Raw genomic sequence first — 43788 nt, forward strand, 5'->3', positions numbered from 1 at the left:
TCAACCCGTCCCGCAGCGATGGTGCGTGTTGACCTTGCGCCCACGCCGGATTGGCCTGCCGGATGGCAGTGGCCGAACGGGGATCAGGGTCGAAACGCAACAGCACCAGCTTTGGCGCGCTCCATCCAGCCGGCTTTTTCAAACTGGCCGCAGGCCGCCGGAACCGGCCCAGCCAGGCCATTGCCGGACTGGCAACAGCGGCTGCATCATAACCCGGACGGGCAATAACCGCAATCGGCATAGCGCGCGCGATGTCGCGCCACCGCCGCCAGTGATGAAATTGCGCCAGATTGTCCGCGCCCATGATCCACGTGAAACATTTCATGGGCCAACGGCGACGAATATGCGCCAGAGTATCAACAGTATATCGGGTCCCAAACTCACGCTCGATGGCCGAGACCCGGATCGGCGCACGACGCGCCATGGCCCGCGCCGATGCCACGCGCGCGCCCAGCGGGGCCATGCCCGCCTGCGGCTTCAACGGATTTCCCGGAGACACCAGCCACCACACCTCATCCAGCCCCAGCGCGGCGAGCGTCATGAGGCTGATGCGGCGATGGCCCCCATGGGCGGGGTTAAAGCTCCCGCCCATGAGGCCGATGTGAAGCGCATAGGGTTTCAGGGTCGGACCTGTCCGGTTCCGCGAACCTGCCATTTATAGGTCGTGAGACCTTCGAGCGCGACCGGGCCGCGCGCATGCAGGCGTCCCGTGGCAATGCCGATTTCCGCGCCAAGGCCAAATTCGCCGCCATCGGCAAATTGCGTGCTGGCATTGACCATGACGATCGCGCTGTCCACACGCTGAAGGAATTCTTCGGCGATGGCGACGTCACCCGTGATGATGGCGTCGGTGTGATGGCTGGAATGGGCCGCGATATGATCAAGCGCCTGTTCCAGACCGTCAACAACGGCCACCGACAAGATCGCATCGAGATATTCGGTATCCCAATCCTCAGCCTTGGCCAATGTCACGCGGGGATCGAGAGCGCAGGCACGCGCATCGCCGCGCACTTCGCAACCCGTGTCCAGCAGGGCGCGCACCACCGCCACCGAACCGGGAAAGGCCGCGTCCAGCAACAGCGTTTCCATCGATCCGCAAATGCCGGTGCGGCGCATTTTCGCATTCACCGCAATGGACAGCGCCATATCCGGGTCCGCCGCGCTGTGGACATAGGTGTGGCAAATGCCGTCCAGATGCGCCAGCACGGGCACGCGGGCGTCATCCTGAACCCGCTGGACCAGCGATTTGCCGCCGCGCGGCACGATCATGTCGATCAGCCCCGCCGCCGTCAGCATCGCGCCCACCGCCGCGCGGTCTTGCGTGGGCATCAATTGCACCGCGGCCTCGGGCACACCGACGCTGGCCAGACCCTGCACCATGGCGGCATGGATCGCGCGGTTCGAATGCACCGCCTCGCTGCCGCCCCGCAACAGGGCCGCATTGCCCGAACCGATGCAGAGCGCGGCCGCATCCGCCGTCACATTGGGGCGGCTTTCATAAATAATGCCGATCAGACCCACAGGCACGCGCACGCGCTGAAGAACCAGCCCGTTGGGGCGTTCATCCTGCGAAATCACTTCGCCCACGGGATCGGGCAGTCCGGCCACCGCCGCCACCGCATCGGCAATCCCGGCCAGACGGCCCGAATCCAGCTTTAACCGGTCCAGCATCGCGCCCGACAGGCCGCACGCGGCGCCCGCCGCCATATCCTTTGCATTGGCCTCCAGAATCGCCGGTTCCGCAACGCGCAGAGCATCGGCCGCTGCGCGCAGCGCCGCCGCCTTTTGCGGCGTGGTCATGCGCGCCAGGACGATCTGGGCGGCACGGCCAGCCTTCGCCAGACGCGCAACAAGCGCTTCGGGCGTTTCGGTCTGGATGGGCGATTCAAGAGTTTGCGTATCAGACATGCGCGGCCCCCTAGCAGAATTGCGGGCCCATGTCAGCTATGCGCGTCAGTATCAGCCTTTGCGCCGTTTTTTGAGCGTGGCCAGCAGTGCGCGTTTGGCCGCATCCGACATTTTGGGCCATGCGGCAATCTCGTCCCCGCTGCGCCAGCAACCGGCGCAAAGGCCCCGCGTCGGATGCATCCGGCAAACGCCGTTACAGGGGGAGGCGGGCGATTTCATCAGGCCGCCCATAGAGATACGGCCCGCAAAAACAAAGCCCCCTGCCGGATGACAGGGGGCTTTGAAGCCATCGGATCCGGCGAGGGATCAACGATAGAAGATGTGGTTCTCGATCTTGGCCACGCGAACCTTGTCGTTCCAGCGCGACTTCAAACGAGCCGCATGGAAGAACAGCGCGCCTTCAGCGTCCGACTTCCAACGGTTGTCATTGGCGATGTGGGCAATCGCCAGAGCATTCTGCCAACGCTGCGATTCCGTGTTGATCGCGGGCATGCGATGGCCGCGAACGAACGAGAATTGCGAGGGCTGATAAACAACGCCGCAGTAAGAAGCGGGGAAACGGCCCGAATGGGTGCGGTTCACGATCACGCGGCCAACGGCCAGCTGACCAGCAAGCGGTTCATTACCGGCTTCGAAATAGATGGCGCCAGCCAGACAGTTGATTTCTTCAGACGTGTCTTGGGCCTTGGCTTCCTGCTCTGCGGCGACAAGGTCGGCGAGCGAAGCGGGGCCCTGCTGGGCGGGAATCAGAGCGTTCGAGGTGGCATCCTCGTCAAACACGCTGAGCGATGGTTGCAGTTGAACCGACGACAGGGCTTTATCCTGTGCGGCCGCGCCCGAACCGGCGGCGCTGTAAAGAAGAATTAGAAAACCAGCAGCAACCGAGGCCAGACTGGCGCGTTTGAGAAAGAGAGCCATGAACAATTTCAAATGGGCGGTGAACAGCCTGTCGCAAGCGTGAAGCAGCCGGATTGCCATTGCTGACATCCCGAGAACCGCCCGACTTCTTGCCGGATATCCCCCGTCTGCGCGCTTGTTTGCCCGGTGTCATTACCGGACAGACCGCCCTCGCGAGATTAGGCTCGCGCGGTGCCCAGATTCGGTGCCGGGGTCAATCAGTCATCTGCGGTTAATCCGATGAACCGTTCACCGCGCGCGATATCCAGTTCAACAATCCACAGATCATTGTCCTGCGCGGCACGTTTTTTCAGCCAATCGGGGAACTCATCGGGCGATTCGGCGTTGTGCTTCTTTGCGCATTGCCAGATTCGCCCCCCCTCCAAACTAGGCATACGCTCATAGGCGCGATAATCGGCACCCCGGTCGCACAGGACGACCATCAACGCCCCCGCATCCGGGTCGCCACGCGCGATAATCATGCCAAAGCCACCCTCTGCCTGCACCTGACGCAATAACGCGGACACTTCGATCCGCGCGGGCAGGCGGTCCGTCACGCGTTGCGGTCGCCCACATTGGCAATCATCGCATAAATCGCCTCATCGCTGGGCGCGTCAAGCAAGGCCGCGTGCATCTTGTCATCGCGCATCAGGCGCGAAATCGCGGCCAAGGCATGCAGATGGACCACACCGGCCGCCTCAGGGCTGAGCAGGCCGAACACCAGTTCCACCGGCATATCATCGGCCGCTTCGAACGCGACAGGCGCGGCCAAACGCAAAAACACCGCCACCGGTCGTTCGACCAGCGCGATACGGGCATGGGGAATGGCCACCCCGCGCCCAAATCCGGTACTTCCCAGATTTTCGCGTTCAAGAATACGGTCAAGCACAAGGGCGCGATCAAGTCCGTACACCGCCGCAAAGCGGTCGGCCAGACAATCGAGAACAGCCGATTTGCTATCGACTTTCACCGTACCCACGGCATCAGGCAGGAGCGTGAACAGCGCGGTCATCGCCAAAATTCGTTTAAGCCTTCTCTCCCGCGTGCCACGAAGCAAGCGGGGTCGGCCGGGCCGATAGCGTGTTTTTATGAAACAAGCAAAGAGGTTTGGTTCATCAGCTGTCCGCCTTGACCAAACGCCCTTTGCCTGTGGTCTATAACACACCACGGCCCGCGCCATTGGCACCGAGCCGTGGAGCGCGTTTACGTTTACGTCAGGACGGTTCGACCCAGCCGATCGACCCATCACCGCGCCGGTAAACCATATTATGCTTTCCGGTGCCAGCGTTTTTGAACAAGAGCGCATTGGTGTTGCGCAAATCCAGCATCATCACCGCGTCCGAAACCGTGGTTTCGGGCACATCGACGCGCAATTCGGCAATCACCAGCGGCGCTTCGGTGGGGGCTTCTTCCTGCTCGATCTCGGGTTCGACAAAGATCGTATAGGCCGCTTCTTCCGAACGGACCGAATGGGCGGCCTGTTCCTGGCGCGCGCTCAAACGGCGCTTGTAACGGCGCAGCTGGGTTTCCACCTTGTCCGATGCCTGGTCAAAGGCATGGTGCGCATCATGGCTGAGGCCGGCGCCCTTCAGGATGAGGCCCTGGCGCACATGCATCACGATGTCGCTGCGGAATGAACCGCCCGGGGCCTTGCTGAAGGTGACAACCGAAGACAGCGCCCGCGCGAAATATTTGTCGATGATCGCCGCCAGGCGCTCCTCAACATGCACGCGCAGTGCATCGCCAGTTTCCATTTGATGACCGGAAACGCGAACGTCCATGGTTGTTACTCCTCTTGTTGTTATCTCTTGATTGTCACTGGAGCCAGATTGGTTCCTTGATCGATTTCAAAAACGCGCCGTGGGCGTCCAGTTCCTCCTGACTGGCGGCATGGGGGCGTGCCTCGCGCAGGGGCCGCTCACGCGGGGCCTGCGTTGGGATTTGTGTTACTGTTTCAGTAACAACAACGGTTTGCGCGGCCAGTTCCATGCCAATCTGACGACCGCCCAGCAATTCGACATAGACCTGTGCCAACAGTTCCGCGTCAAGCAGGGCGCCGTGTTTGGTACGGTGGCTGCGATCGATTCCATAGCGCGTGCAAAGAGCGTCGAGCGAGTTTTTCGCGCCGGGATGTTTCTGACGTGCGATCTTGACCGTATCGACCATGCGATCAAGGCTGACGGGTTCAAGGCCCGCCGCGGTCAATTCCGCATTGATAAAGCCAAAGTCGAAACCGGCATTATGCGCCACCATCGGCGCATCGCCAATAAATTCCAGAAATTCGTCCGCTTTTTCCGCAAACAACGGCTTGTCCGCCAAAAAGGCTTCGGACAGGCCATGGACCCGCTCGGCTTCGGCGGGCATGTCGCGCTGAGGGTTGAAATAGCAGTGATAGGTCGCGCCCGTCGCCACCCGGTTGACCATTTCGACGCAGCCAATTTCCACCAGCCGATCGCCGTTTTTAGGGTCCAGACCTGTGGTTTCGGTGTCGAAGATGATCTCACGCATTGTGGTATCTATCCTCCTCGAAACCGGGCTGCACAAGCAAAAATCTCATGCCATCGAGATTAGGCGTCGTTTCCGTCCATCCGGTTAATTTCACGCAGCAAATTTTGCACGGAAATACGGGTTTCCTCTAGGGAAGTACCTGTATCAATGACAAAATCCGCCAAAGCCCGTTTTTCCGAGTCGGGCATCTGAACGGCCAGAATATCGGCAAATTTGGCCTCGCTCATGCCCGGTCGGGCCAAGACTCGGGCCTTTTGCACGGGGGCGGGGGCCGAAACCACCACCACAGCGTCCATTCCGGCCCGCCCGGTCCGCTCAAACAGCAATGGAATGTCAAAAACCACGACCTGTGAGTCGCAATGTTGCGCCATGAACTCTTTGCGCGCAATCGCGACCGCCGGATGGACAATCGCCTCCAACCGGGCCAGCGCTTCGGGCTTGCCAAAAACCGCCGCGCCCAATTTGCCGCGATCAACCCCTTGCGCCCCGGTGGTGCCGGGAAATTCCGCCTCAATCGCGGGCAGCAAAACGCCCCCCGGACCTTGCAGAGCGCGCACCGTGGCGTCGGCATCAAACACCGGCACGCCCGCATCGCGAAACATGCCCGCCACGGTGGATTTGCCCATGCCGATCGATCCGGTCAGGCCGATGACCTTGGGGCCGCGCTTCATGCCGTCAGAATCGCGCGAAGGGCAATATCGCCCCTCTCGCGCCCCGCGTCCGCGCCATAGAAATGTTCAAAGGCAATCGCGGCCTGACCGATCAGCATGGCCAAACCGTCCACGCAACGCTTGCCCTCGGCCCGCGCCGCGGCCAGCAGGGGTGTTTCCAGCGGCGCGGTGACAATATCATAGACGATGGCCGCAGGACGCGCATGGTCCAGACTGAAATGCAAAGGCGGATTGCCGACCATGCCCAGCGGGCTGGCGTTGACGACCATGCCGAATTGATAATCGCCGCCGCTGGCAAAATCACCCAGCGCCGCCGCCTGATGCCGCGACCCGGGCGCCAGTTCATCCAGCAATTCACGCGCCTTGCCCGGATCGCGCGCGGCCAGCGTAATCGCAATCCCCGCATCGGCCAGCGCCACGACGATCGCCCGCGCCGCCCCGCCCGCGCCCAGCACCAACGCGTTTTCCGGCGCCAGTTCATCACCCAGCACCGGCAGAAGCGGTTCGATAAAACCCGGCGCATCGGTGTTATGCCCGATCAGTCGCCCATCGCCCATGACCGCCACGGTATTGACCGCACCAATCCGCGCCGCCAACGGATCCAGCCCATCAAGCAGGGGGATGATCGTCTGTTTATGCGGCATGGTGACGTTGCACCCGCGCCACATCGGGTCCGCGCGCCGCGTAGCGATATAATCAGGCAAATCCTGCGGCAGGACATGGGCGCGCCCATAATCAGCGTCCAACCCCAGCCCGGCCAGCCAATGGCCATGGATCGCGGGCGATTTGGATTGGGCAATCGGATCGCCAATCACTTCGGCATAGGGTCGCATTGCGGCCACCGGCGTTTCTCCCGCCGCGATAGGCCAAACCGGATATGTCACTTCACGCCCCTCAAAGCCCCCAGCACCGCCAGAAGCGGCATCCCCAGCACCGTGAAATGGCTGCCCTCGATGGTTTCGAACAATTGGACGCCCAGCGCCTCGATGCGAAATACCCCGACACAGCCCGCCACTTCCGGCCATTCGGCGTCCAGATAGGCGGAAATGAAGGCTTCGTCGAGCGGGCGAACCACAAGTCGCGCGCATTCGGCATGGCTCCACACCACCGCGCCGTCGCGGGCAAGGGCGGCGGCCGAATGCAATTCCATCACTTGCCCTGAAAAGAAGCGCAGATGGGCGGCGGCATCTTCGCGGCTTGCCGGTTTGTCGAAACGGCGACCATTGACCACAACCAGAGAGTCGCTGCCCAGCACCAGACGCCCCGGCGCCTGCGGACAGATCGCCAGCGCCTTGGCCTTGGCCAGAGCCAGCGCGACATCTTCGGGCGCTGCGCCTTCAAGGCCGGCCTCCAGCGCGCGTTCGTCGATGCGCGCGGGGATCGCCTCATGCGCGACACCGGCGGCATCCAGCATCGCCCGGCGCGAGGCGCTCTGGCTGGCAAGAACAAGATCGGGGAAATTCATGTCGAGCGTTCCGTCTATCTCGCGTTATTATCTCGCGTTATTATCTCTCAGGCCGCTCTTTGATCAGATTGATGATCGCGGCGGCGGTTTCCTCGATCGAGCGGCGGGTGACGTCGATCACCGGCCAGCCATTATCGGCAAACATGCGGCGGGCAAACTGCAACTCGGCCCCGACGCGGTCATTGTCGACATAGGCAGTGTCGGGCGATTGGTTGAGCGTCAGCAGGCGGTTGCGCCGCACCTGAATCAAGCGCTCGGGCGCGGTGGTCAGCCCCACCACCAGCGGACGCTTCAGATCATAGAGCAGGCCGGGCGGCGGGCTTTCCACCACGATGGGGATATTGGCGACCTTATATCCGCGATTGGCCAGATAGATGGATGTCGGCGTTTTCGATGTGCGCGATACGCCCGCCAGAACGATATCGGCTTCTTCCCAATCCTCCCACGCGACGCCGTCGTCATGGGCGATGGTGAACTGGATCGCCTCGACGCGGGCGAAATAGGCCGCGTCCAGCGTATGCTGACGGCCCGGTCGCCCCTTGGCTTCCTGTCCCAGCGCGGCCTCGAGCGAGTCAATCACGGCATCAAGCGCAGGCACCGCAGGCAGGCCCAAGGTTCGACAGCGATCCTCCAACGCCTTGCGGATATCCTGGCTGACCATCGTATAAACGACCAGGCCGGGGTTGGCAGCAATATCGCCGATGATACGATCCAGATGCGCTTGCGAGCGCACCATGGGCCAAAAGTGGCGCACCACATCGGTATCGTCGAATTGCGAAAGGGCCGCCTTGGCGATCATCTCCAGCGTTTCGCCAGTGGAGTCCGAGAGCAAATGGAGGTGGAGCCGCGTCATAGGGATAAGTGCCTGATAGTGCCGGGTGCTGTGGATAAGCCTGACCATAAACCACGAGAGAAGTCTGGTGACAATCTCGGGGATAGGTTTGATCCCCTATAACCGGACTCCTTTGCGCGACTTGTGGACATGTGCATAGGGTTACCCACAGGCTGGGGATAAGGGGGAAAAGGAATCCTTGACCCTGACTCTTGGGGATTCGCAGAGGCTGCGCCCCTGTTCATTTCGGGATAAATCGGGCAAGGAACCGGTATGCCCGCTATCCACAGGCCAACTACCTACTGAATCCCTTTAATAAGAATCTATTTTTTTGGATTGGACTCTCTCGATGCCCGGTTTGCTCCTCGATACGCTGCGTGGTTCCAATGGTGATCAACGCCCGATCTGGCTCATGCGTCAGGCCGGACGATACCTTCCGGAATATCGTGCGTTGCGGGCGGAAAAGGGCGGCTTCCTCGCGCTGGTCTATGACAGCGCGGCAGCGGCCGAGATCACGGTGCAGCCCTTGCGCCGTTTCGGCTTTGACGGGGCGATCCTGTTTTCCGACATTCTGATCGTGCCCTATGCCATGGGACAGGATCTCCAGTTCCTGGTGGGCGAAGGGCCGCATCTTTCGCCGCGCCTTGTCGATCATGCGCTCAAATCGCTTGTGGCGGTGCCTGAGCGCCTTGCGCCGATCTATGAGACGGTTCGTCAGGTCGTGGCCCAGATCAGCCCACAGACCACCATGCTGGGCTTTGCGGGCAGTCCATGGACCATCGCGACCTACATGGTGAATGGCGAAGGCAGCCGGGATCAGCACGAGACGCGCGCCTATGCCTATCGCGATCCGGCAGCATTTCAGGCGATCATTGATGGGATCGTCGATGTGACGGTCGAATATCTCGACGGTCAGATCAAGGCCGGGGCCGAGGCGATCCAGTTGTTCGATAGCTGGGCCGGATCGCTGGCCCCGCGTGAATTCGAGAAATGGGTGATCGCGCCCAATGCGGCCATCGTCCGGGCGATCAAGGCGTTGCACCCCACCGTTCCCATCATCGGCTTTCCCAAAGGCTCTGGCGAGAAGCTGGCGGCCTATGCGCGGGAAACCGGGGTCGATGCGGTGGGTGTGGATGAAACCATCGACCCGATCTGGGCCGCGCGCGAATTGCCCGCGAATATGCCGGTGCAGGGCAATCTTGATCCGCTGCTGCTGCTGGCGGGCGGGCCAGAGCTGGAGGCGCGGGCCATCGGCGTGCTCGAAGCCTTTGCCGACCGGCCGCATGTGTTCAACCTGGGCCATGGCATCGGACAGACCACGCCCATCGAACATGTCGAGCAATTGCTCAACGTCGTGCGCGGGTGGAAGCGGTAAAGCGCGCATGGGGCACGGTTCTTCCGGTTTTTTGATGTCGCGGCGTTGACAGCGCAAAACCGGATACCACTTTTCCCACCATGCTAAACCATGGTGCAGCGATGGAATGGGTGCTTTCGATGACCTATCTCTGGCTCAAGGCGGGCCATATCATCTTTGTGATCTTCTGGATGGCGGGCCTGTTCATGCTGCCGCGCTATTTCGTCTATCATCAGGAAAGCGACCCCGGATCGGCCGAGGAAGCGCGTTGGATCGACCGCGAGGCCAAGCTGCGCAAGATCATCCTGACGCCCGCGATCATCGTCGTCTGGGTGCTGGGGCTGCTCTTGGCGCACACGATCGGGGCCTTTTCGCAGGGGTGGTTTCATATGAAGCTGGCGGCGGTGCTGGGGCTTTCGGCCTATCACATGTGGCTGGTGGGCTATTCCAAGGCTCTGGCGCGGGGGGAGCGGAAGCTGTCGGGCAAGAAGCTGCGGATGCTGAACGAAGTGCCGGGGCTGGCGGCGGCGGTGATCGTGGTGATGGTGGTGTTGAAGCCGTTTTGATTGTTTGAGGTTTGGGGTTTTAAGTTGCCTCCGGCGGGCAAAGGGCGGGGGCCCTTTGCAATCCCGATAATGGGGTTGCGTCTTGGTTCGCAGGTTTTGGGATTGGCTTTTATAAAGCCTGCGGCGCAACCATTCGGCGCCGCAGGCTTTATTATTTCTAACGCTGCGTATTGTGCGCCTTGGCTGAACCTCTGGCGCAACGCAGACAGCAACGGGAGCGCGAGGGTCTAGACCCTCGCATTCTCTCTCTTTCCTTGATTTCCGCCCTCCAATCCCCTATCTCCCCCCGCAACCGGCACCGCCGCGCGATACAACAGACGCGGCATTTTCATGGTCTTGCATTCTCCATGCCCCACAGACCCGCCGGCCGAACCTCATAGGAACACCTTGATATGCATTTGAAAGAATTAAAGAAAAAGACTTCGGCCGAGTTGGTCGAGATGGCCGAGGAATATGGCGTGGAAAGCGCCAGCACGCTTCGTCGCCAGGATCTGATGTATGCGATCCTGAAGGAAGTGGCCGAGGATGGCGAAGAAATCATCGGGCAGGGCACGATCGAAGTGCTGCCCGACGGTTTCGGCTTTTTGCGCAACCCGGAGGCCAATTATCTGGCCGGGCCGGACGACATTTATGTTTCGCCCAATCAGGTTCGCAAGTGGGGCCTGCGCACCGGCGACACGGTCGAAGGCGAGATCCGCGCACCCAAGGATGGCGAGCGCTATTTCGCGATCACCAAGCTGGTCAGCGTCAATTTCGACAATCCCGAAGCGGTGCGCCATCGCGTCAACTTTGACAACCTGACCCCGCTCTATCCGAATGAGCGCCTGCGTCTCGACACGCTCGACCCCACGGTCAAGGACAAGTCGGCCCGCGTGATCGACCTGATCAGCCCGCAGGGCAAGGGCCAGCGCGCGCTGATCGTCGCGCCGCCGCGCACGGGTAAGACCGTGCTGCTGCAAAACATCGCCAAGGCGATCACCGACAACCACCCGGAAGTGTTCCTGCTGGTGCTGCTGGTCGACGAACGCCCCGAAGAAGTCACCGACATGCAGCGCAGCGTGAAGGGCGAGGTCATCTCCTCAACCTTTGACGAACCGGCGCAGCGCCACGTGCAGGTGGCCGAAATGGTCATCGAAAAGGCCAAGCGCCTTGTCGAACACAAGCGCGACGTGGTCATCCTGCTCGACTCGATCACGCGCCTTGGCCGCGCCTACAACACGGTCGTGCCGTCTTCGGGCAAGGTGCTGACCGGCGGTGTGGACGCCAACGCGCTGCAACGCCCCAAGCGCTTCTTCGGTGCCGCGCGCAACATCGAGGAAGGCGGTTCGCTCTCCATCATCGCCACCGCGCTGATCGACACCGGCAGCCGCATGGACGAAGTGATCTTTGAAGAATTCAAGGGCACGGGTAACAGCGAAATCGTCCTCGACCGCAAGGTTGCCGACAAGCGCATCTTCCCCGCGCTGGACGTGGGCAAGTCGGGCACCCGCAAGGAAGAACTCCTGGTCGAAAAGGGCAACCTGTCGAAGATGTGGGTCCTGCGCCGCATCCTTATGCAGATGGGCACGGTCGACGCGATGGAATTCCTGCTCGACAAGATGAAAGACTCCAAGACCAACGAGGACTTCTTCGCCACTATGAACCAGTAAGCGAAGTTTGCCTCCGGCGGGCCAAGGGACTTGTCCCTTGGCAATCCCGTTATGGGGTGGCGCTTGGGGGCGAACGTTTGTGGATTGGATTTTTAGAGCCTGCGGCGCTATCTAATCGCGCCGCAGGCTTTATCATTTCAGACGCTGCGTATTTTGCGCTGTGGTTGAACCCATGGCGCAACGCAGACAGTAACGGGAGCGCGAGGGTTATGACCCTCGCATTTTCTCATTTGTCTAATATATAGACTTCCCCCCCCCATTGTGTCTTTATCCACTATGGTTTGCGCCCAAGGAGGCCCTGGCGATGAAGATGAATTTCGAGGTGGAATGCACGCCCGAGGAAGCGCGTCGCTTTCTGGGTCTGCCTGATGTGACGCGGGCGAATGATGCCTATGTCGATGCGGTGATGAAGGCGATGCAGGGCGCAGGCTCGCTCGACCAGATTCAGGAGTTCACCAAGCAGTTCGCCCCGATGGGCCAGCTTGGCATGAAGATGTTTCAGAACATCATGGAAGCCGGCGCAAGCATGGCGACGGGCGGCAAGAAGTAAGATCACCGGAAAATGCCTGACACAATTTTTGCCTGCTCAAGCGGGATGCCTCCGGCCGCGATCGCGGTGATCCGGATCAGTGGCCCGCAGGCCGGCGAAGCGCTGGTGGCGCTGGGTGGCCGTTTGCCGATGGAACGCCGCGCCAGTGTGATGGTCTTGCGCGACGGCGCGGGGGCGGAACTGGACCGCGCTCTGGTCCTGTGGTTCCCCGGCACACGCACCGCGACGGGTGAGGATCTGGCCGAGATCCATTGCCACGGCGGGCGGGCGGTGATCGCCGCTTTGGAACATGCGTTATCGGGATTGCCCGGACTGCGTCGGGCCGAGGCGGGCGAGTTTACGCGCCGCGCATTTTTGAATGGCCGCATGGATCTGGCCGAGGCCGAAGGGCTGGGCGATTTGCTTTCCGCCGAAACCGAAATGCAGCGGCAGGCCGCTGTCGCCATGGCGGGCGGGGCGCTGTCTGCGGTGGTCAAGGCTTGGCGCGAACGGGTGTTGATGCTTTCGGCGCAGGTTGAGGCGGTGCTGGATTTTGGGGACGAGGATGATGTTGGCGCGCTGCCCGCTTCCTTCGCTCCGGCGCTGACGATGTTTCACGTGGAACTTTCCGATTGGCTTTCCCGCCCGCGTGCCGAGGCTCTGCGTGAGGGGTTCCGTGTGGTGATCGCCGGGCCGCCCAACGCGGGCAAAAGCACCTTGTTTAACGCGCTGGTCGAGGATGATGCCGCGATCATCACGCCTTTGGCAGGGACCACGCGCGACATTCTGATGCGTCCGGTATCGCTGGGCGGGGTGCCGTTTCAGTTTCTCGATACGGCGGGCCTGCGCGATGACGGCGCCGATGTGGTCGAAAGCATCGGCATCGAACGCGCACGTGAAGTCATGGCGCGTGCCGATCTCGTCCTCTGGTTGGGGCCAGAGGGTGAAGGGCCGGAGGGCGCGTGGGAAATCGAATCCCGTATCGATGCGGCCGTTCGCATGGCCAAGACCGACCCTCGCCACCGTCTGTCCGGCAAGACGGGGCAGGGTGTCGATGCCCTGCGCCAAGACTTGATCGACACGGCGCGCATGGCCATGCCCAAGCCGGGGCAGGTTGCTTTGAACACCCGTCAGCATGGCTTGCTGTCAGAGGCAGCATCAGCATTGGGTGCGATCCGCCCCGATGGGGACCTGCTGTTGACCGCCGAAGAGTTGCGCGCCGCACGGTCCGCCTTCGACCGCTTGTTGGGTGGGGCGGGGACGGAGGATATGCTGGACGCCTTGTTCGGACGTTTCTGCATCGGAAAATGATGCGTGTTTCACGTGGAACACGTCGCAGCTTTTGACCCGCCCGCCCGCTTAGGGTAGGGGCGAGGAATGCAGCATTTTGACATCATCGTTGTCGGCGGCGGCCATGCCGGCGTAGAGGCCGCCGCCATTGCCGCCCGCATGGGCGCGCGCGTGGCGCTCGTCTCGTTCGACCTGAACGCCATCGGCGCCATGAGTTGCAACCCGGCCATCGGCGGTCTGGGCAAGGGCCATCTGGTGCGCGAGGTTGACGCCTTTGACGGACTGATGGGACGGGCGGCGGACGCTGCCTCGATCCACTATCGCATGCTGAACCGCAGCAAGGGTAGCGCGGTCCAAGGCCCCCGCATTCAGGCCGACCGCAAGCTGTTCAAGGCCGCGATCCAACGCATGTTACCCCAGCAGGGCGACCTGACCCAAGTGGCCGGAGAGGTTGCGGCACTGGTGCTGAATGCGGGCCGAGTGACTGGCGTGGAGCTGGCCGATGGGGTTTGCCTGACGGCATCGGCGGTGGTGCTTTGCACCGGCACCTTCCTTGGCGGCACGCTGTTCCGGGGTGAGGAGCGTATGATCGGCGGGCGCATAGGCGAGGCGGCGGCCCATCGTCTGGCACAGCAAATGCGTGAGGCCGACCTGCCGATGGCGCGTTTGAAAACCGGCACGCCGCCGCGTTTGGACGGGCGCACCATCGATTGGGTGCGTCTGGAGGAACAGCCGAGCGACGTTGAACACTGGTGCATGTCGGCGGTGGAAACGCGGCGGGTGAATCCGCAACTGGCCTGTGCGATCACGCGTACTAATGAGGCTGTGCATGAAACGATCCGTGCCAACCTCCACCGCTCGCCCCTGTTCAGCGGAGCGATCGGGGCGAGGGGGCCGCGCTATTGCCCCAGCATCGAGGACAAGATCCACCGCTTTGCCGACCGCGACGGGCATCAGATTTTCCTCGAACCCGAAGGGCTGTCGACCCATCTGGTCTATCCCAACGGCATTTCGACCAGCCTGCCCGCCGATGTGCAATTGACCATGTTGCGCCACATGGAAGGGCTGGAGCAGGTCGAGATGGTGGTGCCCGGCTATGCGGTCGAGTATGATCATATCGACCCGCGCGCGCTGCGGACTTCGCTGGAACTGCGGGCTATCCCCGGCCTCTATTGCGCAGGCCAGATCAACGGCACGACCGGCTATGAAGAGGCGGCGGCGCAGGGGCTGATCGCGGGGATGAATGCGGCTGCATCGGTGCTGGGGTGTGAAGCGCCAGCGATTGACCGGGCCAATTCCTATCTGGCGGTGATGGTCGATGACCTGACGCTCCACGGCGTTTCCGAACCCTATCGCATGTTGACGGCGCGGGCGGAGTATCGCCTGCGTTTGCGCGCCAACAATGCCACCTCGCGCCTGACGCCTCTGGCGGCGGCGGCAGGGTGCCTTGGGGCGGAACGTTCCGCGTGGTTTGAGCGTCGTCAGCAGGACAAGGCGGCGCTGGAGACGGCGTTGGAGCAAGGCGTGACAGCGCAGGATCTTTCGACCGTGGGCATTACGGCAAAGGCAGATGCGGGGCGTCTGTCGCTGCGTGAGTGGTTGCGCTTTGATGGTGTGTCCATCGACCGGCTGCGCCCGTGGTTGGGTGAGGCGTTGGACGTGGACGCGACCTTGATCGAGGAAGTGGCCGAGGATGCATTCTATGCCCCCTATCTGGCGCGGCAGGAGAGGGAACTTTCCGACCTGCGTTCCAACGAACATCTGCGTCTGGCCGAGGATTTTCCCTATGGAGAGATCGCCGGCCTATCGAGTGAAATGGTGGAGCGCCTGACGCGGGCGCGTCCGGAAAATCTGGCGGCGGCGGGGCGCGTGGCGGGGGTAACTCCGGCGGCTCTGGCGGCGTTGTTGGTGCATGCAAGGAAGCTGGCCTGAGATGATTGCGAATGAGGAACAGGCCCGCGAATGGCTGAACGCGCGATGGGAAATGACGCCCGAAGCGATGGAGCGGCTTGAGAAGCTGGTCGCCATGTTGGCCGAGGAAAACGAGCGGCAGAACCTTGTGGCGGCGGCGACGATCCCCATGGTGTGGCAACGTCATATCGTCGATTCCGCGCAATTGCTGTCCTATGTTCCACGTGAAACATGGAACGGGACCAAGGGGCCATGGCTCGATCTGGGCACCGGGGCGGGCTTTCCGGGGCTGGTGATTGCAGCGATTCGGCCGGGGCATGAAGTGCTGATGGTCGAATCGCGCGCCCGGCGAGTCGAATGGCTGAACCGCGTGATCGAGGAACTGGCCCTGCCCAAGGCAAAGGTTTTGGGGCAAAGGCTGGAGATGGTGGAGACGCGGATCGTTGCGGTGATTTCCGCCCGCGCCTTTGCACCGCTGGACAAGCTTCTGAAAATCTCTTCACGCTTTTCCACAAGGGACACGCTCTGGCTGTTGCCCAAGGGGCGGTCGGCAGGGCAAGAGTTAGAGGCACTCAAGAAATCGGTGCGCGAAGGGTTCCACGTGGAACAATCGCTGACCGATGAGGAAGCCGGGCTGATTGTCGGCCATCTCAATCCCAAGGGAGTGAAGCTGTGATCCGCATTGCGATTGCCAATCAGAAAGGCGGCGTGGGCAAAACCACATCCGCGATCAATCTGGCCACGGCCTTTGCGGCGGCGGGCTGGCGCACGCTGCTGATCGATCTCGATCCGCAGGGGAACGCTTCCACGGGTGTCGGCGTTCCGGCATCGGCGCGCGAATATTCGACCTATGACCTTCTGCTGGGCGAGGCCACGTTGAAGGAATGCGCAATGGAAACCACCATTCCGGGGCTGCATTTGCTGGCCGCGACGGTGGACCTGTCGGGGGCAGAGGTCGAACTGGTGTCGGTCGATGGCCGCACGGATCGTTTGCGCAACGGGCTTTCACGTGGCGCGGAACGCTATGACATTTGCTTCATCGACTGTCCGCCATCGCTCGGTCTGTTGACGCTCAATGCGCTGACGGCGGCCGATACGGTGCTGGTGCCTTTGCAGTGCGAGTTCTTCGCGCTTGAAGGGCTGAGCCAGTTGTTGCAAACGGTCGAGCGGGTGCAGCAGCGTTTCAACGCCGACCTTGGCATTGTCGGCATTGCGCTGACCATGTTCGACCGCCGCAACCGCCTGACCGATCAGGTGTCGGATGATGTGCGCTCGTGCCTGGGCAAGCTGGTGTTCGACACCGAAATCCCGCGCAACGTCCGCCTGTCCGAAGCGCCCAGCCACGGTCTACCCGCGCTGATCTATGACCAGCATTGCAGCGGCAGCCGCGCCTATCTCGCGCTGGCCCGCGAATTGATTTCACGTTTGCCTGAAAACAGGAAAGCCGCATGACCGACGACACCACCCAGAACCCGCTTTCGGCCGCCTTGGTCGGAGGCACCGCGCCGCGCCGCAAGGCCGCGCTGGGGCGGGGGCTTCAGGCGTTGCTGGGCGAAACGCGGCGTGAAGAGCCGGTGGCCGCCGGTGGCACCGGTGGCGGGCCGGTTTCGGTGGAGAGCGGTCTGGCCTCTTTGCTGGTGTCCAGCATCGAACCTGATCCCGATCAGCCGCGCCGGGTGTTTGACGATGCGGCGCTGGATGAACTGGCCGCATCGATTGCGGCGCGTGGCGTGTTGCAGCCGGTGATCGTCGTGCCGCTGGGCGAGGGGCGCTATCGCCTTGTCGCCGGTGAACGTCGTTGGCGTGCGGCCCAGCGGGCCAAGGTGCATGAAATACCCGCTCTGGTGCGCAAGCTGACCCAGCGCGAGGTGATGGCGATTGCGCTCATTGAAAACCTTCAGCGCGAAGACCTGAACCCGATCGAAGAAGCGCGCGCCTATCAGCGACTGGCCGAAGGCGAGAGCATGACGCAGGCCGAGATCGCCAAGATGGTCGATAAAAGCCGCAGCCATGTCGCCAATATCCAGCGCCTTCTGGCTTTGCCGGAACCGGTGACGCAGATGGTCGAGGCGGGTGAACTGTCGATGGGCCATGCGCGCGCGTTGATCGGGGTCGAGGATGCCGAAGGGCTGGCGCGTCAGGCGGTCGAAAAGGGCCTGTCGGTGCGCGAGGTCGAACAGGTCGTGCGCCGCCATTCGGGCCGTGAAGCCCCGACCCAACGCCGTGCGCGCAACGAATTCAAATCCGCCGAATCCGCCGACATTCAGGCGATGCAGGCGCATCTGGAGGAATTCCTCGGCCTGTCGGTCAAGATCAACGTGGACGCTGATCCACGTTCGGGCGCGGTGACGATCCGCTATCGCACGCTCGATCAGCTTGACCTGATTTGCCAGCGTCTGACCGGCGAGGGGATCTAGAAGAAAAGGGGGCCGCCAAAGCCCCCTTTTTTGTGTGATCAGATCGCGATGCGTTTGTCGCGAACGATTTTGTGCCGGATCACGCGGCGTTGGATCACGCGCTTTTCGATCACGGTTTGGGGCGGGCAATCGGGCGTTACCGTTTCGGTCAGGCTGATCGGAATGGCATAGCCATAGGTGGGATGCGGCGCGCCGCCCTGCGTGTAATAGGCCCACCAGCTTTGGCATGCGCCCGGCGACAGCGTGACATCGGCGCCGGATGTGGCGTTCAACCGCCGCTCGCATTCGGCCAGCCATTCGCCGCGTTGCAATCCACCCGGTTGCGGCCCTGCGACGGGCGGCGGGGCATAGGCGGTGGAAACCGCCGGCGCTGCACCAACGCTCTGGCTGTAACTGGCCCCCGCGCTCGGAGGCGGCAGAGGGATGGCCGAGGTTTGCGCCAGAGCGGGAACAGCGATGAAACCGGCGGCGATCAACAGCGCGCGAAAGGGTGAAACATCAGGCATGGGCCAACACCTTCATGAGGCAAGCAGCAGGCTTGTTCATAAAGGTTAATACCAGAAAGCAACCACACCACAAAGCAAAAGGTTAATGAAGTAAAACTATGCGTTTAAAAGGTTAACCGATAATCGCCCCACCAATGACCTTGGCCAAAGCCTCAATCCCAGCCGCATCCTCGGCATCGAATCGCGCTTTGACCGGGCTGTCGAGGTCAATCACGGCCACCACGCGCCCATCGACCATCACCGGCACGACCAGTTCCGAAGCGCTGGCCGCATCGCAGGCGATATGGCCGGGAAAAGCGTGAACGTCGGGCACCAGTTGCGTTTCCCCGGACGAGGCCGCCGCCCCGCACACGCCCCGGTCAAAAGGGATACGGATGCAGGCAGGCTTGCCGATAAATGGCCCCAGCACCAGCTCATCGCCCAGCGCGCGGTAAAACCCCGCCCAGTTCAATTCGGGCAGGAATTGCCAGATCAGCGCCGCCACATTGGCCATATTGGCCACCCCGTCGCTCTCGCCCGTGGTCAGAGCCAGCGCGGCTTCGCGCAATTCACGATAGATTTCGCCCTTGGGCGCGTCGGATGAGGCGGAAAAGTCAAACATGGGCGACGATGTAATACGCCAAACCGCGCCCGCCAAGGGTCACCATTCGGCTCTTGTGGGCGGCCCGTCAAACTCCTATCTCAACGCGCATGAGCCCTACTTTGCGCAAATCGCTTCTCGTCCTTGGTGCCGTCGTTCTGGTTGGCGGCGGTGGCTTTGCCTATCTGACGCATGGCAATGTTTCCAAATTGCCGATCGAACAGATGGAAGGGCGCCATCCCAAGCTGGTCGATCCCGAACCAGAAACCATTCCGACCGTCGGTCTGGCCAAATCGGTGGGTTGGGGCGCCAATGAAGCGCCGGTGGCCGCGCAGGGGTTGACCGTCACCCGCTTTGCCGAAGGTTTGCAGCATCCGCGCAATATCCTGACATTGCCCAATGGCGATGTTCTGGTGGCCGAAACCGGCGCGCCCAAGGATAATGGGCCGGGCGGCATCACCGGATTTTTCCAGAACATCTTCATGAGCTTTGTCGGCGCGGGCGATCCCAGCCCGAACCGCATCGTCCTGCTGCGCGACAGCAAGGGGACGGGCAAGGCCGATCAGCGTTTTGTCCTGCGCGAAGGGCTGTCCTCGCCCTCGGGCATGGCCTTTGCCAATGGCAAGCTTTACATCGCCAACCATGATGCGGTGCTGGCCTTTGATTATCAGCCCGGCACGACCAGCCTGACGGGCGCGCCCAAGAAGCTGATGGATCTGCCGCCGGCGGGCAACCACTGGATGCGCAACCTGTTGCTCAGCCCCGATGGCAAGAACCTGTTCGTGGCCATCGGTTCGGCCTCGAACATCGGCGAACGCGGGCCAAAGGCCGAGGAAGGTCGCGCCGCGATCTATGAAATCGACCTGAGCAGCGGCCATGCGCGCCGTTATGCGATGGGTATCCGCAACGCCAATGGCATGGCCTGGAACCCCTCGACCGAGGAACTGTGGGCTGTGGTGAACGAGCGCGATCAGCTTGGCCCTGATCTGGTGCCCGATTACCTGACCAATGTGCCGGTGGGCACCCATTATGGCTGGCCTTGGTTCTATTGGGGCAAGGTTGAGGACAATCGCGTCTATCAGAACACGCCCGAATTCCAGATGCCGGAATTCCTGATCGATTACGTGCGCAAGCCTGAATATGCGCTTGGGCCCCATGTTGCGCCGATCGGGCTGGCCTTTGTAAAGGGCGGGGAGAAGATGGGCAGCCATTACGCCAATGGTGCCTTTATCGCCCGCCACGGTTCGTGGAACCGCAAGCCCGCCGCCGGCTATGACGTGGTCTTTGTCCGCTTTGACGCCAATGGCAATCCGCAGGGCCTGCCCGAAAAGGTGCTGACCGGGTTCCTGAAGCCCGATGGCGATACGCATGGCCGCCCGACCTGGCTGAATTTTGCCCAGGATGGCGCGTTGCTGGTGTCCGACGATACGGCCGGGATCATCTGGCGCGTGATCGCACCGGGCGCGGCGCCTGCGGCGGCGATCAAGCCGGTGGTGGTCGATCATCTGCCGCCGCAAAAGAACCTCAACGGCGATCCGGAAATTCAGTATCGTTTGAAGTTCAAGGACGATCAGAAGGTTCGGGAGAATTGATTTTTCGGAAGTGAATTTGCCTCCGGCGGGCCCTTTGCAATCCCAATATGGGGTGGTGCTTGGTTGGCGAAGTCGGTTTGATGAAATTAAAGCCTGCGGCGCTGGTATAAAGGCGCCGCAGGCTTTATCATTTTGACGTTGCGTGTTTTGAACCGTCGTCGATTTGTGCCGCCACGCAGACAGTAACGGGAGCGCGAGGGTCTAGACCCTCGCATAAACCCCCTTAAATCCTGCGCCCAACCCGCCCGGCCAATTCATTGACATAATGCCACGCGATACGCCCCGACCGGCTGCCGCGCCGCTTGGACCATTCCAGAGCATCGCCCACTTCAAAGCTGAGGCCCAGTTCGGCGGCATAGCCCGAGATGATGGCCAGATAATCGTCCTGTGAACAGGCGTGAAACCCGATGGAGAGGCCGAAGCGGTCGGCCAGTGCCAGTTTGTCATCCACGACGTCACGCGGATTGATGGGGTCGTCCTGCTCGCCCAAAGTGCGCCCGACGATGGCGCGGCGGTTCGATGTGACGGCAAGGCGGACGTTGGCGGGGCGTGCTTCTACGCCCCCTTCGAGCCATGAGCGCAGGGCGCGGGGGCCGGACAGGTCGCCTTCTTCAAAGCCCAGATCGTCGATGAAGACGAGGAATTGCCGGTCCACCCGCCCCAGCAGCGCGAACAGGCCCGACAGCGAGGAAAGCGCATCGGGCGCGACCTGAACCAGCGCGATGGCGCCAGGGTGGGCCTTTGACGCGGCCAGCACGCTGGCGCGCACGAGAGCCGATTTGCCCATGCCGCGCGACCCCCACAGCAGCATGTCATGCGCCGCATGGCCCGCGGCAAGGCGCGCCACATTGCCCGAAATCGCTTCCTTCTGCTGCTCGATCCCCTGAAGCAGGCGCAATTCGGGGGCGTCCAGTCGCGCTACCCCGCGCGCGGCGCGCCCGTCCCAGACATAGGCGGGATGGTCCAGCCACGCCGCCGCCGCCGGGGGTGGGGGGCAAAAATGCGCTCCCAGGCGTTCCAGAGCATCGGCGATGCGGGCCAGAGGGTCGCCTTGATCGGCCATGGATTCATTCCTTCAGATAGACTTTGCCAGATAGACTTTGCCGATCTTGCGCTATAGCGGGAGGGGTATGGCTGACAATCAACTTCCCCATATTGTGACCACTTCGCCCGAAGATCTGATGCGGGCGGCGCAGGCTTTGCGTGACGGGGCGATTGTCGCGGTGCCGACGGAAACGGTCTATGGCCTTGCCGCGCGGGCGGACAGCGTCGATGCGGTGGCCTCGATCTATCGGGCCAAGGGGCGGCCTGATTTCAACCCGTTGATCGTCCATGTGCCCGATGTGGCGGGGGCCGAGGCGCTGGCGGTGCTGGATGATCGGGCAAGGGCGCTGGCGGCAGCGTTCTGGCCGGGGCCGTTGACGATGGTTTTGCCGCGCCGCGATGATGCGCCTTTGGCGGCGGCGGTGACGGCGGGATTGCCCACGGTGGCGATCCGTTGTCCGGCCCATCCGGTAATGCAGGCGATTTTGCGCCAGTCTGGCCTGCCGCTGGCCGCGCCTTCGGCCAATCGCAGCGGCGGGGTCAGCCCGACGGTGGCGGAGCATGTGGCGGATTCACTGGGCGATCGGGTGTCGATCATCGTCGATGGCGGGGCGTGCAAGGCCGGAATTGAATCGACGATTGTCGCCCTGCGCCCCGATGGCGGGTGGCAGGTGCTGCGCCCCGGCCCGATCACCTCGGCCGATCTGGCCGCCGTGTTGGGGCAGGGGGAGGTGCATGAGGATCGCGGCATCGAGGCGCCGGGCCAGATGACCAGCCATTACGCGCCGGGCAAGCCGGTGCGCCTGAATGCCGCCCAGAAGGCCGCTGAGGAGTTCTACATCACTTTTGGCTCAGAGGGTGGCGATTACTCGCTTTCGCGCTCTGGCGACCTTGCAGAGGCTGCTGCGCGGCTTTACGCGGCGCTGCACGAGGCATCCCATGCCCCGCAGGCGAAAGTGGCGATTGCCCCGATCCCCGATGAAGGCATTGGCGCTGCGATCAACGACCGCCTGCGCCGCGCGGCGGCGCCAATATAATCAAGGCTCGCCGCGCGGTGGCGCCGATCTGATCAAGGTTCGCAGATCAGCTTGCCCGATCCCATCGAGCTGACCTCGCATTTGGCGCGGCCTTTGACGCGCACCGAACCCGATCCCATCATGGATGCCTTGACCGTCCCGTCCGAGGCGAATTGCGCGTCGCCCGAACCCAGGATCGAAATATCGGCCTTGTCGGCTTTCAGCGCCGCCATCTCGGCGCTGCCGCTCCCTGCGATATTCACTTCCAGATCGGCGGCATGGCCCGCGCCGCGATAGGTGCCCGAACCGCCGATCGAGATGTCCAGACTGTCGGCATTGACCTGCGGCGTGTCGATATCGCCCGATCCGGCAATCGTCACCTCGGCATCGCGGGCCAAAGCGGTGGCGGTGATCTTGCCCGATCCGGCCATCGTTAAGGATTTGGGCGCGGGCATCGTGATCAATACGGTGACGGATTCGCCGCTGCTCCACCCTTTTTTATCGCGCAGAATGCCCAGTTTTCCATCCTTGAGCGTGAAGCGCAATCTGTCGGTCTGATCGGGGTTGCCTTCAAGCCGGATGGCCAGTTTTTCACCCGGTTCGATTTTGACCACATCGGGGCCAAGCAGAACCACGCTGTCGGGCGCGGGGCCGGACAGGTCGAGTTCGGAAAGCGGCTTGCCGGCCTCGCCGTTGATGGAAATGTCGGCATTGTGGCATCCGGTGATCAAGGCGGTCATGCCGATGGCCATCACCGGGGCAAAGGCAGAGGCGATCTTGCGGAAATCCATGGGGCGTCTCCCGTTTGCGGCATTTTGTGTGTTGGTGATATAATACACCAAGCACCGCAAGGAAAGCCGGAATCGAAACCCCCAACGAAAAAGGGGCCGCCCCATCGGGCAGCCCCTCTTCAACCCATTACGTTTAAGCCCGATATAGGCCGGCGGATCAAACCGCGGCGGCTTCGTAATACTTGGGCGCATACTCGTTCAAAATCGCGAGGATCTTTTTCAGAGCGGCCGGTTCGTCGGTCTTTTCCATCGCGGCCAGTTCGCGCGCAAGGCGGCTGGAGGCGGCTTCAAAGATCTGGCGTTCCGAATAGGACTGCTCGGGCTGATCGTCGGCGCGGAACAGGTCGCGGGTCACTTCGGCAATCGAAACCAGATCGCCGGAGTTGATCTTCGCTTCATATTCCTGGGCGCGGCGCGACCACATGGTGCGCTTGACCTTGGGCTTGCCCTTGAGCGTATCCATCGCTTCACGCAACGTCTTGTCCGAGGACAATTTGCGCATGCCGATAGCTTCGACCTTGTTAACCGGAACGCGCAGGGTCATCCGCTCTTTTTCAAAGCGCAGGACATACAGTTCCAGCTTCATACCCGCGATCTCCTGCTCCAGCAGTTCGATCACCCGGCCAACGCCGTGCTTGGGGTAAACGACGTAATCTCCAACATCGAAGGCGTGCGCCTTGGCGGTCATCTATCGTCCTTTCACTCGGCCCGTTGACAGCATGGAGAGGATCACGGCGTTTTCGCAAATCCGCGCAAAAGTGATGAGCTTTTGCGGCGGTGTGATGCGAAACATCAACCGTGTGCTGTAACGACGCCTTTCATGGTCAGGGGGTTCGACCCGGTTTTTGGTGATGACGACAGGCCAAGACATACGCAGCCTGTCGCGACTGACGTATTATATAGCACGCCTGTAACAAAATTACCAGAGGCCAGCGGTGCGTTTATCGCAACCCCAGCCTCTGGCAACAAAATTTTCTCATTCTGGCACTCAAAAATGCCAACCGGGGGGTGATTCGCCCCCGGCGTTTCTCTTAGTCGCCTTCGCCCGGCGCTTCAGAGAACAGCTTTTCGAACTTGCCTTCAACGCCCTTGAATTCGTCGGCGTCGGCGGGCGAATCCTTCTTGGTCGTGATGTTGGGCCATTCGGCGCTGTACTTGGTGTTCAGCTCGAGCCACTGTTCCAGACCGCTTTCGGTGTCGGGAAGGATGGCTTCGGCCGGGCATTCCGGTTCGCAAACGCCGCAGTCGATACATTCGCTGGGGTTGATCACCAGCATGTTTTCGCCTTCGTAAAAGGCGTCAACCGGGCAAACTTCCACGCAATCCATGTATTTGCAGCGGATGCAGGCGTCAGTAACGACATAGGTCATGGCTGCAAATCCCCTTTCGATGAAGAATAAACTCCACCCGCTGCTAGTGGGGAAGGGCGGGTGTCGTCAAGCACCTGATAGCAGCTTTGTGCTTCTAAAGGTGGTCCGCGGCGCAATGGCATCTCCGTCACGCGGATAACGCGCACCCCCGAAGGCACCGGCAACACCAGCACATCGCCCAACGCCACCGAGGCGGAGCAGCGTTCAATCCGTTGCCCGTTGCGGCGGATATGGCCCTGTTCGACCCATTCCTGCGCCTGCCCTCGCGTTTTGGCAAAGCGCAGAAACCAGAGGAGTTTGTCGATCCGCATGACGCCTATGCCACCAGCGAGGCCAGAGCCGCAAAGGGGCTGTCGGCATCCATGGCGGCCTGTTGGCGGCTCGACGCCTCGGTCTCACGCCGGGGCGGTTGCCAGCGCCAGACGAGAGGCGCGGCGGGGCCAAAGACATTATCGGGCAAAACGCGCGGCATGATCGGGCGAAACCCGGCCAGACGCAGCAGATGGGCATAGGCCCGCGTCGACAGGCCGATCTTGACCGCCTCGGCCGGATCAAGGGTAAAGGGCGCCTTGCCGCCCGCCTTGCGACGGGCATGGGCCTCGCGCAACAGGCGGTCGGCGCGGTCGATGCGCAGCGCTTCGTTGCCCAAACGGCGATAGGCCAGCGGGGTTGCCTTGTCCTTGGGTTTCAATACCGGGGCCATCGGATGGGCAATGATGCCCGATTTGCCCGATGCCGATTGCCACAATTCCAATGGCGCGGCCTTGACCATCGCCGGGTGAAAAATGTCGAGCGGCCCGATCCGCACGCCCAGCTTGCGCAAAATTTCACGCTGTGGCCCGGTCAGTTTTTCGACGCCCGAAACCGCGCGATCGACCATCCCGCCCCCTTCGATCATGCGGATCAACAGTGCGCGCAGGTCCGAACCGCTTCCCGGCTCCAGACTGGCCGCCTCCATTGCGGCCAGCGGCGCCAAAGGTTTCCACCGATGCGCCAGCCATGCCGACAATCCCGCCATCAATTCACCGCGCAATGTCGCGGGCAAACGGTCCAGCACATGCGCGGGCGTCAGCGTGGGATTGAGCAAAGCCCGCCCCTTGGCGATCCGGGCCAGAGGATGGCCGCGCCAGAGGATCTTTTCACCCTCCATCGCCACATCGGCTTGGCCTGCGCTCAACGCCGCGATCAATTCGCCCGCCCGCTTGCTCAACAGGTCGGTCAGATGCTTTTCCGCCGCCGCCTGAAGCAATCGCGCATCCTCATGCCGCGCCGAAGGGTCAACCCGAAAGGCAAAGCCGGTCAGCTCGCCAATCTTTTCACCTTCGACCAGCACATCATCGCCCTCCATCGCGACCGAGAGCAGGCCCGCATCCGGCCCCAGCTTGCGCATCAGAACGGTCGTGCGCCGATTGACGAAACGCTCGGTCAAACGGGCGTGCAGAGCATCCGACAGGCGCGATTCCACCTCGCGCGCGCGGGCGGCCATTTCGTCGCGGGCCATCACCCAATCGGGCCGCTGGCAAATATAGGACCATGAACGCACCGCCGCGATCCGGCCCTGCAACGTGTCAATATCGCCCTGCGTATTGTCCAGTTGCGCGATGGCGCGCGGGGCGGTGTCCGCGCCCAACGGCCCGCTGCGCAATTCGGACCACAATTTGGCGACAAAGCGGGCGTGGGTTTCGGCCCCCTGCTGTCGGAAATCGGGCAGCGAGCAGGCCTCCCAAAAGCGGCGCACCAATCCGGCGCCGCGCACGCCCGGCGCAATTTCGGGGTCTTCGGCAAGCCGTTTGAGCACCGCCAGATCGATTGCCTGGGGCGCGGCGATCAGTTCCGCCTTCGCCGGGGGCCGTTCGAGCGAGTCGATCAGGCGGGCCACCGAATCAAAGCTTAAATCCGATTCACGCCAGAACAGTTTAGCCAGAGGGGCAAAGCGGTGTTCCTCGATGGCGTAGATTTCTTCATCGGAAAATTCCGCATCATGCCCCCCGGTCCCCGCCAGAGTGCCGAATGTGCCATCCCGTTGATGCCGCCCGGCGCGCCCGGCAATCTGGGCCATTTCCGTGGGCAGCAGGCGGCGTTGACGCACCCCGTCATATTTCGACAGGCCCGCAAACGCGACATGGGTAATGTCCAGGTTCAGCCCCATGCCGATGGCGTCGGTGGCCACCAGATAATCGACCTCGCCCGATTGATAGAGCGCGACCTGTCGGTTGCGGGTTTCGGGCGAGAGCGCGCCCATCACCACCGCCGCCCCGCCGCGAAACCGGCGCAGCATTTCGGCCACGGCGTAAACCTGCTCGGCGCTGAACGCGACGATGGCGCTGCGCGGGGGCACGCGGGACAGTTTCTTCGCGCCCGAATGGCTGAGCGTGGAAAAGCGCGGGCGGCTGACGATCTCGGCCTCGGGCACAAGGGCGCGCACCATCGGCTCCATCACCGATGAGCCGAGCAGCATGGTTTCCTCTCGCCCGCGGGCGTGCAGCAGGCGGTCGGTGAAAATATGGCCCCGGTCGCGGTCGCCGCACAATTGGATCTCGTCAATCGCGACAAAGGCGAGGTCGGTGAAACGCGCATTCGCGCCTTGCTTCGATCCGCCTCTGACGGGCATAGCCTCGACCGTACACAGCAACCATCGCGCACCGGGCGGCTCGATCCGCTCCTCGCCGGTGATCAGCGCGACATGTTCCGCGCCCTTGATCGCGCAGACTTTTTCGTAAACCTCACGCGCCAATAGCCGCAGCGGAAAGCCGATGGCGCCCGAGGAATGGGCGCAAAGCCGCTCAATCGCCAGATGGGTCTTACCCGTATTCGTGGGGCCAAGCACGGCCTTGACCCGGCCATCGTGGGACTGATGCGCGCGCGATAGTCCGCGCAGGTTTGCGTTGAAAGACATTGACCCGAATGTGGCAAAGCGCGGCATGGGCCGCAAGGGCTGTTCGTCGCAATGGGGCCGACAAGGACCAAAAAGGCCACAGTTCTAAGCGTTGTATTAACCCTCTTGCGTCAGGGAGGGATGGCTACGAATCTCTTTTTCAAAGGCCCCCATGGCAAGCCGCGCTATTCCTGCCTCTGTTGCCTTGCCGATGGCGCTGGTGGCGCGTGCAAAAGGCGTGCTGGGCCGGTTCGATTTTGCGCCTGATCTGGCCCATGACATCGGCACGCCGCGTTGGTACCGCGGTTTGGCGGTGATGCTGGGCGGGATCGGTTTTGCCATCAGCCTGTGGCCCGGATTGCCCGCGATCCGCATGGGCGACCCCCAGATGATGGACGCGACCGCACAGGAACAATGGCACAGCCAGACCGTGCAACCGCTGCTCTATGGCGGCGATACCGGGCAAAGGATGGGGCCGACGTCGCGGCTTGTTCCCTTGGCGCAGGCGCCTGAAAGGCCCAGCCTGGATCTGACCCTGACCTTGGCCGGACAGGATGATGTGGGGGCGATGCTGTCGCGCGCGGGGGTTTCGGCCGCGGACAACAACGCGGTACGCGTGGCGCTTGCAGGGGCCGTGCCCTTGGCCGACATCGCGCCGGGCACGCGTTTCGCGCTGCATCTGGGACAGGCCGCCGCGCCGGGTTTGCCGCGCCCGCTGGAAAGCCTGACGGTGCGCGCGCGTTTTGATCTGGACTTGTCGGCGACGCGGGCGGGGGATGGCTTTGCCGTGTCGCGCCACGATTTGCCGGTGGACGCCACGCCTTTGCGCATTCGCGGCGTTGCGGGCAGCAGCGTCTATCGCGCCGCCCGCGCCGCCGGTGCGCCGATGAAGGCGATCCAGCAATTCCTTGCCGCGATTGACGCGCATCTCAGCCTGGATGAAGTGCATCAGGGCGATGTGTTCGACATGGTGGTCGATTACAAACGCGCCCCCGATGGACAGGTCGAGGTGGGCGACCTGCAATATGCCGCGATTGAACAGGGCGGGCATATGGCCAAGCAATTGCTGCGCTGGGGCAAAGGGCGCGACATGCAATTCTATGACGCATCCGACATGGCGGCCCAGCGCGAGACGCAGGCGTTGATCATGCCGGTGGCGGGCGCGCGGATCAGTTCGGGCTTTGGCCTGCGGCTGCACCCGATCCTTGGGTTTGCGCGGATGCATTCGGGCACCGATCTGGCCGCGCCATGGGGAGCGCCGGTCTATGCCGTGGCCGATGCGGTGGTCAATTTCGTCGGGCCGCATGGCGGGCATGGCAATTACATCCGATTGGACCATGGCGGTGCTGTATCGACCGGCTATGGCCATCTCAGCCGCTTTGCCGTCGCATCGGGCATGCGGGTGCGGGCGGGACAGGTGATCGGCTATGTCGGCTCGACCGGCCTGTCGACCGGGCCGCATCTGCATTACGAGGTGTTTCGCGCCGGCGCCCCAGTCGATCCCATGTCGGTCAGTTTTACCGTGCGTGCAGGCGTCGACAAACAGGAACAGGCCGCCTTTCGCGCCCGCCTTGCCCAAGTGCTTCACGTGAAACCATCGGCGGGGCTGGGGCCGGTGGGCGCGCAAATGGCGATGTCCTCGGTTAACGCCTTATCGTCGCGGGGGCCGTCGCGGGCAAATTATTGATCCGGGTCAAATCCCCCTATGCAAACCGGTGGCAAGGTGATGAAATTGCCCCCGTTGTATGAGGATTTCACCGCGTGAGTCAGGCCGAGGAACAGGTTCAGGACGAAGTTATCGCCCGCAAGACGCCCTATGAAAGGTTGGGCGGGGGCGAAGTGATCAGGGCGATTGCCAACCGCTTTTACGATCTGATGGAAAGTGACCCGGCCTATGCCGATTTGCGGGCGATGCATGCGGATAATCTCGATCCGATGCGTGAAAGTCTTGCCGGATTCCTGATCGGTTGGTCGGGCGGTCCGCGTGACTGGTTCGCATCGGGCAAATGTATGATGAGTATGCATCGCACCATGCCCATCGCCCAAAACACCGCCGACCAATGGGGCGCCGCCATGCGCCGCGCGATTGCCGATGTGGCGCCTGCGGACCGTGTGATGGCCGACGCGATGGCGGGGGTTCTGGAAGAAATCGCGGCGTCGATGGTGCCGGTCAAAGGCAAAACAGCAGGCTGAATGCACAGGCTGGACCGCTCTCGTCGGCGTTTGGCCATTGCGCTTTCCGGGCTGGCCGGATTTGTCGATGCGAGCGGTTTTGTCGCCAATGGCGGCTATTTCATATCCTTTATGTCGGGCAATTCGACGCGCATGGCGGTCGATATGGTCACCCACCTGCATCGCGCGCTGGTGCCTGCGGGGCTGATCCTTGGCTTTGTGCTGGGCGTGGCGCTGGGTACGGTCGTGGCGGCGCGGGCGGGGGCGGCGCGCAAGGTCGCGGTGCTGGGGATGGTTTGTGCGCTCTTGGCGTTGGGTGCGGCGGCGCAGGGGACGATTGTGGCGCAAGGGGCGCTGGTTCTGGCCATGGGCGCTCTTAACGCCACGTTTCAGCGTGATGGCGAAGGGACGCTGGCGCTGACCTATGTCACCGGCGCTCTGGTCAAGGCGGGGCAGGCGCTGGGTGCGGCGGCGCAGGGGCAGAAGATGCCCGGCGCCGGGGCCAGTCTGGCGCTGTGGCTGGGGCTGGTGCTGGGCGGGATTGCGGGGGCGGCGATGGGGATGAACATGCCGCAGGCGGGCCTGTGGCTGGGCGCGGGATGGGCCTTGGCCGGAACCATCGCGGCCTATCGCATCACCCGCTGATAGAAAGCAGCTTTTCCCGCGAAGTCGCCCCGCGCAGCAGCGTGACCCGGCTTGCCGCTATGCCCAGCGCCTGCGCCACCAGATCTATCACGGCTGCGGTCGCCTTGCCATCTTCGGGCTTGGTGCGGACCTTGACCATCAAACGGCCCTCGGCAATTTCCAGCCCTTCGCTGCGCGCGCCGGGGGTGACTTTCACCGCCAGCCTGCCTTCGCCATCCACCAAGGCGCGGATCGCATCAGCCGGGGGCAGGGCCAGTTTAGGCCGCGCCATGCGCCATCATGGCATCGATCGCGGCCTTATGCTCGCGCCCGTTGCGGACATAAGCGGCCACGCCGCGCTGCATATCGGCTAATTGGGCATCGTCCAATTCGCGGGCATAACGGGCCGGTTGGCCGATCCACATCTGGCGGCTGGGAATGCGCTTGGCCGGGCTGAGCAGGCCGCCCGCCGCCAGCATCGCGTCTTCCTCGATCACGCAGCCATCCATGACAATCGCGCCCAATCCGACAAAGGCGCGGTCCATCAATGTGCAGCCATGCACCATCGCCATATGGCCGATCAGCACGTCCTCGCCGATGATGGTGGGAAATCCTTCGGGGCTGCCGGGTTTGGGGCTGTCGCAATGAACGACGCTGCCGTCCTGAATATTGCTGCGCGCGCCGATGCGGATTGTATTGGCATCGCCCCGGATCACGCAATTGTACCAGATGCTGACGTCCGGCCCGATGTCGACATCGCCGATGATCCGACATCCCGGCGCGATAAAGGCACTGTCATGAATCCGGGGCCAGATGCCCTTGAACGGGGCGATGGTGATGTCTGAACGCATGGTGTCCTCTCAGCTCTTTGGCCGTGCAATGCGATAGAGAACATGGGGACGCAAGGGATCAGTTTCCAGCAGCGCGGGATGATCGAAATCTTCGGACGGAGCATAGGCCATGCCGATCCGCTCCATCAGCGCCCGGCTTTTGGCATTTTCGCGGGTGGTGATGGCCACGATGGATGGCATGTCGCGATGCGCCCATGCCCAATTCAGCACGGCGCGCGCGGCCTCTGTGCCGTAACCCATACCCCATGCGGCGCGGGCCAGACGCCAGCCAATCTCATATTCGGTCAAAGGCGGGCGGGGCGGGCAAAAACCGCACATGCCAAGGAACGCGCCGTCCGTTCGCCGCTCCATGACCCAGAAGGTGTGGCCATGCTCGGCCTGCATGGCCATCATCCGGTCGATCATCGCATCGCTACCCTCGCGCGTCAGAGGGGGCAGGTAGCGCATCACTTCTGCGTCCTGCGCCATGGCCCATGCGGCATCGCGGTCGCCATCATGCCATGGGCGCAGGATCAGCCGATCCGTGATGATCGGCAGCTTATCCATTCATCAAACGTGCGGCATGCAGCGCGTGATAGGTCAAAACCCCGCTGCATCCCGCCCGTTTGAAGGCCAGCAGGGTTTCCAGCACCATCGTGTCGCGGTCGGCGGCGCCGGCGGCCACGGCGGCCTCGATCATCGCATATTCGCCCGACACCTGATAGGCAAAGACCGGCACGCCGAACTGCTGCTTCACCCGGATGGCAATGTCCAGATAGGGCAGGCCCGGCTTGACCATCACGCTGTCCGCGCCCTCGGCCAGATCGACGGCGACCTCGCGCAATGCTTCCTCGGCATTGGCGGGGTCCATCTGATAGGTCTTTTTATTGCCTTTCAGCAGCCCGCGCGAACCCACCGCATCGCGGAACGGGCCGTAAAAGGCGCTGGCATATTTGGCGGCATAGGACATGATCTGGACGTTATGGTGGTTTGCGGCCTCCAGCGCCTGCCGAATCGTGCCGATGCGGCCGTCCATCATGTCCGACGGGGCGATGATGTCGGCGCCCGCGGCGGCCTGATTGAGCGATTGGCCCACCAGCACCTCGACCGTGGCGTCGTTCAGGACATAGCCTGCATCGTCGATTAATCCGTCCTGACCATGGCTGGTATAGGGATCCAGCGCGACATCGGTCAGGATGCCGATATCATCGCCGCAGGCGTCCTTGATGGCGCGGATGGCGCGGCACATCAGATTGTCGGGGTTAAGCGCCTCGGCGCCATCCTCGCTGCGGCGTTCGGGTTGGGTGTTGGGGAAAAGGGCAAGGACGGGGATGCCCTGCGCCACGGCCTCCTTGGCACGCGCCACGATGCCATCCACGCTCCATCGCGATACACCGGGAAGCGAGGCAATGGGGTCTTCGACGCCCGTGCCTTCGGTGACGAACAGGGGCCAGATCAGATCGGCGGGCGTCAGGATGTTTTCGCGATGAAGCGCGCGCGACCAGCCGGTGGCTCGGGTGCGGCGCAGGCGAAGCGCGGGAAAGGGCGCGGGGATGGTCTGGGTCATGGGCGCAGGGTCTAAACCCCTTGGCGCGTGACGAAAAGAGACAATTGGGGGGCGGGACGTTTTGCCCCACCCGCCAATTTATTGATTTATAGTCTTATTCGCTCTCGGTCCCGGTTTCATTGCCGGTTTCGCCGCCGGTTTCCGATTGCGCATTCGACTTCTTCTTGCCCTTGGGCGCCTTTTTCGCGTCCAGTTTCGGCGCGGCGGGCACCAGCAGGAACGTCAATTCGCTCTTGCCGTTTTCGCCTTCCTTGACCGTGACATTGACTTCGCCGCCATGGGCCAGCTTGCCGAACAACAGTTCCTCGGCCAGCGGTTGCTTGACCTTGTCCTGAATGAGGCGGGCCATCGGGCGCGCACCATAGAGCCGGTCGTAGCCGCGATCACCCAGCCATTCGCGCGCCGAGGCGTCGAACTGGATATGAACGTTCTGATCGGCCAGTTGCAGTTCGAGTTGCAGGATGAACTTGTCCACCACGCGGCTGACCACTTCCTTGCCCAGATAGGCAAAGGGCACGATGGCATCCAGGCGGTTGCGGAATTCCGGCGTGAACAGGTTCTTGACCGCCTCGTCGCCCGCATCCGCCTTGGAGATGTCGCCAAAGCCGATGCCGCTGCGCGCCATGTCGGACGCGCCCGCATTGGTGGTCATGATCAGGATCACGTTGCGGAAATCGACCGTCTTGCCGTGGTGATCGGTCAGGCGGCCATTGTCCATCACCTGAAGCAGGATGTTGAACAGATCCGGGTGGGCCTTTTCGATTTCGTCGAGCAGCAGCACGCAATGCGGTTGCTGATCAATGGCATCGGTCAGCAGACCGCCCTGATCGAAACCGACATAGCCCGGAGGGGCACCGATCAGACGGCTGACCGAATGGCGCTCCATATATTCCGACATGTCGAAACGCTGCAGCGGAATGCCCATGATTTCCGACAGGCGCTTGGACACTTCGGTCTTGCCGACGCCCGTGGGGCCGGAGAAGAGGAAGCAGCCGATCGGCTTGTCGGGATCGCGCAGGCCCGCGCGGCTCAGCTTCATCGCGGAGGAGAGGACCTCGATGGCCTTGTCCTGACCAAACACCTGACGCTTCAAATCGCGTTCGAGATGTTCGAGCACCGTGCGGTCATCCTTGCTGACCGATTTGGGCGGGATGCGGGCCATGGTCGCGATCACGGCTTCGATCTCGCGTTCGGTGATGGTCTTTTTCCGCTTCGACGGCGGCACCAGCATCTGCATCGCGCCCACTTCGTCGATCACGTCGATCGCCTTGTCGGGCAATTTGCGGTCGTTGATGTAACGCGCGGACAGTTCCACCGCCGACTTGATCGCGCCGGGTGTGTACTTGACCTTGTGGTGATCCTCAAACGCGGTGCGCAGACCTTTCAGGATCTTGATCGTGTCTTCGACCGAAGGCTCGTTCACGTCGATCTTCTGGAACCGGCGCAGCAGGGCGCGGTCCTTTTCGAAGTGATTGCGGAATTCCTTGTAGGTCGTTGAACCGATGCAACGGATTGAACCACCCGAGAGCGCAGGCTTCAACAGGTTGGACGCATCCATCGCCCCGCCGCTGGTTGCGCCGGCGCCGATGACGGTGTGGATTTCGTCGATGAACAGGATCGCATGCGGCATTTTTTCCAGCTCGGAAACGACCTGCTTCAGGCGTTCCTCGAAATCGCCGCGATAACGTGTCCCCGCCAGCAACGAGCCCATGTCGAGCGAATAGATCACCGCATTGGCCAGCACTTCGGGCACTTCGCCCTCGACGATCTTGCGCGCAAGACCTTCGGCAATCGCGGTTTTGCCCACGCCCGGATCACCCACGTACAGCGGGTTGTTCTTTGACCGGCGGCACAGGATCTGGATCGTGCGGTCCACCTCTGGCCCGCGCCCGATCAGCGGGTCGACCTTGCCGCCCAATGCCTTGTCATTCAGATTGACGCAGAACTGGTCGAGCGCCGAATCCTTCTTGTTGGCATTGTTGGACGACTTGGTTTCCTGCTTTTCTTCCTGACGCGGTTCTTCGGCTTCGGCGCCCTTGGGGCTCTTGTCCTCGATCTTCTTGCCGCCCTTGCCGATTCCGTGGCTGATAAAGGAAACGGCATCCAGACGGCTCATATCCTGTTGTTGCAGGAAATAGACCGCATAGGAATCGCGTTCGGAAAACAGCGCGACCAGCACATTGGCGCCGGTGACGGTGTCCTTGCCGCTGGACTGAACATGCAGGATCGCGCGCTGGATCACGCGCTGGAAACCGGCGGTCGGGGCCGGGTCGCCCTTTTCCTTGGTTTTGAGCGACTGATATTCCTGATCAAGATACTGCTTCACCGCCTCGGCCAGATCGCCCAGATCCACACCGCAGGCGATCATCACCTGCGACGCATCAGGATCGTCGATCAACGCCAGCAGGAGATGCTCCAGCGTTGCATATTCATGGCTGCGCTCCGACGCCTGACTCAGCGCGGCGTGGAGGGTCTTTTCAAGACTTTGGGCGAAACTGGGCATTGATCGCGCTTTCGCTACAAGAGGGCAGGGGGGCTGGAGGGACGGGAAGGGCGAACAAGCCGGAATTCATTCCGGCAAGATATGCGACAACAGGTTTGATGAAGCCTATATGGCGATCCCAAGTAAGATTACGAGGGGGCGCCCGCATCAACTCAACGTGTCCTTTGCCGAACGAAAAAGCGCCTCGGCGGCCATGCGGCTGGCGGCGGCTTTCGCCTTGTGGGCCGTGACCCGCGCGATCTCGTTTTCGAGCAAAACGATCCGCATGTCCAATTCGTCTTGCGAATAAGGCTCAAGGCTCTCCAAAGCGAGAGAGGCGGCGGCGTCTTTACGACCGCGTGCCAAAGCATGGGGGCGATCTTCTTCATCCATTGTTGAGCAGCATCGGACCGCTTTCGCTTGCTGTCAACAGGGTGCAGAGCTAGGGCTTGGAGTTAATTAGTGTAAAATCACATCACGGGGCGATTATGACGTCTGTGCTTCCGGAATTTATGAAGGCGATTACGTTCGATCAACCGGGATCGGCAGATGTCCTCAAGCTGGCCGATCTGGCGATTCCGATGCCCGGTCCGGGTCAGGTTTTGATCAAGGTCGCGGCCGCCGGCGTCAATCGTCCCGATGTAATTCAACGGCTTGGCCAATATCCTGCGCCCAAGGGCCATTCCCCCATCCTTGGGTTGGAAGTGGCCGGCGAGGTGGTGGCGCTGGGCACCGGGGCGGACGAATCCTTGCTGGGCCAAAACGTCTGCGCGCTGGTGAATGGCGGCGGCTACGCACAATACTGTATTGCCGAAGCGGGCATTTGTCTGTCTGTGCCCGACGGCATGTCGTTGATCGAGGCGGCGGCGATTCCCGAGACGCTGTTTACCGTGTGGCACAACGTCTTTGAACGAGGCTGGGCCATCGGTGGAGAGCGGGTTCTGGTTCACGGCGGCACCAGCGGCATTGGCACCATGGCGATTGCCCTGGGCAAGGCGTTCGATCTGGCCATGATCGTCACCTGCGGCAGCGATGACAAATGCGCCCGCGCGCTCGAACTGGGCGCGGATCACGCCATTAACTATCGCAGCCATGACTTTGTCGAGGAGGTCAAGCGCATCACCGATGGGCAGGGCGTGCATCTGGTGCTGGACATGGTGGCGGGCGATTATGTGGCGCGCAATCTGAAATGCCTGGCCGATGATGGCCGTCATGTGACCATCGCGGTTCAGGGCGGACCCAAGGCCGAAATTCCCATGTGGCAGGTGATGGCGCGTCGCCTGACGCTGACCGGATCGACGATGCGCGCGCGCAGCAACGAGTTCAAGGCGTTGCTGGCGCAAGAGATCGAGGCCAATGTCTGGCCTTTGTTTGAGCATGGCGATATCCGCCCGGTGATGGCGCGGACCTATCCGCTGGAACAAGCCGCATTGGCCCATGCCCAGATGGAGTCGGGCGATCTGGTCGGCAAAATTGTGCTGGAGGTGGCATGACCGAAACTTACACGCTGCACGAAGATCCGATTTCGGCCAATTGTTACAAGATCCGCCTGACCGCTGCGCTGGTGGGCGCGTCGGTGGCGCGCGTCGCGTATGACATTCGCAAGGGTGAAACCCGTACCCCCGAATTTCTGGCGCAGGTCAATGCCAATGGCCGCATTCCGGTGCTGGAAATCAACGGCGCCGATGGCACGCGCTTTCTGCCTGAAAGCAATGCGGCATGCTGGTATCTGGCGCATGACACATCGCTGATCCCGGCCGACCGGTTTCGTCAGGCCGACATGCTGCGCTGGATGTTCTTTGAACAATATAACCACGAACCCAATGTCGCGACCCTGCGCTTCTGGCTCGGCTATATTGGCGAGGAGAATCTGAGCGAGGCGCAGAAGGGGCAGCTTGGCGCCAAGCGGACCGCGGGTGAGGCGGCGCTGCGGCTGATGGACGAACATCTGGCCACGCATGACTGGTTTGTCGGCAACAGCATCACTTTGGCTGATGTCGCTTTGTTCGCCTATACCCATGTGGCCGGGGAAGGGGGCTTTGTCCTTGGCGATTTCCCCGCGATTGGGCGCTGGATCGATCGGATCAAGGCGTTGCCGGGCTTCGTCCCGCTGTTTTAAGTTCAAAATAAGCGCAATTTTTGGGCGGAATTTCGGGCAAAACCCTTGCCCAGAATCAATCCCGCGCTTATGGGGAAAAGGTTAGGCCGCTCCGTGAAGGGGCGGCCCTTCTATTTTGTGCCCGGTTTTGGCGGGTTTTTCCCGCCTCAAACACGCTCGGAGATGACCCGTGACCCAGCCCACCCCGCTGATGCCGCATGCAACGGCCTCGTGGCTTGTCGACAATACCGCGCTCACCTTTGAGCAGATCTCGGACTTCTGCGGTCTGCACATTCTCGAAGTGCAGGCGATGGCCGACGATCTGACCAGCGCCAAGTATATGGGCCGCGATCCGCTGCGCGCGGGCGAACTGACCGCGATGGAAATTGAGCGCGGCCAGAACGATCCCAACTATCGCCTGAAAATGTTCAAGGCGCCTGTGACCGTCAGCCGCACCAAGGGCCCGCGCTATACGCCCGTGTCCAAGCGTCAGGACAAGCCCGACGGTATCGCCTGGATTCTGCGCAACCACCCCGAAGTGTCGGATGCGCAGATCAGCAAGCTGATCGGCACCACCCGTACCACCATCGCCGCGATCCGCGACCGCAGCCACTGGAACATCGGCAACATCACGGCCAAGGATCCGGTAACGCTGGGCCTGTGCTCGCAGCGCGAACTGGACGCGATGGTTGCCAAGGCCGCCAAGGGCCGCAGCGCCGAGGATGACGAAGCCGACGTCCAGCGTCTGGGCAGCGACCGCGATGCGCTGATCGAAGAACTGCGCGCCGCCCGCGAAGCGCAGGCCAAGGCCGCCAGCGAAGCCGCACAGGAAGCCGAAGCCGCCGCATGGCTCGCCGCCAAGCGCGCTGCAGAGGCCGAGGGTCGCGAATAAGCGATTCGGTTTATTGGTGTGAAAAGGGGGCTGCCTTTGGGCGGCCCTTTTTTTTGGGTTTTACAGGGGGGTTAAGATGCCTCCGGCGGGCAAAGGGCGGGGGCCCTTTGCAATCCCGTTATGGGGTTGCGTTTCGGGGGCGAAGGATTGTGGATTGGGGGATGTTTGAAAGCCTGCGGCGCGGAGAGCTTGGGAGAATCCGCGTTGCAGGCTTTCAAATTCAAACGTCAAAATGTTCAATCGCCCAATCGGCAGGGCGCCACGCAGACAGTAACGGGAGCGCGAGGTTCTAGACCCTCGCATTCATATTTCCTTCTAGAAAACCCTGATCAAGCCCCGCCCCACTGCCCAATCCGCGGGTCCGATGCCACCGCCTGCCGCCGCAATGCCGCCCGCGCCAGACGCTCAACCTCCACCTTTCTCCGCGCCGCCGCCAAAGGCATCAGGGGCGCAGGCCGCAGGATTTCGGCATCATAACCATCGGCCACGATCAAGCCGCACTGGTCCGGGCGAAAGGCCTCGCTTTCCATACAGGCGCGGTCGAGGTGGCTGGCCAGCCCCCAGAAGAAGCGGTCGCAATGGTCGAGATAATCGGTCCATTTGCCGTCGCCCATCAGATCCCCGCGGGCGACTTTGATTTCGACGATGATGACCTGGCCTTTGGCATCGATGCCCATCAGATCGGCCCGCCGCCCGTTGCGCAGCGGCATTTCGGGCAGACACCAGATATCGTTCCGTGCGAACAAGCGGCTGATCCCGCGCGCGACCATCAAAGCGTCGGCGGTCAGAGTGGGCGGGGTCAGCGAATCGGGCGACAGGGGATCAAGCGGGCCATCCATGCCGCCATTTTAAGAACGTAACGTGAACTTACAAGTCCTGTCCGCTGCTGGGCGGCACAAGGGCCATCAAACCCTGTCGTGCGGATGTAAATTCCTGCCACAGGGCGCGCGCGGGCGGAACGACATCGCCGCCGCGTTCATGGACCGACAGCAAGGCGGCCACGCCCGGCTCCATAATGGCCACCAGATCGCCGATCATCTGTTCGATCAGACGTGCCCGGCGCGGCTCTACCTGACGCAATCCGGCGGGAAAGGTCAGCAAAGCGGCAATCTCTTGCGAAGAATGAACCCCCGCCAAAGCGGCAATTGCCCGCGCCGCTTCACGCAGCGCGGCCCAACGCAGCCCAAGCGGATCGGCCTGTTCGCCGTCTTGGGTAAAGGCTTCAGGTGTTATGGGCACAATTTCCATAAGGTTGCATCATAGGGTGCAGCCCTTGCCAAAAGCCTAATGGGGTAACTACGGGTATTTGCATTCTTCTTTTCGACATATGCCGAAAACCTCTGGCGCTGACGGCCAAGCGCTGCTAACCGCCAAAACTGTCCGGTGCGCACCCGTAGCTCAGCTGGATAGAGTACTGCCCTCCGAAGGCAGGGGTCACAGGTTCGAATCCTGTCGGGTGCGCCACTTTCCTCATATTATTGTCCTTTCACTGGGGTTTGGCCAGATTTTTGGCTAACCCGCTGGATGAGGTTAGCCAACAGCATCTCAGCGGCAGCGTCCGACATGAGCTGCTGATCGACAGCGGCGGTGTAGCGGGCAATCTCGCTGTCGGTGGTGTGGCCGGTCCAGGCCTTGATCTGCTGGTTGGAGCATCTAGCCTCGGCAAAGCGGCGTGCAGCGGCCTTGCGCAGGCCATGGGCGCTGCAGTGGTTCAGCCCTGCCGCGTCGCACCAGTCGCGAAATTTGTTGCCGAAGCCTTTGCGGGTGAACGTCTTGCCATGGCTGGTGACCAGGAACGTCTCTTCGCCAGTTTGCGTCGCCAGAATCGACTGCGCCAAGGCGGGCAAGATAGGCAAGGATACGGTGACCTTGGTTTTCTCCTGCGTGATGACAAGGCGTTTGTCTTGAATGTTGCTGGGGCCTAACAGCCGAACATCGCCACCTCGTTGTCCGGTCCAAAGCAAGAGATCAAACATCAGGCGGGCCATGGTGCCGGTGGCATGATGGGCCTCGTACTGTGCAATTTCCGGTTCGGTCCACGTGTGAAACCCGCCTTCCTCGATGCGATAGGGTTTGGTGGCCAGAACAGGATTCTTATCGATGTCGCCCTGCCGATTGGCAAAAGCCATCAAGGCGCTCAACCGCTTGCGCAGCATGTTGGCTGCCGTGCGGTGGGGCAGCATGTCCGCCATCATGGGCGCGACATGGCGCGTTTCCAGATCCGCAACGCGGCCGCTGCCATATCTGGCGCGCCAGCGTTCGATTACACCGCGATAGAATTCCTGCGTGCGGGGCTGGGATCGAGAAACTCGGGTGAGCGATAATAGCGGATGATCAGTTCATCGAACGTGCCGGGTTTGACACGGTCTGCGCCCGGCTGGATTTTGGGCGCTTCTGCACCGGTCAGACAAGCCTGATATTCCTGCCGAAACTCCTCGGTGCCGGGCGCATGTTTGAACAGATATTGCGCCTGCCCCTTGCGCCGAAAACGATAGCGTGCCTTGCCGTGTCGATCACGAAAACCGGAAACCCATTTGGGCAGCCATCGGCGTTTCATCGCGCAATCAACCGGTCAAAGCTGTTGTCGGAAGGTCGCTGTGCCACTTCGCCTGCCCAGATCACCATGGCGCCGGCAGGGGTGATCTCGATCTTGTAGCTGGTTTCGCCTGCGGCGCGCATGGCCTTTGCCGCGCGCGTGATGGTTCTTTGCCGGACAGCGTCAGGTGCCGCCATGGTGTTGCATCCTTGCGAAGGTGGGAACGGGTTACTGGGTGGTGTTGATCGCCACCGGTTCGACCATATGGGCAGCCGTAAATTCCTCGATGGCTGTTTCAGGCAGGAGGATCAGGCCATCGATCTTCATATGGCGCAGGCGGCGCGTCGAGATCAGGCGGCGGATGCGGCCTTCGGGCCAACCCGATTGCTGGGCCATCTCGCGGGGGCTGAGGAGTCTCGTCACGAAAGTTGCTCCTGTATATTGGCGCAGCATGGTGCTACACATGCTGCTATTGAACGTCATATATAGGCTAATGACATACATATGTATTCGTCAAGGCAGATTTTGAAGCCGTGATTGACGAGTCACGCGCTATCGGCACGCGCATCGCGGAAGTGCGACGCATCAAGGGGCTCAGTCAGGTTCAACTGGCTGAGGCGTTGGGCATTTCGAAACCGGGGCTCGCCAATTATGAGCGCGGCGTTCGTGTGCCGCCCGCCTCGCTCGTCGCGGATCTGTGCGAAAAGCATGGTGTGAGCGCGAGCTGGCTACTGCTGGGTGACGGCCCTATATTCGCGCCGGATCTGGGGCAGGTCCATGAGCGGGCCTTGGCCACCGCCTGGGCCTATCTGACCCGTGGCGGCGATGAGGTGCAGCAGGAGCATCTCGTCCGTCTTAGCGCCGCACTGTTCCAATACATTTTGGCGCATGAGCAGTTTGACGAGGGTGTGGTCGATGCGATGGGTAAGCTTGTCGCCTGATCTCTTGCCCTTCTCAGCCTCACCTGCCCCAGCCCCCTCCGCTTTTTTGGTGATCGTCTGTGAACATCAAAGCGGTTTGATGTAAGCAAAAACCTATTTCACGATCATCAAATGGTGTAGCTGTCGATAGACGATCATCAAATCGACAGGCGACTCGGAGCACATCTCAGGGCGCACCCGACGGAGACACCAATTGTCTGTTGCCTACCATGAAGGACGATTCCCCCCTGCCGCGCTTGATCTGGGCGCGCTGTTTCCGTTGGTGGGACCGGCCAATGCGGCCATTGCCCGGTATGAGGGCGTCCTTTCGGGCATTCCCAATCCGGATATTCTTCTGTCCCCGCTGACCGCGCGCGAAGCCGTGCTGTCCAGCAAGATCGAGGGCACGCAAGTCACTTTGGGCGAAGTGCTGGAATTCGAAGCACAGGGGCATCTGTTCGATGAAAGCACACCGAAAAAGGCCGACGCTCGTGAGGTCCTGAACTATCGCGCTGCCCTGCGAGAGGCAGACCGGCTGATGGCCGAACTTCCGCTGTCGCAACGCCTGATCAAGGCGACACATCGCGTGCTGATGGACGGAGTGCGCGGCCGTCACAAGGATCCGGGCGAATACCGGCGCATCCCCAACTGGATCGGCCCGGAAGGCTGCACCATCGATCAAGCCCGTTTCGTGCCCCCCGGTGCCGACCTTATCGAAAGCGCGATGGCGGACTGGGAGGCCTATATCCACGCCGATGCGCCAGACAGGCTGGTGCAATTGGCCATCGTTCACGCCGAATTTGAATCGATCCATCCGTTTCTGGATGGCAATGGGCGCATCGGTCGGCTGATCATACCGCTGTTCCTCTATGCCCACGGGCTGCTCTCGCGCCCTAATTTCTATCTCTCGGAATATCTCGAAGCCAATCGCGACGAGTATTATGACCGGATGCTGGCCGTTTCGCGCGACGATGACTGGAGCGGGTGGGTGGCCTTTTTCCTGCGCGGTATCATCGCCCAAGCCGAAGCCAACACGCAAAAGGCGCAGGCGATCTTGGCCCTGCATCAAGACAAGCGCGATTGGGTGGTGGAGATCACCCATTCCCAATACGCGGTGCGCGCGCTCGACTGGATCTTTCAGCGCCCGATCTTCCAGACGCCGGACTTCATCGCCTCGGCCCAGATTCCACCCGCAACGGCACGCAAGATCATCCGTGACCTGCGTGATAATGGCCTGCTGCGCGAATTGGTGCCGCCATCGGGGCGGGCTCCCGCGACCTTCGTGTTCCCGGAATTGCTGAATATCGCGGAGGGGCGAGAGGCGTTTTGAGGGGGAGATAGGCTTTCGATGGCAAGGCTTGGCGATCTATCTGCAACCATGGCGCGATTCACCAATCATATTGATTTTGGTTACGTTTGTAGTGAATGATATGCTTCTGCATGTTTGGGGCCAATAATGTCATTCACGATTGAAGCAGTCATCACTGACAAAGTCGGTTTCGCCTCTCACCAGAACGCGGCGCCGGTCATCCGCCAGATGGCAATCCATTGAGCGCATGATGTCCCGCTAGAAAATTGCCACCTGAAACTTGTATCCGACCCCGCTTTTCTCAGCGAGAAGGTTTGGCGTCTGGATCGCATTCTACCTGGATCCGAAGGTTCTGTCGCAAAGATTGGGGCCGGCCGAAAAGCGCTCTTTGACATGTTGAATTATGCGGCGAGGGCTTCGAACTGCTGGGCGACGGACCTATTTCGCCCGTCGTTCCGGGTTTGAGCGGGCCACACCATTTGATTTTTGCGGATCATATGGATGAGTTCGATGCCTTCCAGGATGATCGCAGCGCTGGCCATCGCCTTGAAGCCGAGCATCGGGCGGGTCCGACGCTTGATGCGCCG

51 protein-coding genes, 1 tRNA gene and 1 pseudogene (1 of these 53 cut by a window edge) are annotated in these 43788 nt (G+C 61.9%); 20 read left to right on the forward strand and 33 right to left on the reverse strand.

The genetic code is table 11. From position 1 onward, the window contains the following. The 12 genes from ACZ9HU_RS17425 to ACZ9HU_RS17480 form a co-directional block, all read right to left on the reverse strand. On the reverse strand, positions 1-655 hold the 5' portion of the coding sequence (locus ACZ9HU_RS17425; protein ID WP_476106824.1) for a nicotinate-nucleotide adenylyltransferase. Its footprint begins 35 nt before the window's first position; the window shows 655 of its 690 coding nt (coding positions 1-655); it begins with the start codon at positions 653-655; its stop codon lies off the left edge, out of view. Next, complete coding sequence (locus ACZ9HU_RS17430) at positions 619-1908, reverse strand: glutamate-5-semialdehyde dehydrogenase (protein WP_476106826.1); 1290 nt, start codon at positions 1906-1908, stop codon at positions 619-621. Before ACZ9HU_RS17430 ends, ACZ9HU_RS17425 begins: the two co-directional genes overlap by 37 nt. A gap of 51 nt (positions 1909-1959) precedes the next feature. Further along, positions 1960-2127 (reverse strand): DUF1289 domain-containing protein, encoded by a 168-nt coding sequence (locus ACZ9HU_RS17435; RefSeq protein ID WP_476106827.1) that lies wholly within the window; start codon positions 2125-2127, stop codon positions 1960-1962. A gap of 87 nt (positions 2128-2214) precedes the next feature. Next, positions 2215-2826 carry a cell wall hydrolase gene (locus tag ACZ9HU_RS17440; protein ID WP_476106828.1) on the reverse strand — a complete coding sequence of 204 codons (612 nt, stop codon included), beginning with the start codon at positions 2824-2826 and terminating at the stop codon, positions 2215-2217. Positions 2827-3023: 197 nt separating this feature from the next. Beyond that, positions 3024-3362 (reverse strand): DUF1491 family protein, encoded by a 339-nt coding sequence (locus ACZ9HU_RS17445; RefSeq protein WP_476106830.1) that lies wholly within the window; start codon positions 3360-3362, stop codon positions 3024-3026. Beyond that, complete coding sequence (locus tag ACZ9HU_RS17450; protein WP_476106832.1) at positions 3359-3817, reverse strand: PTS sugar transporter subunit IIA; 459 nt, start codon at positions 3815-3817, stop codon at positions 3359-3361. The genes ACZ9HU_RS17445 and ACZ9HU_RS17450 overlap by 4 nt, the downstream gene beginning before the upstream one ends. A 202-nt stretch (positions 3818-4019) precedes the next feature. Then, positions 4020-4559, reverse strand: coding sequence for a ribosome hibernation-promoting factor, HPF/YfiA family (hpf, locus tag ACZ9HU_RS17455; RefSeq protein ID WP_476106834.1), 540 nt, complete (start codon positions 4557-4559; stop codon positions 4020-4022). 61 nt (positions 4560-4620) lie between these two features. Then, positions 4621-5313, reverse strand: a complete 693-nt coding sequence (gene dnaQ / locus ACZ9HU_RS17460) for a DNA polymerase III subunit epsilon (RefSeq protein ID WP_476106836.1) — start codon at positions 5311-5313, stop codon at positions 4621-4623. Positions 5314-5372: 59 nt separating this feature from the next. After that, positions 5373-5984, reverse strand: coding sequence for a dephospho-CoA kinase (gene coaE, locus ACZ9HU_RS17465; RefSeq protein WP_476106838.1), 612 nt, complete (start codon positions 5982-5984; stop codon positions 5373-5375). Then, positions 5981-6817: a shikimate dehydrogenase gene (gene aroE, locus ACZ9HU_RS17470; RefSeq protein WP_476106903.1), complete on the reverse strand. Its 837-nt coding sequence runs from the start codon at positions 6815-6817 to the stop codon at positions 5981-5983. The genes coaE and aroE overlap by 4 nt, the downstream gene beginning before the upstream one ends. A 47-nt stretch (positions 6818-6864) precedes the next feature. Further along, complete coding sequence (locus ACZ9HU_RS17475) at positions 6865-7449, reverse strand: Maf family protein (RefSeq protein WP_476106840.1); 585 nt, start codon at positions 7447-7449, stop codon at positions 6865-6867. A 40-nt stretch (positions 7450-7489) separates the two neighbouring features. Next, positions 7490-8302: a pyruvate, water dikinase regulatory protein gene (locus ACZ9HU_RS17480; RefSeq protein ID WP_476106842.1), complete on the reverse strand. Its 813-nt coding sequence runs from the start codon at positions 8300-8302 to the stop codon at positions 7490-7492. 328 nt (positions 8303-8630) lie between these two features. Here ACZ9HU_RS17480 and hemE point away from each other — a divergent pair, with 328 nt between their 5' ends. From hemE to ACZ9HU_RS17525, 9 genes are all read left to right on the forward strand, one after another. Next, positions 8631-9656 carry a uroporphyrinogen decarboxylase gene (gene hemE / locus ACZ9HU_RS17485; protein WP_476106844.1) on the forward strand — a complete coding sequence of 342 codons (1026 nt, stop codon included), beginning with the start codon at positions 8631-8633 and terminating at the stop codon, positions 9654-9656. A 101-nt stretch (positions 9657-9757) separates the two neighbouring features. Then, the gene (locus ACZ9HU_RS17490) at positions 9758-10201 is read left to right on the forward strand and encodes a CopD family protein (RefSeq protein WP_476106905.1); all 444 of its coding nucleotides are present in this window, start codon (positions 9758-9760) and stop codon (positions 10199-10201) included. A gap of 392 nt (positions 10202-10593) precedes the next feature. Then, complete coding sequence (gene rho, locus ACZ9HU_RS17495) at positions 10594-11850, forward strand: transcription termination factor Rho (RefSeq protein WP_476106846.1); 1257 nt, start codon at positions 10594-10596, stop codon at positions 11848-11850. Positions 11851-12154: 304 nt separating this feature from the next. Beyond that, the gene (locus ACZ9HU_RS17500) at positions 12155-12400 is read left to right on the forward strand and encodes a DUF6489 family protein (RefSeq protein WP_476106848.1); all 246 of its coding nucleotides are present in this window, start codon (positions 12155-12157) and stop codon (positions 12398-12400) included. Between the two features lie 12 nt (positions 12401-12412). After that, positions 12413-13690, forward strand: a complete 1278-nt coding sequence (mnmE, locus tag ACZ9HU_RS17505; RefSeq protein WP_476106850.1) for a tRNA uridine-5-carboxymethylaminomethyl(34) synthesis GTPase MnmE — start codon at positions 12413-12415, stop codon at positions 13688-13690. A gap of 66 nt (positions 13691-13756) precedes the next feature. Then, on the forward strand, positions 13757-15601 hold the full coding sequence (gene mnmG / locus ACZ9HU_RS17510; RefSeq protein WP_476106852.1) for a tRNA uridine-5-carboxymethylaminomethyl(34) synthesis enzyme MnmG: 1845 nt from the start codon (positions 13757-13759) through the stop codon (positions 15599-15601). Between the two features lies 1 nt (position 15602). After that, positions 15603-16256 (forward strand): 16S rRNA (guanine(527)-N(7))-methyltransferase RsmG, encoded by a 654-nt coding sequence (gene rsmG, locus ACZ9HU_RS17515; RefSeq protein ID WP_476106853.1) that lies wholly within the window; start codon positions 15603-15605, stop codon positions 16254-16256. After that, positions 16253-17032, forward strand: a complete 780-nt coding sequence (locus ACZ9HU_RS17520) for a ParA family protein (protein ID WP_476106855.1) — start codon at positions 16253-16255, stop codon at positions 17030-17032. The genes rsmG and ACZ9HU_RS17520 overlap by 4 nt, the downstream gene beginning before the upstream one ends. After that, entirely contained in the window at positions 17029-17997 is a 969-nt protein-coding gene (locus tag ACZ9HU_RS17525) for a ParB/RepB/Spo0J family partition protein (RefSeq protein ID WP_476106857.1), read from the forward strand. The genes ACZ9HU_RS17520 and ACZ9HU_RS17525 overlap by 4 nt, the downstream gene beginning before the upstream one ends. 38 nt (positions 17998-18035) lie before the next feature. Here ACZ9HU_RS17525 and ACZ9HU_RS17530 read toward each other — a convergent pair whose 3' ends face one another. Beyond that, positions 18036-18503, reverse strand: a complete 468-nt coding sequence (locus tag ACZ9HU_RS17530; RefSeq protein ID WP_476106858.1) for a hypothetical protein — start codon at positions 18501-18503, stop codon at positions 18036-18038. Between the two features lie 112 nt (positions 18504-18615). Continuing rightward, complete coding sequence (locus ACZ9HU_RS17535; RefSeq protein WP_476106860.1) at positions 18616-19104, reverse strand: GAF domain-containing protein; 489 nt, start codon at positions 19102-19104, stop codon at positions 18616-18618. 89 nt (positions 19105-19193) lie between these two features. Here ACZ9HU_RS17535 and ACZ9HU_RS17540 point away from each other — a divergent pair, with 89 nt between their 5' ends. Further along, positions 19194-20675, forward strand: a complete 1482-nt coding sequence (locus ACZ9HU_RS17540; RefSeq protein ID WP_476106862.1) for a PQQ-dependent sugar dehydrogenase — start codon at positions 19194-19196, stop codon at positions 20673-20675. Positions 20676-20898: 223 nt separating this feature from the next. On the opposite strand, the gene ACZ9HU_RS17545 is transcribed toward ACZ9HU_RS17540, so the two are convergent. After that, positions 20899-21738, reverse strand: coding sequence for an ATP-binding protein (locus ACZ9HU_RS17545; protein WP_476106863.1), 840 nt, complete (start codon positions 21736-21738; stop codon positions 20899-20901). Between the two features lie 67 nt (positions 21739-21805). Between ACZ9HU_RS17545 and ACZ9HU_RS17550 the strand changes: the two genes are divergently transcribed. After that, positions 21806-22756: an L-threonylcarbamoyladenylate synthase gene (locus ACZ9HU_RS17550; protein ID WP_476106864.1), complete on the forward strand. Its 951-nt coding sequence runs from the start codon at positions 21806-21808 to the stop codon at positions 22754-22756. Between the two features lie 32 nt (positions 22757-22788). On the opposite strand, the gene ACZ9HU_RS17555 is transcribed toward ACZ9HU_RS17550, so the two are convergent. The 5 genes from ACZ9HU_RS17555 to ACZ9HU_RS17575 form a co-directional block, all read right to left on the reverse strand. Next, positions 22789-23526, reverse strand: coding sequence for a head GIN domain-containing protein (locus tag ACZ9HU_RS17555; protein ID WP_476106866.1), 738 nt, complete (start codon positions 23524-23526; stop codon positions 22789-22791). A 157-nt stretch (positions 23527-23683) separates the two neighbouring features. Next, the gene (locus tag ACZ9HU_RS17560) at positions 23684-24214 is read right to left on the reverse strand and encodes a CarD family transcriptional regulator (RefSeq protein ID WP_476106868.1); all 531 of its coding nucleotides are present in this window, start codon (positions 24212-24214) and stop codon (positions 23684-23686) included. A 343-nt stretch (positions 24215-24557) separates the two neighbouring features. Then, positions 24558-24896 (reverse strand): ferredoxin FdxA, encoded by a 339-nt coding sequence (fdxA, locus tag ACZ9HU_RS17565; RefSeq protein WP_172340052.1) that lies wholly within the window; start codon positions 24894-24896, stop codon positions 24558-24560. Next, positions 24893-25207, reverse strand: a complete 315-nt coding sequence (locus ACZ9HU_RS17570; RefSeq protein WP_476106870.1) for an RNA-binding S4 domain-containing protein — start codon at positions 25205-25207, stop codon at positions 24893-24895. Before ACZ9HU_RS17570 ends, fdxA begins: the two co-directional genes overlap by 4 nt. 5 nt (positions 25208-25212) lie before the next feature. Then, positions 25213-27792, reverse strand: a complete 2580-nt coding sequence (locus tag ACZ9HU_RS17575) for a helicase-related protein (RefSeq protein ID WP_476106871.1) — start codon at positions 27790-27792, stop codon at positions 25213-25215. A gap of 151 nt (positions 27793-27943) precedes the next feature. Between ACZ9HU_RS17575 and ACZ9HU_RS17580 the strand changes: the two genes are divergently transcribed. From ACZ9HU_RS17580 to ACZ9HU_RS17590, 3 genes are all read left to right on the forward strand, one after another. Further along, on the forward strand, positions 27944-29458 hold the full coding sequence (locus ACZ9HU_RS17580; RefSeq protein ID WP_476106872.1) for a peptidoglycan DD-metalloendopeptidase family protein: 1515 nt from the start codon (positions 27944-27946) through the stop codon (positions 29456-29458). Positions 29459-29532: 74 nt separating this feature from the next. Next, complete coding sequence (locus tag ACZ9HU_RS17585; RefSeq protein WP_476106874.1) at positions 29533-29964, forward strand: group II truncated hemoglobin; 432 nt, start codon at positions 29533-29535, stop codon at positions 29962-29964. Beyond that, complete coding sequence (locus ACZ9HU_RS17590) at positions 29965-30588, forward strand: YoaK family protein (RefSeq protein ID WP_476106876.1); 624 nt, start codon at positions 29965-29967, stop codon at positions 30586-30588. Here ACZ9HU_RS17590 and ACZ9HU_RS17595 read toward each other — a convergent pair. From ACZ9HU_RS17595 to ACZ9HU_RS17620, 6 genes are all read right to left on the reverse strand, one after another. Beyond that, positions 30578-30859, reverse strand: a complete 282-nt coding sequence (locus ACZ9HU_RS17595; protein WP_476106878.1) for a DUF167 domain-containing protein — start codon at positions 30857-30859, stop codon at positions 30578-30580. The genes ACZ9HU_RS17590 and ACZ9HU_RS17595 overlap by 11 nt on opposite strands. Then, positions 30846-31418, reverse strand: a complete 573-nt coding sequence (locus ACZ9HU_RS17600; RefSeq protein WP_476106879.1) for a gamma carbonic anhydrase family protein — start codon at positions 31416-31418, stop codon at positions 30846-30848. The genes ACZ9HU_RS17595 and ACZ9HU_RS17600 overlap by 14 nt, the downstream gene beginning before the upstream one ends. Positions 31419-31427: 9 nt before the next feature. Further along, positions 31428-31964: a GNAT family N-acetyltransferase gene (locus ACZ9HU_RS17605; RefSeq protein ID WP_476106881.1), complete on the reverse strand. Its 537-nt coding sequence runs from the start codon at positions 31962-31964 to the stop codon at positions 31428-31430. After that, the gene (gene hemB / locus ACZ9HU_RS17610; RefSeq protein WP_476106883.1) at positions 31957-32964 is read right to left on the reverse strand and encodes a porphobilinogen synthase; all 1008 of its coding nucleotides are present in this window, start codon (positions 32962-32964) and stop codon (positions 31957-31959) included. Before hemB ends, ACZ9HU_RS17605 begins: the two co-directional genes overlap by 8 nt. 94 nt (positions 32965-33058) lie before the next feature. Then, positions 33059-35467 (reverse strand): ATP-dependent Clp protease ATP-binding subunit ClpA, encoded by a 2409-nt coding sequence (clpA, locus tag ACZ9HU_RS17615; protein WP_476106884.1) that lies wholly within the window; start codon positions 35465-35467, stop codon positions 33059-33061. Between the two features lie 147 nt (positions 35468-35614). Then, on the reverse strand, positions 35615-35839 hold the full coding sequence (locus tag ACZ9HU_RS17620) for a DUF1192 family protein (RefSeq protein WP_476106886.1): 225 nt from the start codon (positions 35837-35839) through the stop codon (positions 35615-35617). Positions 35840-35934: 95 nt separating this feature from the next. Between ACZ9HU_RS17620 and ACZ9HU_RS17625 the strand changes: the two genes are divergently transcribed. The 3 genes from ACZ9HU_RS17625 (at position 35935) to ACZ9HU_RS17635 (ending at position 38436) form a co-directional block, all read left to right on the forward strand. Further along, on the forward strand, positions 35935-36939 hold the full coding sequence (locus ACZ9HU_RS17625; protein WP_476106887.1) for an NAD(P)H-quinone oxidoreductase: 1005 nt from the start codon (positions 35935-35937) through the stop codon (positions 36937-36939). Next, complete coding sequence (locus ACZ9HU_RS17630) at positions 36936-37565, forward strand: glutathione S-transferase family protein (RefSeq protein ID WP_476106888.1); 630 nt, start codon at positions 36936-36938, stop codon at positions 37563-37565. The genes ACZ9HU_RS17625 and ACZ9HU_RS17630 overlap by 4 nt, the downstream gene beginning before the upstream one ends. Before the next feature lie 169 nt (positions 37566-37734). Then, entirely contained in the window at positions 37735-38436 is a 702-nt protein-coding gene (locus tag ACZ9HU_RS17635) for a DUF1013 domain-containing protein (RefSeq protein ID WP_476106889.1), read from the forward strand. 329 nt (positions 38437-38765) lie between these two features. Here ACZ9HU_RS17635 and ACZ9HU_RS17640 read toward each other — a convergent pair whose 3' ends face one another. Together ACZ9HU_RS17640 and ACZ9HU_RS17645 are read right to left on the reverse strand one after the other, a co-directional pair. Next, entirely contained in the window at positions 38766-39275 is a 510-nt protein-coding gene (locus ACZ9HU_RS17640; protein WP_476106891.1) for an MmcB family DNA repair protein, read from the reverse strand. A gap of 28 nt (positions 39276-39303) precedes the next feature. Beyond that, on the reverse strand, positions 39304-39684 hold the full coding sequence (locus tag ACZ9HU_RS17645; protein WP_476106893.1) for a hypothetical protein: 381 nt from the start codon (positions 39682-39684) through the stop codon (positions 39304-39306). Positions 39685-39823: 139 nt separating this feature from the next. Here ACZ9HU_RS17645 and ACZ9HU_RS17650 point away from each other — a divergent pair. Then, a tRNA-Arg gene (locus tag ACZ9HU_RS17650) sits at positions 39824-39900 on the forward strand. An 11-nt stretch (positions 39901-39911) separates the two neighbouring features. On the opposite strand, the gene ACZ9HU_RS17655 is transcribed toward ACZ9HU_RS17650, so the two are convergent. From ACZ9HU_RS17655 to ACZ9HU_RS17670, 4 genes are all read right to left on the reverse strand, one after another. Then, on the reverse strand, positions 39912-40631 hold the full coding sequence (locus ACZ9HU_RS17655) for a tyrosine-type recombinase/integrase (RefSeq protein ID WP_476106895.1): 720 nt from the start codon (positions 40629-40631) through the stop codon (positions 39912-39914). A 68-nt stretch (positions 40632-40699) separates the two neighbouring features. Further along, positions 40700-40993: a hypothetical protein gene (locus ACZ9HU_RS17660; RefSeq protein WP_476106897.1), complete on the reverse strand. Its 294-nt coding sequence runs from the start codon at positions 40991-40993 to the stop codon at positions 40700-40702. Next, on the reverse strand, positions 40990-41169 hold the full coding sequence (locus ACZ9HU_RS17665) for a hypothetical protein (RefSeq protein ID WP_008068302.1): 180 nt from the start codon (positions 41167-41169) through the stop codon (positions 40990-40992). The genes ACZ9HU_RS17660 and ACZ9HU_RS17665 overlap by 4 nt, the downstream gene beginning before the upstream one ends. Before the next feature lie 31 nt (positions 41170-41200). Continuing rightward, entirely contained in the window at positions 41201-41395 is a 195-nt protein-coding gene (locus tag ACZ9HU_RS17670) for a hypothetical protein (RefSeq protein WP_476106900.1), read from the reverse strand. A 110-nt stretch (positions 41396-41505) separates the two neighbouring features. Between ACZ9HU_RS17670 and ACZ9HU_RS17675 the strand changes: the two genes are divergently transcribed. After that, positions 41506-41913, forward strand: coding sequence for a helix-turn-helix domain-containing protein (locus ACZ9HU_RS17675; protein ID WP_476106901.1), 408 nt, complete (start codon positions 41506-41508; stop codon positions 41911-41913). Between the two features lie 193 nt (positions 41914-42106). Further along, positions 42107-43222 (forward strand): Fic family protein, encoded by a 1116-nt coding sequence (locus ACZ9HU_RS17680; protein WP_476106902.1) that lies wholly within the window; start codon positions 42107-42109, stop codon positions 43220-43222. A 380-nt stretch (positions 43223-43602) separates the two neighbouring features. Here the strand turns inward: ACZ9HU_RS17680 and ACZ9HU_RS17685 are convergent. After that, positions 43603-43788 (reverse strand): annotated as a pseudogene (locus ACZ9HU_RS17685) (IS6 family transposase); the annotation flags it as partial.

It is taken from the genome of Novosphingobium sp. Sphag1I (assembly GCF_056279125.1).

Bases quoted from the DNA above. Each gene is read 5' to 3' on its own strand.
- ACZ9HU_RS17430 (WP_476106826.1), bottom strand. From the start codon at position 1,908: ATGTCTGATACGCAAACTCTTGAATCGCCCATCCAGACCGAAACGCCC.
- ACZ9HU_RS17435 (WP_476106827.1), bottom strand. From the start codon at position 2,127: ATGAAATCGCCCGCCTCCCCCTGTAACGGCGTTTGCCGGATGCATCCG.
- ACZ9HU_RS17440 (WP_476106828.1), bottom strand. From the start codon at position 2,826: ATGGCTCTCTTTCTCAAACGCGCCAGTCTGGCCTCGGTTGCTGCTGGT.
- ACZ9HU_RS17450 (WP_476106832.1), bottom strand. From the start codon at position 3,817: ATGACCGCGCTGTTCACGCTCCTGCCTGATGCCGTGGGTACGGTGAAA.
- hpf (WP_476106834.1), bottom strand. From the start codon at position 4,559: ATGGAAACTGGCGATGCACTGCGCGTGCATGTTGAGGAGCGCCTGGCG.
- dnaQ (WP_476106836.1), bottom strand. From the start codon at position 5,313: ATGCGTGAGATCATCTTCGACACCGAAACCACAGGTCTGGACCCTAAA.
- coaE (WP_476106838.1), bottom strand. From the start codon at position 5,984: ATGAAGCGCGGCCCCAAGGTCATCGGCCTGACCGGATCGATCGGCATG.
- aroE (WP_476106903.1), bottom strand. From the start codon at position 6,817: ATGCGACCCTATGCCGAAGTGATTGGCGATCCGATTGCCCAATCCAAA.
- ACZ9HU_RS17475 (WP_476106840.1), bottom strand. From the start codon at position 7,449: ATGAATTTCCCCGATCTTGTTCTTGCCAGCCAGAGCGCCTCGCGCCGG.
- ACZ9HU_RS17480 (WP_476106842.1), bottom strand. From the start codon at position 8,302: ATGACGCGGCTCCACCTCCATTTGCTCTCGGACTCCACTGGCGAAACG.
- hemE (WP_476106844.1), top strand. From the start codon at position 8,631: ATGCCCGGTTTGCTCCTCGATACGCTGCGTGGTTCCAATGGTGATCAA.
- ACZ9HU_RS17490 (WP_476106905.1), top strand. From the start codon at position 9,758: ATGGAATGGGTGCTTTCGATGACCTATCTCTGGCTCAAGGCGGGCCAT.
- rho (WP_476106846.1), top strand. From the start codon at position 10,594: ATGCATTTGAAAGAATTAAAGAAAAAGACTTCGGCCGAGTTGGTCGAG.
- ACZ9HU_RS17500 (WP_476106848.1), top strand. From the start codon at position 12,155: ATGAAGATGAATTTCGAGGTGGAATGCACGCCCGAGGAAGCGCGTCGC.
- mnmE (WP_476106850.1), top strand. From the start codon at position 12,413: ATGCCTGACACAATTTTTGCCTGCTCAAGCGGGATGCCTCCGGCCGCG.
- mnmG (WP_476106852.1), top strand. From the start codon at position 13,757: ATGCAGCATTTTGACATCATCGTTGTCGGCGGCGGCCATGCCGGCGTA.
- rsmG (WP_476106853.1), top strand. From the start codon at position 15,603: ATGATTGCGAATGAGGAACAGGCCCGCGAATGGCTGAACGCGCGATGG.
- ACZ9HU_RS17525 (WP_476106857.1), top strand. From the start codon at position 17,029: ATGACCGACGACACCACCCAGAACCCGCTTTCGGCCGCCTTGGTCGGA.
- ACZ9HU_RS17530 (WP_476106858.1), bottom strand. From the start codon at position 18,503: ATGCCTGATGTTTCACCCTTTCGCGCGCTGTTGATCGCCGCCGGTTTC.
- ACZ9HU_RS17535 (WP_476106860.1), bottom strand. From the start codon at position 19,104: ATGTTTGACTTTTCCGCCTCATCCGACGCGCCCAAGGGCGAAATCTAT.
- ACZ9HU_RS17540 (WP_476106862.1), top strand. From the start codon at position 19,194: ATGAGCCCTACTTTGCGCAAATCGCTTCTCGTCCTTGGTGCCGTCGTT.
- ACZ9HU_RS17545 (WP_476106863.1), bottom strand. From the start codon at position 21,738: ATGGCCGATCAAGGCGACCCTCTGGCCCGCATCGCCGATGCTCTGGAA.
- ACZ9HU_RS17550 (WP_476106864.1), top strand. From the start codon at position 21,806: ATGGCTGACAATCAACTTCCCCATATTGTGACCACTTCGCCCGAAGAT.
- ACZ9HU_RS17555 (WP_476106866.1), bottom strand. From the start codon at position 23,526: ATGGATTTCCGCAAGATCGCCTCTGCCTTTGCCCCGGTGATGGCCATC.
- ACZ9HU_RS17560 (WP_476106868.1), bottom strand. From the start codon at position 24,214: ATGACCGCCAAGGCGCACGCCTTCGATGTTGGAGATTACGTCGTTTAC.
- fdxA (WP_172340052.1), bottom strand. From the start codon at position 24,896: ATGACCTATGTCGTTACTGACGCCTGCATCCGCTGCAAATACATGGAT.
- ACZ9HU_RS17570 (WP_476106870.1), bottom strand. From the start codon at position 25,207: ATGCGGATCGACAAACTCCTCTGGTTTCTGCGCTTTGCCAAAACGCGA.
- ACZ9HU_RS17575 (WP_476106871.1), bottom strand. From the start codon at position 27,792: ATGTCTTTCAACGCAAACCTGCGCGGACTATCGCGCGCGCATCAGTCC.
- ACZ9HU_RS17580 (WP_476106872.1), top strand. From the start codon at position 27,944: ATGGCAAGCCGCGCTATTCCTGCCTCTGTTGCCTTGCCGATGGCGCTG.
- ACZ9HU_RS17590 (WP_476106876.1), top strand. From the start codon at position 29,965: ATGCACAGGCTGGACCGCTCTCGTCGGCGTTTGGCCATTGCGCTTTCC.
- ACZ9HU_RS17595 (WP_476106878.1), bottom strand. From the start codon at position 30,859: ATGGCGCGGCCTAAACTGGCCCTGCCCCCGGCTGATGCGATCCGCGCC.
- ACZ9HU_RS17600 (WP_476106879.1), bottom strand. From the start codon at position 31,418: ATGCGTTCAGACATCACCATCGCCCCGTTCAAGGGCATCTGGCCCCGG.
- ACZ9HU_RS17605 (WP_476106881.1), bottom strand. From the start codon at position 31,964: ATGGATAAGCTGCCGATCATCACGGATCGGCTGATCCTGCGCCCATGG.
- hemB (WP_476106883.1), bottom strand. From the start codon at position 32,964: ATGACCCAGACCATCCCCGCGCCCTTTCCCGCGCTTCGCCTGCGCCGC.
- clpA (WP_476106884.1), bottom strand. From the start codon at position 35,467: ATGCCCAGTTTCGCCCAAAGTCTTGAAAAGACCCTCCACGCCGCGCTG.
- ACZ9HU_RS17620 (WP_476106886.1), bottom strand. From the start codon at position 35,839: ATGGATGAAGAAGATCGCCCCCATGCTTTGGCACGCGGTCGTAAAGAC.
- ACZ9HU_RS17625 (WP_476106887.1), top strand. From the start codon at position 35,935: ATGACGTCTGTGCTTCCGGAATTTATGAAGGCGATTACGTTCGATCAA.
- ACZ9HU_RS17630 (WP_476106888.1), top strand. From the start codon at position 36,936: ATGACCGAAACTTACACGCTGCACGAAGATCCGATTTCGGCCAATTGT.
- ACZ9HU_RS17640 (WP_476106891.1), bottom strand. From the start codon at position 39,275: ATGGATGGCCCGCTTGATCCCCTGTCGCCCGATTCGCTGACCCCGCCC.
- ACZ9HU_RS17645 (WP_476106893.1), bottom strand. From the start codon at position 39,684: ATGGAAATTGTGCCCATAACACCTGAAGCCTTTACCCAAGACGGCGAA.
- ACZ9HU_RS17655 (WP_476106895.1), bottom strand. From the start codon at position 40,631: ATGATGGCGGACATGCTGCCCCACCGCACGGCAGCCAACATGCTGCGC.
- ACZ9HU_RS17660 (WP_476106897.1), bottom strand. From the start codon at position 40,993: ATGAAACGCCGATGGCTGCCCAAATGGGTTTCCGGTTTTCGTGATCGA.
- ACZ9HU_RS17665 (WP_008068302.1), bottom strand. From the start codon at position 41,169: ATGGCGGCACCTGACGCTGTCCGGCAAAGAACCATCACGCGCGCGGCA.